Raw genomic sequence first — 57,671 nt, forward strand, 5'->3', positions numbered from 1 at the left:
TGCTACTTCTTGACCGAGAACGTTGTAGATTTTCAACGTTGTTTGTAAGGGCAATTCATGAATTGCCCCTACGGGAATTTCAAATCGAATCGTTGTTGTCGGATTAAACGGATTGGGATAGTTTTGTGTAATAACCTTGAAGGTTTATCATCGCTTTCTTCGTACTTTTATACCGATTTTTTTTATTGTATCACAAATTCAAAGAACTTATTATGCGAATAGGAATTCTCACTGGCGGAGGAGATGTTCCGGGATTAAATCCCTGTATTAAATCTGCTGTTATGCGTGCAACAGAAGAAGGACATGAAATGCTTGGTATTCGTTTGGGATGGGGGGGATTGTTGCATTTCAATCCCGATGATATACCGTCACAGCAACAATATATTCTTCCTCTCACGCGGGTGAATACACGGACGATTGACCGCACGGGAGGAACGTATCTTCATACGTCGCGCACGAATCCGTGTAAAGTAAAAACGAAAGAACTTCCGGAATTTTTGCGCGCGCAATTTGCTGTTGCGGAAAACATTGCTTCGGTTGATTGCACGAAACACATTCTTTCCGTGGTGCAGTATTTACGGCTTGATGGATTGATTGCTATAGGAGGAGATGATACGTTAAGTTATGCAGTGCGTTTGCATAAGGAGGGTGTGCCGATTATGTGTATTCCGAAAACGATGGACAATGATGTCTTTGGAACAGATTACTGCATTGGGTTTTCAACAGCAGTAACGCGCAGCGTGGATTTTATTCATGCGCTTCGTACACCAACGGGTTCGCACGAGAGAATTGCTATCGTTGAACTCTTTGGAAGATATTCGGGAGAAACATCGTTGATTGCGGCATATCTTGCCGGAGTTGACCGCGCAATTATTTCAGAAGTGGATTTTGATATTCAGCGATTAGTCGAGATGCTTGTTGATGACAGAAATAATAATCCGAGTAAGTATGCGATTATGACAATTTCCGAAGGGGCAAAACCGATAGGAGGAGAAATGATTATGAGTGGAGAAGCCGATGCGTACGGACATAAAAAACTTGGCGGCATCGGCGATTGGGTAAGTAAGGAAGTGGAATCGCGTTCGAATGTGCGCACCGTGTATCAGCAACTTGCATACTTGATGCGTAGCGGCGCTCCCGATGCGTTAGATTTGATGGTGGCAACTAGTTACGGGTATCTTGCCGCGGATTTGTTATTGAAGAAAGAAAGTGGACGAATGATTGTATTGCGCGACGGGAAATACACAACAGTTTCTGCAAATATCATTACCGAAGGAAGAAAGCGTGTGGATGTGAACGAGTTGTACGATGTTCGCCAGTATCGTGCGAAAGTTGCACATCTGCTTGGGAAACCAATGTTCTTGTATTAAGAATACTCCGTGTTTTTGCGCCTTTGTGGTAAAAATATTCTAACCACAAAGACACGAAGAAAAATTTATGCCTAAAACCATTACCAAATACACGTGCCAAAACTGCGGTTACGTTTCTCCGCGATGGAGCGGGAAATGTCCAAACTGCAACGAGTGGAATACGTTTGTGGAAGAAATCACTTCGACTGCGCAAAAGAAATCTTCGCATCATTTGAAAGAATCGGCGAACATTGTTCCGCTGGATAAAGTTGATGTTGAAGAAACCGAGCGCATCAAAACCAACATCGAAGAGTTTGACAGAGTGCTCGGTGGAGGAATTGTTCCGGGTTCAGTTGTGCTTGTTGGCGGCGACCCGGGCATTGGAAAATCAACATTGATGATGCAATTTGCCGGAGCGTTGAACGAGAAAGTTGTTCTCTACATTACCGGCGAAGAATCGTTGAAACAAGTTCGCTTGCGTTCGGAACGTTTGGGAATTTCTTCGATGAAAAACATTTTGCTTCTCGCCGAAACGAATATGGAAATTGTTACGGCATTGTTGAATGAACACGTTCCCGATGTTGCAATTGTGGATTCAATTCAAACAATGTATTACTCGCAAATGGAATCGCCTGCGGGAAGTGTTGGACAAGTGCGCGAATCCACTGCGGCGTTCACAAAGTTTGCGAAAGAAAAAAACATTCCCGTATTTCTTGTCGGCCACGTTACGAAAGAAGGAATGTTAGCGGGACCAAAAGTGATAGAACACATTGTTGATACCGTGTTGCAATTTGAAGGCGATAATCATTATTCATACAGAATATTGCGCGCGATAAAAAATCGTTTTGGCTCCACGAATGAAATAGGAATTTTTGAAATGCGCGATGTCGGGTTACGCGAGGTAAAAAATCCGAGTGAGGTGTTTCTATCTGAACGGAAATTTGGAAATGCCGGTTCAGCAGTTGTTGCAACAATCGAAGGAACGCGACCGATTCTTGTCGAAGTTCAAGCATTGGTTACCGATACGAGTTACAACATTCCGCAACGCAACGCAACTGGATTTGATTTGCGGCGATTGGCGATGTTGCTTGCGGTGTTGGAAAAACGTGCGCGTATTCAACTCGGAAAATCCGATGTGTTTGTGAATGTTGCTGGTGGAATTCGTATTGATGAGCCGGCAAGCGATTTAGGTATTGCTTCTTCTATCGTTTCAAGTTTTCGTAATCGAGCAATTGATGCGCAGAGTGTTGCAATCGGTGAAGTTGGTTTAGGTGGAGAGATACGAACGGTAAGCCAAATCGAACGAAGAGTGCAGGAAGCAATTAAACTTGGCTTCAAAAAAATAATTGTTCCGAAAAATAATTTGAAAGAAATTCGGAAGAATGGTGAAGTAGAGATTGTTGGTGTTGAAGGAGTTGAGCAAGCGATTTCTCAATTGATTGAGTGAATAGAACACAGATAACACTGATGGTACGGATTGATAAGGATAAAAATCAGTGAACATCAGTTTAATCCGTGTCATCCGTGTTCTATAAAAACAAATGAAACAAATCTTACTCGCTACAAACAACAAACACAAAGTCGAAGAAATAAAATCTATTCTCTCTGATTTGCAAATTGAAGTATTGAGTTTGAAAGATATTGGTATCGAAATCGAAGTTGATGAAGACGGAACAACGTTGGAAGAAAACGCGCTGAAAAAAGCAAAAGAAGTTTTTCGTGCAACAAATATTCCATCGCTTGCAGATGATACGGGATTAGAAGTGATTGAGTTGAATCGTGAACCGGGAGTGTACTCTGCAAGATATTCGGGAGAGAATGCAACATATCAAAGTAACTGTGAAAAACTCCTTTTCAATTTGAAAAATATTCCTGATGAAAAAAGAGCAGCGCAGTTTCGATGTGTTGTTACATTCGTAGCGCCCAATGTTGAAACAACAGTTGAAGGAATTTGTTCGGGAAAAATTCTTTCGGAAATGCGAGGAGAAAACGGTTTTGGTTACGACTCAATTTTTCTTTCCGATGGATTGACGAAAACATTTGCTGAACTTTCTTTGGAAGAAAAGAATAGTATTTCTCATCGCGGCAAAGCGCTGCACAAAATGAAAGAGGTTTTGAAAAAATATTTTCAAACAAAATAAGATTCCCGCTTTTTGCGATAAAGACATTTGCGACCGAGATTTTGCAAATCCAATGACAGATTCTTTTCGACAACATTTCTTTCTTTCTGAAAATATTGCATTTCAAAAATAGATTTTCAGAATTTCCTTCAGACACAATTTCGTTTTCTAAAACGTTACAGAAAGATTATTCAACAATTTTCCCAAAAAATACTTTGGTACGGGATTTGTAAGTAACAATGTGAAAACGAAATCATTTCATCAATCGGTTTCACATTTTATAAACAATATTTTCATAACATTATTTCAGAAAGAAAACATACTATGACACTCACACATTGGACTCCTGTCCGAACCATTGCTCGCATCAATCCCTTCAACAATATCTTTGAAGCGGAACATCGGATGAACAATTTGCTCAATTCGTTTTTCGCCAACGCAACTGCCGATGATACAGGAGTTGCTTGCAGTTATAGCCCAACTGCAGATATCGCAGAACTAGATGACAAATACGAAGTTGCCATCGAACTTCCGGGGATGAAGAAAGACGAAATAAAAATTACGTTGGAAAATAACACGCTTACGATAAGCGGTGAGAAGAAATTCTTAAACGAAAAAAAGAAGGATTCGTACCATCGTATCGAACGCGGATACGGACGTTTTGAGCGTTCGTTCACGCTTCCAACTTCCGTGAAAACGGATTCCATTGAAGCAAATTACAAAGACGGTGTGCTTTTGCTTTCCATTCCCAAAGCGGAAGAAGCAAAACCGAAAGTGATTGATGTAAAAGTCAGTTAACCGAAAGAACAAAAAAAAACGTCCCTAAGTTGGGACGTTTTTTTTAAAAATGTATCTGTGAAGAAAATAATGTTCTTACAATTGAATTCCAAGAGTGAAATATGATTGTGAGCCCATAACTCCATACATTAACGTTCCGAAATCGAATGTAAAATTTTCGTACACTATTCCTGTGCCAAGAGAAAATCCTGCAAGCCCCACACCGCTGGAAAGTTTCAATTCTTGTCTTTTCAAATTATTGTATCCTAAACGCGCGCGCAAATAGGGACCGATTTTAAACTCTCCTCCAACACTGAATGCACGAAGTTTGTCGGAAATATTTCCTTCATGATTTAAACGAAAAAACGTAAGATGTAAATTGACGGGAAGTCGTTCCGGGCGATGTGTGAAAGCAAATTTTACATCGAGCGGAAGTGGTTCGCGTGTGTTGATAAAACTCGAAAGTTGTGTTCCAACGTTTAAGATGCTGAATGCCATCGCAGTTCGTTTGTTAGAAAACTGATAGAGCAATCCTGCATCAATGGCAAATGCCGAAGAAGAGTAATCTGCAATGGAAGACGAAATAATTTTTACATTTCCTCCGACGAAAAAATTTCCACCGAACGGAAGTTGATGTTCCAATTTAGTTGCAATTCCGGAAATAAAAGCAATATCCAGTGCAGAAAATTCGTCAAGTTGTGTTCCAGAATTGTTTGTTCGTGTGAACGAACCGTAATTGGTAAAAAGAATACCTGCGCCCAAATAACCAAATTCAGGAATGTCTAAACCGTAACTTGCGTGTCCTTCCGATACATCGAGCAAAAGAGAGTTATAACCAAACGACGCTCGGGAATGTGAAAGGGTAGCAAGTGTTGCGGGGTTATAAAACATTGCATTGATTTCATCAGCAGTAGTAAGCAATCCTCCGCCTAATGCAGCAGCGCGCGCACCAACATCATTTCTCAAAAAACGAAACGTTGGGTTTTCGTTTGCCGGCAGAATTGCGGAAAGAAAAAAAAGTTGAATGAGGAAAGGAAAAAATTTTCTCGCTCTTAAACGTATGTGAAAACTTGATTGCATAGTGAAAATAAAAACGTGGGAAAAGATACAAAGACTTTCTATTTTATGCTTCATCAGGATTTTCGAGAAAAGTATTTTATTATTTCAAACTCTTTCTATATAATTGTGAGCAAAAGTGCCACATTTATTCATAATTTCTTGAGTGTTTTATGTCTCTAAAAAAACGACTACTAATTGTAGACGACGAAGAAGCGCTCCGCAATATTTTGTATCAGGAATTAACTGCGGAGGGTTATGAAGTTGATTCTTTAAATGAAGGTTCAAAAGTTGTTGACACTTTAAAATCAATACAATACGATTTGCTGTTACTCGATATCAGTATGCCGCATATGAGTGGTTTTGAAGTTCTAGAAAAAATGAAAGAATCGCACGTGAAAATCAAAACAGTGATGCTATCCGGTTTCGACGACTTGAAAAATGCCATTCTGGCAACACGATTAGGCGCAGTTGGTTTTATCAGTAAACCGTTTCGCTTTTATGACGTTCTTACGGAAGTAGAAAAAGCATTGACCAAATAAAATCGTTTCTCACTTTGTATGAATAGCGATTTTTTCTCTTCATCGGTATTGTTTTCAATTCACTGAAAGGATTTGTTTTCTCTTGTTCAACAATGAATGCAATTGATTCAGTGAAAGTAATTCCTATCGTTGCCCCCTGCACAAAACAGTTTGTTTAGATGTCATCACGTACTTACTTTACGTCCGATGTTTCCTTGGTTTTCTGTAACAGTATTTCTATAAATGGATAACGATTTATACACAATTCAAGCAGTTCGCGAATTTGTGCAGAAAGCAAAAGATGCACAATTGCAATTTCGTGAATATTCTCAGGAAAAAGTGGACCGAATTGTCAAAGCGATGGTAGATGCAGGTTTTGATGCCGCAGAATATTTGGGAAAATTAGCGCACGAAGAAACCGGTTTTGGTAAAGTAGAAGACAAAAAAAAGAAGAACGAATTTGCAACACGACACGTGTGGGATTCTATCAAAGATTTGAAAACAGTTGGAGTTATTCGCCAAGACAAACAAAATAACGTTATAGAAATTGCCGAACCAATGGGAGTTGTATGCGCGCTTATTCCTTCGACAAATCCTACGTCAACGGTAATGTTCAAATCCATTATTTCCGTGAAAGGAAGAAACGCAATTGTTGCAAGTCCGCATCCGCGCGCAATAAACTGCACGTGGAATGCAATGAAAATAATCCGCGAAGCCGCTGAGTCTGCTGGTGCGCCGCAAAATCTACTCTCGTGTTTAACAGCGCCAACAATGGATGCGACCAATGAATTGATGAAGCACAAACTTGTTTCCATCATCCTTGCAACGGGAAGTAATTCGATGGTACGTGCGGCGTATAGTTCGGGAAAACCTGCGTACGGTGTTGGTTCCGGAAACGTTCCGGCATTTATTGAACGTAGCGCAAATATAAAAAAAGCAGTGGCGGATATTATCAGTGGAAAACTTTTTGATTACGGCGTACTTTGTTCAACGGAAAGCGGATTGATTTGTGATAGACACGTAAAGAGCGAAGTAATAGAAGAAATGAATAAACACGGTGCATATTTTTGTTCTCGTGAAGATAAAGAAAAACTTGCGCGAACGATGTTTGATACACGTGGCTCAATCAATGCGAATATGGTGGGAAAATCTGCTGCATTCATTGCGCAAAATGCAGGAATAAAAATTCCCGAAACAACTTCTGTGCTCGTTGCGGAAGTTGAATCAGTTGGAAAACAAGAACCGCTTTCACGCGAAAAACTTTCTCCCGTGCTTTCATTTATGACCGCTGACGATTGGCGCGAAGGTTGCCATCGTTGCATTGAAATGCTTGAGTTTGGCGGAATTGGGCATACAATGGTGATTCATTCGTCGAATGAAGATATTATTATGAAATTTGCGATGGAAAAACCTGCATTTCGAATTCTCGTCAATACACAATCTGCGCTTGGCGCTGTTGGTTTTACAACAGGATTAAAACCTTCGATGACGTTAGGGCCCGGAACAATTGGCGGTTCAATTATTTCGGATAATGTTTCTGCGATTCATATGATAAATGTGAAACGACTTGCATACGAAACAAATCCTATCAATCCAATAGAGAATAATTCTTCGCCAAAAATCGAAATCAAAGAAGTTTCAATTTCAACTCCTATAAAAGAAATTCCATTGAAAGAAACTGTTCGACACGTTGAACAACTTCCACAAACAACATCAAGCGGTTCGTGGCTCGATATTATTGATGAGCGTATTCGTTTGAAAGCAGGCAATGTTCCTGTACTATTAAAACAAGAAGTACATCCTTCGCAACAAACGCAACAATTTTCTCCTTCCGACAAAAAACTCGGAATGGGAATTTCCATTGAGGAAGTCAATACAATAATTCAGAAATTTTCAACGTAACTTTTTGTACAAAAAAATAATATGACAAAAGAATGAACCTGATTAGCAAATTCATACTTTTTATTTTTGTAAGTATTTCGTTTCAGCAACTTTATTCGCAACAGCAGGAACTTGATACTTCTTCACAAAAAACAAATTATCTACTCAAAGAAGTAATTATTACTCCAACTCGTCGCGCAACGGAAGATGCTTTTGTCCCAAGAAATACTTCTGTGATATCAAAAGAACAATTGTTCGAAAAAACCGCGTCAACAACTCCCGACGCATTGCACGAACTTCCCGGGGTAACAATTCAAAAAACAAACTTAGGCGGAGGTTCTCCATACATTCGTGGTTTAACGGGAAAACAAGTATTGATACTCATTGATGGAGTTCGATTCAATAATTCAACGTTTCGATTTGGTCCGAATCAATATCTCAATACCATTGATCCATTTATTATCAATCGCATAGAAGTTGTGCGCGGTCCAGGTTCTGTGCAATATGGCTCCGATGCATTGGGAGGTGTAATAAATATCATCACGCGTCCACAATTTTTTTCTCCCGAACAATTTTCCGTCAAACTTTTTGAGCAAGTTTCTTCTGCCGTCAAAGGAAGCGCGTCGCATTTTGATGTGAGTGGAAAATACAATAAGATGATTCTTCAAGTTGGAGGAAGTATCAAGAATTACGGTGATGTTCGCGCAGGAAGTGGTGCAAGTATTCTTGGGGCAGTTGATAAAAACGGCGTTCAACCGTTTACCGGATACAAAGAATATAATTTCAACGCGTCGGCGTTGTATTCTTTTTCCGATGAACACTCGCTTCGAAGCAGTTATTTTTTTACAAAACAAACCGATGTTCCACGCAGTGATAAACTCATTGCGTCGTTGCGCAATACGAAACCGGATTCAATTCATCATTTTCATCCGCAGCAATCGCAAATTGCGATGCTTGATTACAACGGAAAAAATATTTCGTTCTTTTCTGAAATCGGAGTTTCGCTTTCTTCCATTCAGCAAATTGAAGGAAGAACAATTCGCAAATGGCACGATACAAAAACACGCACAGAAGCCGATTCTGTGCGAACGCTTGGAATAAATGCGTATGGATTTATTCCGTGGGGAGTCAACACGTTTTCAGCGGGTTTCGAATTGTACGGTGATAAAATATTTTCTTCTCGATTCGATAAAAAAGATAATGGAACGATAGAGAAGAAAAACGGAAAGTATCCGAATGATTCGCGGTATTCGTCGTTGGGAATATTTGTTCAAGATGAAATCAGCGTTTCGGAAAATTTTCTTCTCAATCTCGGTACACGGTATTCGCGCAATACAGTCAAGGTGGATTATCAAGAACTAAAATTTGATATTATCAATTCGCCGTTGATTTTTGACAATGTACATAAATCCTATTCCGATGTTACGTGGAGCGCTGAAGGATTATACAAAGTGCATACTGATGTGAATCTGTTCGCAACTGTTTCCCGCGGATTTCGTTCTCCGAATATTGATGACATTGCGGCAAACGGCGAATGGGCGGGCGGAACCGATATTCCAAATCCGTCATTGAATCCCGAAAAAGTTATTCAGTACGAAACGGGAATGAAATACGTTAATGAACATATTTCCGCAACAGTTTCATACTTCGTCGGAAAGTACAATGATTTGATACAGCGAGTGAAGTATGAAAAAGATGTCCATAATGTTCAACTCTATCGTTTTGAAAATTTTACCCGCGCAACAATCAGCGGTTTGGAAATTTCTGCAAAATGGAAAATGAATTTGAATAATTCTTCTATGATAACAACAAGCGGAAATTATTCTTTTGCAAACGGTAAAAATGATGATACCGATGAATATCTTTCAAAAATCCCTGCATCAAATATGTTATTGAGTTTTCGATTTGATAATTTCGAGAGAGCCATGTTTGCGGAAATGTTTGCGCAATTTTCATCGGCACAGACGAAATTATCTTCCGCAGATAAAAGCGACCCGCGCATTCCGCCGGACGGAACGCCTGCTTGGAATACTTTGAATCTTCGCAGCGGTGTTGCGTTGTTTGAGCATTTCAATCTCAACGCAGGACTCTATAATATTTTTGACAAACGATATCGTGTTCACGGTTCAGGTCTTGATGCGTACGGAAGAAACGTTGTTCTTGGAATTGGTATAACCATTTAATTTTCTTTTACCAATAATGCGTTAGTGAAAACTGTGTGAAGTACTGATGAGAATTTCACACAGTTTTTTTTATGAAAAAAAAATCTTTCGACATACAAAAACTGCCGCGCTCGTTTTATTTGCAACCGACAATAACCGTCGCAAAAAAACTTCTCGGAAAACTTTTTGTTCGAAAATACGATAATGAATTTCTAATCGGAAAAATCGTTGAAGTCGAAGCGTATCGTTTCAACGATAAAGCAAGTCATTCGTATCGCGGGAAAACAAAACGCAATGAAGTGATGTTTGCATCAGGCGGAACATTGTACGTGTATTTTACCTACGGGATGCACTTTTGCGCGAATGTTGTAACAGAACAGGAAGGAAAAGGTTGCGCAGTTCTCTTACGAGGAATGGAACCTCTTGAAGGAATTGCAACAATGAAAAAGAATAGAAGCCATTATATAGAGAAAAAATCGGTTTCACAACTGACCAACGGACCTGCAAAAATTTGTCAGTCGTTTTTATTGGGAAGAAATGAAAACGGAGCAGATTTACTTGCCGATGAAATATTTATTGCAGAGAATAATAAAGAAGGAAATTCCTTTCAAATAGAATCCTCCGCGAGAATAGGAATTCGGGAAGGTTATGGAGAGAAAAAGAAATGGAGATTTTTTCTAAAAAATAATCCATTTGTGTCAGTACAGTGAGGCAGAATGTGTGCAAAAAAATTTTCTACCATTTCCTTTAAAAACGTTTTTTTTTGCCGATAATAAAAATAGTGGGCTATCATTCACGCACTCGTTCAAATTTTTTTAACAACCTTTATTTCTTCTATTTCTTTCGCTTCAGTGTATGAAACGAAAATATAAAATCCTCGTTGTTGACGACACGGAAATTAACGTCGAATTATTGACGGATATTCTCAAAGAATTCCGATACGATGTCCTTTCAGCAAACGACGGAATGGAAGCGCTTGCCGTAGTGCAAACGCACAAACCGGATTTGATTCTCCTTGATATTTCGATGCCAAGAATGGACGGTTATGAAACGTGCGTGCAACTAAAAAGCAAAACCGAAACAGAGTGGATTCCTATCATTATCGTAACCGCGCTTCAGGATTTGCCTTCTAAAATAAAAGCGATTGAATCCGGCGCAGATGATTTTATTGCAAAACCATTCAATAAAATAGATTTAAAAGCGCGAGTGAAATCATTACTTCGCATTGTAGATTTGCGCGAAAGTATTCTCGAAAGAAATCGCGAGATTCAATTGTTGAGCGCAATGCGAAACGAAGTAACGCATACCCTTGTCCATTCATTGCAAACGCAATTGGCGGGGACGATGGCGATAACGGAAAAAATGTTGAAACAAACCGATACGCTTTCCGAGGAAGTACAAACGATGTTGAAGGAGGTTCAAAAAAATATACATGCGGGGAATCAAACATTGCGTGCGCTCTTTTTGTTAGAAAAACAGGAACAAAAAGTTATTTTGAAAAAAGAAGAAATGTCGTTGCGCGATATGTTGCGAAATTCAGTAAAGAATTTTCGAACCATATTAACGACGAATGAAAAAATTGAAGAGCAGATTCCTCCTGCGCTTCCTTCTGTTACCGCTGACAAAGAATTGCTTCAACGTGTCATTTCCAGTTTACTCGTGAACGCTTGGAAACACGCAAAACCTTTATTACGCGAAATAAAAGTCTCTGCGATACTCGACTTAAAAGGAGGAGTGCAGGTAACTATTTCCGATAATGGCGAAGGACTTCCGGTGGATGAAAAAGAAAATGTTTTTGAAAAGCAGGAACATATTGGCGGCGCGAGACTTCGGCACGAAACCGGCGGCGAACTTTCGTTTTGTAAAAAATTAGTTGAACTTCACGGCGGAAGAATGTGCGTAGATTCTTCTTACGGAAAAGGCGCGGCAATTACGTTTTTCCTTCCCTTAAAATAATTTTCATTCGTCGAGATTTTTTATTTCTTTTTTTTAATAAAGAAAAAGGAACTATTCTTTTTATTTTTTGCTTTTGGATTGTAAATTTTCCCGCCAAAACAAGAAATAATTTTCCAAACAATGCTCTTGAGACTGCTCATTTGCGCATTCATCGCTCTGACAAACATTGTGCATGCGCAACAGAATAAGTTTTCGATTTGTCAAGAAGAACAAATGTTCACATCGTCGAAACAAAACTTTGACGATGGAAACCTTGAACAATCGATGTTTGAATTTCAGGCGTTTCTTCAGCAGTATCCCGTTTCTCTTCATCGTGAAAAAGCGTTGTATTTGCAATGCGAATGTTTGTATTATCTCGGCAAGTACGACGAAGCACGCGTTCATTATCGTTCCTTCTTTGAAGAAAATCCGTTTTCATTATATGCTGTCAATGTATCAATGCGATTGGGAGAACTTGCATTTACTTCGGAACAGTTTGATACGGCGATAACATACTACGCATCTGTTTTAGAAAAAACTGCAGATGAAAAAACTTCTTCGCGAGCGGCGTATTTTATCGGAGAAGCGTTTGCACACCTTGGCGATACGTCGAAAGCAATCCACTATGTTTTACTTTCGCTTACGTTTGACTCAGTCTCGGATAATTGCGTGCGTACCAAATTTTTTGGCAGTGAACTCTTTTACAAACAAAGACAATTCGACGCTGCGCTCACAATGATTTCTTCTTTGCCACCCACTATTTCGTTTTCACAATTTTATTTCGCACAGTTGCGTATCATCGAAATACTTTGCGAACAAAAAAAATATGCAGAAGCGTTGCAAACAATTACAAACGTGAACAGCGATTCTTTGGACGAATTTCAAAAAGCGTCGCTGGATATATGGAAGATACAGACGTACGAAGGGATGAAAGATATCGCAACGACAAGTGCATTGTGCGAAAAATTTTTGCGTGCATATCCACAACATATTCAATCGGAAAACATGCGGTTGCTATTGGGAAAAACGTATTTAAAAGAGCAAAGGTATTTTGAAGCGGAAGAAATATTGAGCGATGTATTGAAAACGAATATAGAAAACAGAAATGAGATTGAGTTGTATCTTGGTTTCGCGATGAAGAATGCTGGGAAAAACGATGAAGCGTCGCGTATGTTTGCAAATGTTGTACACGATAGTGATTCACAGTATTATTGTTATGGATTGTTTGCGTTGGCATTGTTAGATTTTCAAGAAAACAAATTGGAAATAGCAGAGAAAAAATTTTTTACGCTCATTGAGAGATTGCATAGCAAACAACGTACGGAGTATGATTCAATATTGCTAGGCGAAAGTTATCGAATGCTTGGCGAAACATATTTTGCGCGAAAAAATTTTATCAATGCACAAGCTGTATTCGACAGTGCGCAAATGTTGTTGAGTAATGATTCGTTGAAGAATCAAGCATTATTGCGCGAAGCGTTTTCGTATTACAAATTGAATATGTTTGAAGTTGCCGGAAATCATTTTCAGCGCGCTGTTCTTCATCCACACTCATCAATAGACGAAACGTTTTTTTGGACTGGTGAATCATATTTTCGTGCAGGAAATTTTTTGGAAGCAAAACGGTTTTATTCACAAATCACGACGAAGTACACATCCAGTAAGAGATTCGATGAAGCGATGTTTGGATACGGATGCGCATCGTTTGCTTTGAAAAAATTTCGTGAAGCGGAAAATGTTTTTGAACGTATCATCGTAGAATATCCATCGTCGCCGCTTGTTCTTGATTCATATTTGCGCTTAGGAGATTCTTATTATTATTTAAAAGAATATAAAAATGCGGCAGCGGCGTACCGAAAAATATTAGAGAAATATCCACAGTGTAACGAAAGTGATTATGCAACATATCAGCTGGCGCAAACACGTTACCGCAACGGAGAAACAGAGGATGCCGTATTGCAACTCCGCAATTTACAACGGCAATTTCCACAATCATTACTTCGAGACAAAGCGCAATATTCGATTGGAAAAATTTATTTTCAGGAAAAAAACTTCCCCCATGCAATTACGGAATTTGAAATATTGCAAACGAAATATCCCGAAAGCGCATTCATCCCAAGAGGAATAGTAGGTATCGGCGATTGTTATTATAATCTCGCACAATATGAAAAAGCAATCGTGTCGTACCAAAAAGTGTTAAAGAATTTTCCGACGAGCGATGATGTAGATTTTGCATTGCAGGGAATTACGTATTCATATACTATCCAGAATAATGAAGAGGAAGCAAAACGATTGATAGATGAATTTTATGAAACATATCCACAGAAAAAAAAGTGATGAGCATATTCTCCATTTTCGCTGAAACATTCATTGTCTTGTCCGTAATTTTTACACTTACGATTTCTGCACAGCAAATTGATTCTGCGAGACAAGAATCTTCATTTCCTTCGTTTGACGAAATGGAATTCGATATTACTGGAACGGAGATAATTTCATTGCCGCCTTTATCCAAACATCCAGTTGACGATGTGCATTTTTTTGATGTTCGAAAAGTTCGTATTGAATTGCCTGAGCATCGTCTTTTTTTTGTTGATAAAACGAGGAACGATGAAATTTCCGAAACCGATTCAATGTCGCGAATGCAAGGTCGTGCGTTGTTGAGTTACGGAAGATTTACAACTCCTCATTTGGAAGCAAGTTATGCCTCAAGTCATTCTCGTAGTTCTTTTTTTGCAGAAGGAATGTATGAATCAAGTAACGGATTAGTGAGGAAACCGAATTCCGATTATGAGCAAATGTCGTTTTCATTTTCAGGAAAAACAAATATTGCCAATTGGAATTTATCAAATGATGACATAATCGTAAGCGGGAAATTCCAGATCGCAACACACCAATATCGTTTTTTCGGTTCAACGACTCCTTCGTTACAACGGAAAACAACGAATGTGGGAATTTATTCTGAAATCGAACCTTTGAAATTGTTGAATACAGAACACCAATTTTTTTTGTCGTGGAATTCGTTTTTCATCAACGATTTGCTTACTCGTTCTGAACATCATTTGCAAATTGCAGGAGAAGGTATACAAACGTTCAATGATATGAAGATTCAAACGAATGGAAATATTTCGCTCAATTTTTTACAACATGCACGTTCTTATCCATTCATCGTTTCAGTAGCAGGACAAACAGAAATTCTGAAATCGAATCGTTCAAAAACCATAGTTGGCATCGAAGGATTTTTGTATCAACATTCAAATAGTGTTTTGCAAGCGTCGCTTTATCCACAATTACGATATACGTATTCTTCTGCTCCATACTGGACGATTTCACTCTTGCTGCATCCACGTGTGCAACGGCAAACAATGTTTCAACTATTGACCATACATCCGTACGTCGAGAATCGTTCGGAAATTTTTTATCAGAATATTTTTCTTGATGGTTTGCTCGAAGGAACATATCATCCGACATCCGTTCTTACGATTCATTCATCGCTGGTATTTCAGAAGAGTTCCAAGTATCCGATATTCAGAGATACATTGATGCAAGGGAAATGGTTTCCTGATTATACCGGATTGACCACACTTCTTGAATGGTCTTCACAAGCGCACTATAGTTTGAAAACCAAAAACACGCTTTACGGAGAAATCGTGTTGCGTTCTATTTCTAACAACAGTTTGAAAAATTCAACCGAACTTGCGTATATTCACGCCGCAGAATTGAACGGCGGCTACGTACATCATTTTGATTTTGCGTTGGAAACGGAAATTCGATGTTCGTTTTTGGTGCGAGAGAAAACACAAACACTTGGCAACGTTTTACTTACGGATATGTTGTTCCGTTATCCGTTGAATCGGAATTTCAGTATGCGCGGAAGTATCAACAATCTTTTTGACGAAACATATTTTGTATGGGAAAACTATCGCGGAGAACGTTTGTTTTATGCAATCGGGGTCGTAGGTCGTTGGTAATTTATCGTCTTATACAATTAATTAATTCGGAGATTCTTATGCTTAAAAATTTCAATCAATTTCGTTTAGTTTCAGTTATAGTATTCATTGCATTTTTCTGTTCTTTTTCTACAACGTGCTTTTCGGCAACGAAGGAACGATCGGACGAACAAAAGTTTTCTGTTTCTGAAAGCGGAAAACTTATTCTCAAATCCAATGTCGGCGACGTAGATATTACCGCAGGAAAAAATGATGAAGTATCTATTCAGGTAAAAATAAAAGGCACAGAAAAAAAAGTTGATAAATTTAAAACAAATTTCAAGCAAGTAGGAAACAATATTACCGTTGAAGGAGATTTTGAAAAAAATATTGTGGACAAATTTAAGTTCGGTTTGTTCCGTTCATCATCGTTAGATGTAAAATTTATCATATCGCTTCCCGAGCAATTTATCACCGATATTACTACTGCGGGAGGACAAATAAAAATAAAAGGAATGAAAAACAAACAAGTGGGAAAAACTTCCGGTGGAGAAGTAACCGTTGAAAATTGCGTTGCAGAATTGAGGCTCGCAACTTCTGGAGGAGATATGGAAGTTCGCAATTCGATTGGCAATGCTAATTTACGAACTTCCGGCGGGGACATACGAATTAAAAATTCTCCAGGCGATCTTGAATTGAAAACATCCGGCGGTGATATTGAACTGGATGAAGTAGAAGGAAAAATCAAAGGAGAAACATCCGGCGGGGAAATAGATGTGCGGGCAAAAGGTAATAAGGGAATGGATTTGAAAACATCCGGCGGCAATATAACTATCAAACTTCCTCAATCCGCAAAAGGAGTTTTGGATGCTTCAACCTTTGGCGGGGAAGTGCATTGCGATTTGCCTCACGAAACTGTTGGAAAAGTGAAGAAGACCAAAATGAAAGCAAACATCAACGGCGGCGGCGAGTTAATGCTATTGAAAACTTCTGGCGGTGAGATTCGAGTAGAAAGTTTTTAGGAACATACAGACAATTTTTTCTCAACGTTTTTTACAACGAATACTAAAATAATCTCACTTTCCTATTCTTCTTGTTACCACTAGTGTTTGCAAACGATAGATACGTTTTGCGTACACACGGAGTCCGCTTTACTAATTTTGGGAATCCCGAAGGCGAATACTTTCATTTATACAACACATCAATTCTATAATTCAAGGAGAATATTTCCATGAGTCTATTTTCGCTTGCAGTCAAAGGAGGCATCATGATGCTTCCGATATTTCTCTGTTCATTGCTTGCCGTTTATGTAGTGATTGAACGGTATTTGCTGTTGCGTTTAACTCATATTGACGTTCACTATTTTCTTGCGAATGTTCGCGAAGCATTTCGAAAACATCATATTGCGGGGGTAGAGGAATTATGTATGAAAACCCAAGCGTCGCTCGCTATGATTCTTCAACGGGGAGTCAGCAAACATTCATTAGGACACAGTTCAGTAAAAGAAGCGATTGAAAATGCAGGTCGCGAAGAAATATATCGTCTCGAAAAACATTTGAATTGGCTTGCAACGATTGCCGGTATTGCACCGATGTTAGGATTTTTAGGAACGGTAACAGGAATGATTTCTACGTTTCAACAAATTGAAGTGCAAGGAGCAAACGTTGTTCCTTCCGATTTAGCGGGCGGAATTTGGGAAGCGTTGATAACAACAGCATTCGGGTTGATGGTGGGAATTCCTGCGTATGCGTTCTACAATTATTTTGTATCACGTGTTGAAAAATTTGTGCACGAATTGGAAATAGCGGCGACAGAAAGTATTGATGTACTCAGTGAAAATAACGGACAAGTGAATGAAAAAATTTCCGTTGAACGCACAGTACTTTCTCAACCGAAACTTCCTCCAACTTCTACGATTGCATACTCGCCGAAAAAACGCACTTTTGGCGACGATGATTTCTTTTCTGCTCAATAAAAAAACACGCGATGAAATTTCATACGGAAAACAAAGTGCTTACGATGTTCAGCGTATCTTCATTGACGGATGTCGTTTTTCTCTTGTTAATATTTTTTCTCATCTCCTCATCATTTATTGTTTATCCCGGAATACGCGTGCAATTGCCAAGTGCTGAACAAACAACACCGCAATCGGAAAAACAAATTACCTTGACAATTACGGAAAATGGTTTGTATTATATCAACAGTCAACGAGTGCTATTGAAAGAATTGGGAGAACAACTTTCTGAGAAACTTGGAAATGAAAAAGACAAACTCATCATTATCAATGCGGACAAATCAATTTCGTTGCAACGCGCAATCGAAGTGATGGATATAGCGAAAAGTATTGGCGCATCGAAATTTCTTATCGCGACTGTTCAACAACAACACACATCGCGAAAATAATAATGAAGCGAGCGAGCAATATTTCAGAAAAAAAAATAGCGTTGGGAGGAACGTTCTTTGTTCATTTGATCGGAATTTTAGTAATGTTTCTGTATTCGATTTCCGTTGAAAAAAAAGAACTGAGTGGAGTTATTGAAATGCGTTGGGGAAATGGAACAATGACATCATCACTGCAGCATCATCGAAACACGAAGAATGGAAATTCCTCTACATCATTGGTAAAGAAAAAAACAAATATGAAGCGTGTAAAACTTCCAACGAGAGTGATGAATGATAGAACTAAGACTACATCCAGAATAATGCAAGCGAAAAAAAACAATGTTGAAGCATCTTCGGAAAAACGCCTGAGCGAATTGCGTCGTCAGAATATCTCCCGAGTTGACGACGTACCAAGCAATGCGAAGAACAGTGTTTATGGCACCGACGAATTCGTTTCCGATAATTCACTGGGCGCTGTAGGGTATTCGATATCGTGGAGCGGAGGAATGTTGCGAAAAAAAATGTATGGAAATTTACCAGCATATCCCGAAGGAGTGAATATAAAAGCGCAGGTAAAAATACAAGCGGTGGTTTTTCCCGATGGTAGTGTAGGGAAATGCGTTCCGTTGCTTACTGCCGATAGGAGGTTAGTGAACGCAGCATTAGAAGAGGTCCGAACATGGAAATTTTCTCCATTAGAAAAACGATACAAGCAATCAAATCAGAAATGTGTCATTACATTCAACTTTCGTTTGGAGTAAGAAATGTTTTTCTTAATTGTCTTTTGCTCCTTCCTGTACCCATTTTCGTAAACCATTCAAATAATTTTTTTTCAACGACGGACGATTCAACGGCATTTGCGGTCCAAATAATGTTCCTTCCGAGCGAAGAATTAACGGACTGTTATCCGGAAATCCGGCGTACACAATACGTCGTTGCGCAATCATAAATCCTCCCCAACTTATCAAATTAAAATGTCTGTCAGAATACTGCTGGTCGTGACATCCTGCATTGTTGCAATATTTATTGAAGAGCGGTTGCACGTGTTTTTTGTAACTCACATTTGAATCGGGAAAAATCAATGCTTGTTCTCCTGAATTCGCTGGCGGCTCTTCACAAGAAAACATTAGTGTCCCTAAAAGTATCAACGCAAGAGAGAAAAAACTTTTTTTACAAATGAAACATTTCATAACAATTGAAACGGCGATTGATATGCGTGATAAAGCAAAACAATTCCTAAGGCGATGAGAATGATTCCCGCGGAACGTAGTATTCCCAAGATGGTGGCATTTCCGATTCTATGTTTATTGATTGCAATTCCTTTCAATAGTGTGAAGAACCATAAATACGTTCCGACAAAAACTCCTACGCAAAAGAGCGCGTTACTTTCATACGTTCGTTCGATAAAGCGGTAACTTTTTAAAACGCTTGCAATCGCAATCCATGAAGCGGGGAGTGTAATGGAAGAAAACGCTAATGCCGCTCCCGTAATGATTTGTTTGCTTCCGTTTTCTTTCAACGCAGTGAAGACAGAAAAAAATGAAAATCTCCTTACTTTTCTTGTTGTTTCTTCGAGGAATCGTTGCGCTCGTTCTGCGCGTGAATGAATTTTTTTTGCTTGTTCTTTCGGAGGTTCGTACTGTTTGGATTTCAAAAGTTTTATTCCGTAAAGAAAAACAAATATTCCCCCGATGTATGTTAGTATGACTGAAATATATTTTTCGTGAGTGTTGTAGTATGAAGTAACAGACGAAGGCAGTATAGTGATAATGAGAGAAATACCACCGATGGCGATAATCGCATACAATGCATCAATCAGCGCGGCGCCCAAACCGATGGATAATCCATCGTGATGTTTTTCTTCAAGTCCTTTGGAAAGAACTGCAAGCGTTACCGGTCCTAATGGAGGCATCGAAACCAAAAAGCCCATAACAATTCCTGAAAGTAATCCGATTACCATTTTCTCTAATTTTTGCGGCGAAAATTTAGGAAAAGATTACGGGAGAAACAATAGAATACAATGCAAAAAACCTTCAAGGTTCTGAAAACCTTGAAGGTTCAATTGTGCTCTTGCGTTATTTCTTTTTCTTCTCCTTCCCAAATACAAATTGGAGAGCGTCTTCGATTCGTTCAATTGGAACAATCTTCAAACCTTCTTTTACTTTATCCTGAATTTCCACTAAATCTTTTTCGTTGTCTTTTGGAATAAGCACCGTAGAAATTCTGTTGCGTTGAGCCGCGAGGAGTTTTTCATTCAATCCACCGATGGGAAGAACTTGTCCGCGCAAAGTAATTTCTCCCGTCATTGCAATATCGGGAGATGCAGGACGATTTGCAACTGCGGAAATTATTGCCATCGCCATCGTAATTCCTGCAGATGGTCCATCTTTCGGAATTGCGCCTTCGGGTAAGTGAATATGGATTTCTTTTTTCTTATAAAAATTATCTTTTAATCCGAATTTTTTTGTATTCGAACGAATGTAACTTAACGCCGCTTGCGCCGATTCTTTCATCACTTCTCCTAATTGTCCTGTGAGGGTAAGACGTTCTGCTCCGCTCATTATGGTAACATCTACACTCAAAATATCTCCACCGGCATCAGTCCACGCAAGACCAAACACCGAACCGACGCGCTTATTTTTTTCCTTTTCGCGTTTGCGGAATTTCGGAACGCCAAGATATTTTTCAATACTGCTTCCGTCAACGGTAATAATTTTTTCTTCGATTTCTTTATTCGATTGTTTCTTTTCTTTCGTTCCATCGCTTCCGTTACCGTTTTTTGCAAGTTCCTGTTTCGCAACAACAATTTCTTTTGCAACTTTTCTGCAAAGAGATGCAATATCGCGTTCCAAATTACGCACGCCGGCTTCGCGAGTAAATTCACGAATAATTTTAGTAATTGCTTCATCGGTGATATTTACATCAGTCTTAGTTAAACCATGTTCGAACAGTTGTTTCGGGAGAATATGTCGTTTTGCAATTTCACGCTTGTCGTACTCCAAATATCCCGGCAACTCGATAATTTCCATTCTGTCCTGAAGCGGAAGAGGGATATTATATCGCATATTTGCCGTTGTGATAAACATTACTTTCGATAAATCGTAATCAACATCAAGATAGTGGTCGTTGAACGAAACATTTTGTTCCGGGTCCAGAACTTCGAGCAACGCAGAAGAAGGGTCGCCGCGAAAATCCATACTCATCTTATCTACTTCATCCATCAACAGGACAGGATTGGTAACGCCGGCTTTTTTCATTGATTGAATAATTTTCCCAGGCATCGAACCGATGTATGTTCTGCGATGACCGCGAATTTCTGCTTCATCACGAACGCCGCCGAGAGAAATACGTACGAATTTTCTTCCCAACGCGCGTGCAATAGAACGACCAAGTGATGTTTTTCCTACTCCCGGAGGACCAACAAAGCATAAGATTTGTCCTTTCGGCGCAACGGTTTTTGCTCCTTTGTTTTGTAAGTTAAGTAAATTCAATACTGCTATGTATTCGAGGATTCTCTCTTTGGGTTTTTCCAAACCGAAATGGTCTTCGTCAAGAATTTCATTGACGTGTTTGATATTGAGATTGTCTTCTGTTTGCAAATGCCACGGAACAGCGACTATCCAATCAAGAAAATTTCGCGATACAGTAGATTCGGGAGATTGAGGTGGAGTTTTGCGGAGTTTGTCAAATTCTTCCAACGCTTTTTCTTTTGCGTACTGCGGTATCTGCGCATCATCAATGGCTTTTTTTATTTTCGTCAGTTCCGGTGAACTTTCCTCATCGCCAAGTTCGTCCTGGAGAATGCGAATTTGTTCCTGGATAAAAAACTTGCGCTGATTTTTCTGAATGTTTTCGTGAACCTTGCTGTCAATGTCTTTTTCTATTTTCAAAATATCAAGTTCCGTTGTAAGGATGCGCACGAGTTCAAAACATTGTTCGTTCAGTGTAGCAAACTGCAACAATTTTTGTTTTGTTTCCACTGTTTGAGAAACATTTGCAGCAATAAAATACATTTTCCTGCGCGGGTCGCGAATATTTTCAAATGCGGCAAGTACTTCCGGCGGGATGTTTCGGTTGTGATGAACATATTCTGAAAATAAATTTGACGCTGTTCGCAGCAACGCATCCAAATCTTTCGACGGCTCCAATAACGGAGTGGATAAAAAAACTTCTGCTTCCAAAAAATCACGTGAGTTGGTGAATTTTCCGATATCTGCTTGCACTACTCCATCAACGAGTATTTTCATCAATCCGTTAGGAAGTTTGAGATATTGAAATATTTTTCCGATAGTTCCTTCGTGGTAAATATCGTTGGGAGTTGGGTCTTCAACGTTGGAATTTTTTTGCGCAACTAAAAAAACGTATTTGCCTTTCTCCAATGCTTCGCTTACTGCTCGAAGCGATTGTTCTCTTCCGACAAGAACGGGAAAAATCATGTGGGGAAAAATTACGACGTCGCGTAAAGGAAGCACAGGCATAATACTGGGAATCTCTTCTTGCTGATTCTTTTGGTTTTTGTGTACGATTTCTACTTCCTTTTGTTTTTCTTGAAGTGCAGGTTGTTGTTTTGTTTCTTTTGACATACGTTTTAAAATTTCGCTGAAAATATACGAAGAAATGTAGAGTGAAACGGAGAACCATTGTAGTTCAATGTCAAGTAATTTTTCAATCTATTTATCGAATGTTTTCTTCAACAAGTAATTTTTTCTGTGTTCAGTTGTAGAAATGAAATCGCGGAAACAGTATTGACTACCAATTTCAACGAGACGTGATTATTTTTTGGAAACGCCCTTTTGTAAATTTTGCTCGAAATTTTTCAACACGATGGAACTCCTTCATAAATATTTCCCCACGTTACGCAAAAAAGTAGCCATTGCTTTCGGTAAATTGCTCCGCTCTTTCGGAAACTATTATTGAAAGCGAACTTTTTGGGTACGAAAAGGGAGCGTTCACGGATGCGAAAACACAGAAGAAAGGATTGTTTGAACTTGCAGATTCGGGGACGATTTTTCTTGATGAAATAGGAGATATTTCATTCAAAGTTCAGGTGAAACTATTGCGGGTATTACAAGAAAAAACGTTTCAACGTGTTGGCGGCACTTCAGAAATATCTGTTGATGTGCGTATTATTGCAGCAACAAATCGTTCGCTTGAGGAATTGGTAGAAAAAAATATTTTCCGTGAAGATCTGTATTTTCGGTTGAATGTTGTTTCCGTGCGGATTCCAGCAATTCGGGAAAGGGGAGACGAAGATATTTTATTATTAGCAGATTATTTTATTCACGAGTTCAATTCATATTGCTGTTCCTCACGGAGCAAAACGTTCACGGCTCATTGGCTATACTTCCGATGTCGCTCCGTATAATTATTTAGGCGAAGGAGTGTACGATAAACTTGTGATTGATGGTTTTAAAAAAGCGGAAAGCGCGTCAGAATACGAAATACAATATTGTTCAATGACAGGCGTTTGTCATGGAACACAAAATGAAGATTACGAAGAGTAACATCGTTATTTTCGAGATGCACGATATTGTTGAGTGAACACTTTATTTTCTTTCAACACAGTTCTTCCTACTTGAACATAAGAATACATTGCTCGAAGTAAATGTTCTGCAACGCTTGTTCGTTTAGAAAGAATATTGATTCTCATTTGCGTATCTTGTCTATACTCGTATAAACCGATTGCGTATTCTTCGTTGGAAACAAGAAAAAGTGAATCGGTTATCCAACCGAAAAACGTTCCATCCGCTACGAATGCAAAATTTCTCTCCGGATTATTCAGATATGCATCCGCACCGATTCCAAACGACGAAAATGGAGTTGAAATGTTAAGAAGTTTGATAATTGTCGGAAGTATATCAACTTGACTGAATACGTTGTTCACAATTTGCGGACGAATATGGTTCGGGGAAAAAAACAAACAAGGGATGTGAAATTGTTCGAACATATTTTTTTCTTCGTACCCTTCAACGTGGTCAGCAACGATAACAAATATAGTGTTTTCAAAATATTTTTCTTTCGAAGCATTTGTAAAAAAATGTCCCAATGCAATATCAGAATAACGAAGCGTATTGAAATATTGATAATGAGGGATCGAATCGTTGTAATATTCAAACTCTTGTGACGGAACTTTGTACGGTGAATGAGAAGTTAACGAAAACACGACACCGCAAAACGGTTCTTGCAATGAACGAAATTCTTCATTTGCTTTTGCAAAAATATATTCGTCAAACATGCCCCATGTACCGTCTTCTTGTGCAACGTTCAAATCAAAATCTTCTTTTGAAATAATTTTTTCAAAACCTGTAACCGTTGCAAACGCATCGAAGCCCATCGAACCTGCGCGTGCTCCGTGAATAAAAAGCGTTTGATAACCATTCGATTTTAAAATCGTTCCCAAGCCGCAAAACGAATTTTGTTCTAATGAACTTCCGATAATATCCTCACGCAACAATGTCGGAAGTGAACCGACAATAGCCTGCATTCCTTGAATCGTTCGTTGACCGGAAGCAAAAAAATTCGTGAAAAGCATTCCGTTTCGTGCAAGCGAGTCGAAATTTGAGGTTGCATTGAGCATAGAACCAAATGCGCCGATATTTTTTGCTCCCCAACTTTCCATAATGATAATGACAACATTGAGTGATTTACGATTGCGAATATCAGATTGCAGATTTCTTTTTCTCATCAATGGATAATGTTCGTCGAGAAATTCTTCATTGTTTTTCAGTAATTCACGCACTGCATTGTTTGCAAATTCTTTTGGAAAAAATTCCGTTGTTTCCGAATCGCCTTTCCATAGCGCGCGCACAACAGTAAAAACAGGGTTCAACGATAAATGTCCGAGTTGCAGAACATCATTTCGAAACGCATAACTTTCGCGCAACGGTTTTAATTGGAATCCCCCGCGAATCGAGATGAAAATAATGACCAGAGCAGAAATAAAAATGAGAGTTTCTTTTACCAATATTTTGAAACGGGATTCTTCATTCTTTATTGGTAATTTGTCATTTGTAATTCTTTGAACAATTTTCCACAGCATTAAATAGAGTGCAAATAGAATGAGAACGAACAACACAAGCGAATGCGAATATTCTTTAGCAATCATTCGTGTAACTTCGGGAAAATTTTTTGATATGGAAAAAATTTCAATTGAAAGTCTTCTGCCAACGAATTGATAATACAATAAATCACCGGCAGAAAGAATGAACCACGGCAACATAAAAAAAGAAAATGCGATAAGAATAATTCTTTGAAAGCGTTTTTTTTTTGTCAACGAAAACGGAAGAAGTAAAAGAAGAAAAAATATTCCTCCAACAATCATTACGCTTGCGACGTCAAATCGCAAACCGACGAGAAATGAAAAAAATATTTCTTTGAAAGAAACGCCGGAAAATTCGTTGTAGTAATATGCATAGAATATAAGTCGCATCGCGGTAAATGTAAGCAATAACCACGCAAGCATTGAACTGCAAAGAAGGAGTTGTTTTTTCATTCTAAAAAACATCAACAAGAGGCAATGGAATTTCATACACGCCTTCATATACATAAAATACATATGCCGTATTTGCTTTATTGTGCTTCGGATTGATGTTGTGTGCAAGTAAATCTCCGATGCTTGGCAATACCGTAGTTTGATGTACAAGCGAAATATCGAGCGCGGCTTCGAGGAGTTTCGAATCGCGAACAACGGAATCGCTATACAGCACAACGTAATTTGGGAAAAACGGAAAATGCGAGAGTTGTTTTGCATCGTTTTGTACGTTCGACGTGTGTTCGAATACAATTACCGGCGGCGATGGTTTTCCAAAATAATATGTCGGAACAGGAAATTGATAACTGTATTGAGCAACGATTACTCCCGTTACATTTTGTTGCCGCTGAATAAACGACAACGGTTCTACTCTGTCTTTTTTCCCGTACACAAAAAGCGAAACGCACAAAAGAATTGTATTCAATACAAGAAAATACAACCACAACGCTTTGTATGTTTTCCACCGCGCATTTGTTTTTTCAAACCATTCCTTGACGTTTGAAAATCCGATTGCTGATAGAATAATAATAAATGGAATTATAGGAAGAAGAAATCGTTCTTGCTTGTTGGCAATCAAACTATGCGCAACAAAAAAAAACAATGTCGGAATGGAAAGCCATAAATGTTTTTTCCCGGCTTTGAAACATGCAATGAGAACGAGGAATGAAAATGGCGGAAGAAAAATCGCAAGAATTGTTTCTCCATATCGCCACGGAGGTCCCGAAGGATAACCACTTGCACTTTTCACCAATTCTTGACCTTGGGTGAACAGAAAACCGTAGTTACGTTGAAACGAATATCCAAATTCACCATTGATATACATATTGATTGCTGACTGAAGTAATACAATAAACATCAAACCGAAAAGCATATAGAAAGTATTTTTCCGATATTCAGCAAGGGAAAAATTCAGTATAAGAAACGGAAGAACGAACGAAAGTAGCGGAAAGCGAATGATGAGCGCGATGCCAAGGAATATTCCAGCAAGAACAGCATTCCATTTTTCCATCTCTTTTTGTTGTTCAGTTTTTTTTACGCTGAGCCACAAACTTGCAAGCAACGGAACCTGGCAGACACTCTCTTCAAACTGATGAACGGAAGTAATTGGCAAAAGAAAATAAGTTGCATACAATAATCCACCGAGATTGGCGGATTCTTCTCCGTCAATTTTTTGAAGAATTCTATATACGAAAAAAATTCCAAGAGTAGAAAACACCGCTTGAGATAAACGTATGACGAGCATTTCTGTGTCGGGAGAAGTGTTGCCGAGGAATCTCATTCCCGACATTATGAGCGAAACGCTCCACGGATAAAGAACCGAATCTTTGTAATCGAGAGGAAGTTGTATTCCACGCGCGAGCATATCAGCATCAACCACAAGATTGAAATGGTCGTCAAGCGTAAGAAATCCTTTGCTGAAAATTGCGGCGATGATTCTTACGACAAAACCTATGAGAAGCAGGAATCGCAGTGGATGTTTTAGAAAATAGATTTTTATTAACACTGTTCAATTTTTTTTCGGCAAAAGATAGACTTTTATTTCCACAAGAGAAAGGTAAAACAGAACTGCATTTCACTTTCCTCTCCGTCAAAATTTTTGTATGTTTTGCCCGCATAATTATGAATATCGAAACACTTCTTTTCTTCATTGTCGGAGGAATAGCCATTGCTTCTGCCGTTTTCGTTGTTACACGCAAACACGCATTATACAGCGCACTGTTTCTGATTGTGAATATGTGTTCGCTAGCGGTTTTGTATTTAATGTTGCAAGCGCAATTCATTGCAATCATTCAAATTCTTGTCTACGCTGGCGCAATAATGGTGTTGTTTATCTTTGTCATAATGCTTTTAAATCTCGAAGAAGAAAAACCGGTTGCACAAAAATTATTTTCGTTCAAAACATTTGGTTTTGCGTTGTGTGTTGTTCTTCTTGCACAATTTATTTTCGCATTTTCAAAAGTTTCTGCGGATACAAAATCGCTTTCTCCCAATGCCGCGCAAATGGGGACAGTAGAATACATCGGCAAAGCATTATTCAACGAATATCTTTTTCCTTTCGAAGCGATATCGTTTCTTCTTCTCGCCGCGATTGTTGGCGCAGTCGTATTAGCAAAGAAAAAATTTCAATAATGGAAACCGAAGAAAATAAATCCGCAGTTCAACGAGCAATCGAATATGGGATTGATATATCGCTTATTGTAGAAAATATGCGTTTGACTCCAACTCAGCGTTTAGAAAAATTGCAAAATATGATGGAGTTTATAGAAGAAATGAAAAAAAATCGCGAACGTCTTTACGGTAATTTGATTGTAAGTGACCAGCATACGCAATATTCTCCAAATCCTAATAGATAATAATGTAGAATTCGTTATTATAGGCGGGGTTGCAGCAATTGCTGTAGGCTCCGATTACCCGACAAGCGATTTAGACATTTGTTATTCTCGTTCGATAGAAAACCTAAAAAAATTAAGTTCTGTTCTTCTCCAACTTAATTCCAAACTTAGGCACGATCCTTCGGATATTCCCTTTATTCCAGACGTTCCTACTCTAAAAGCAGGATTGAATTTTACATTTCAAACTTCACTTGGCGCTTTAGATTTATTAGGCGAAGTAGGTGGAATAGGTTTTTATAATGATGTAAAAAAATACTCCATCGAAGCAGAAGCATACGGAATGAACTGCAACATACTAAACGTCGACGGACTTTTACTTTCCAAAAAATTTGCTGGAAGGAAAAAAGACGAAGCGATTATTGTTGTACTTGAAGCGATAAAAGAGTTGCAAGAAAAAAGAAAATGAATTTCTCCCCCGAACCATCTCCCACAAAAACAGAACTTTCAGTTTCGCTTCAGCATTTGCTCGATGCGCTGAAAGAACTCACGTTTGCTCATAGCGTTTGCCTGTTTTGGGTAAAGAACGAAACCTCGCAACTTCTTCTCGAAACGAAATCTACCAACGCGCACAGTTTATCTTCGTCGTTTCGGTTTTCGCTTGCCGATGATTTGGTAAGTCAAGTTGCGAAAAATGGAAAACCGCTCAACATTACCAACATCAATCCTTCTGCGCAGCGCGATTTAATTTGTTATTACGATACGATTGAAAATGTAAAATCATTTGCTGGAATTCCGATTTTCTTTTCTGAGAGTAATTCTCCTGTTGCCGTTTTATGCGCCGATAGTTTGAGCGTTGATGATTTTGGAAGTGAAACAATTATCTCTCTTCAAAAATTCGGAGAAATAATTACATCGTTGTTGAAAAATTTTTCCGAGAAATATGATTTACAAGTTGATGCAAAAATGTTGAATGCAATTCGCTCGTTGCAAAAAAATATTCTCCATAATTCTTTGCGGGAAATTATTTTCGATTCGTTGCTTAGAGAAATAGGAAAAATTCTTTCGTGGGATTTTCTCACTGCAATTGCTCTCGATGGAAAAACAAACGAGTGGAAAGTTTTTTCGCTTGTAAATAATACAATCCATTCGTACATCGAACGAGAGAAATCAATTGATGTAAAAAAATCTGCTGTCGGGAAATCGTTGCATTCGCTACGCAGTCTTTTTGTTGATAATCTTGAAGAGAGAAACGTAGTTCGCTTTTATCCGGAGGAAAATTTTGTAAAACAAGGTTCGTTTCTCTGTATTCCTTTAACCAATGGAAATGAATGCTTTGGAATTGTTACTGCTGAATATCACGAACCAAATTCTTACGTTCAAAAAGATATCGAAACGCTTCAGCCATTGATTGCATTGATTAATTCTGCATTAGAAATTCTTGAATTGAAAACCACGAATAAAGAATTTGTTCACGTAGAAAAAAACACAAATGCACTTCGAGAAAAATTTTTTTTCCAGCGATTGGAAAATGAATTGCATCGGGTAAGCGAGTTCAGTGAAAGTTGTGTTCTTGGAATCATTTCCATTGATAGAGCGATAAAATTCCGCGAGCGATTTGAAGAGAGCGGATTTGAAAATATTCGCACTTCGGTATCACAAGCGTTACTTTCCCATCTTCGTTCGTTCGATATTTTAGGAACGAGCGAAGCAAACCGAGAACAATTTTTTGTCTTACTCGTTCACTCCAATTCAATTGATGTACAGTTATGGGGAGAAAAAGTTCGCAAGCAAATTGCAAGCACTATTATTTCACTTGATGAAAAATCATTTTCCGTTACTGTAAGTATCGGAATGTATTGCGTTGCGAAAACAATGAGTGGTGAATTTGCTTTTTCATACGCCAAAACCGCATTGAACAAAGCAATTGAACTAGGAGAAAATTCAGTAAAGATTTTGTAAATTTACTGCCCAATTTTTAACAAACGAACAAACTAATTAACTATAAACGAATAACGAATTATGGCAAAACAACAATCTTTCGCAGATAAAGTGTCAAAAGCAGCAAAGCACAGCGGACTCAAATGTGAAAAGTGCGGAGAAATCAAACAACCGTCACTCATCATTGATTCCGTTCCGTCAAAGCACGGGGGAACACGATTTGCTCAACGCCACGTGAAAGTATGTAAGTGCAACGAAAAGGAAGTATACGGTTAAATTCATTTTACATTTTATATTTTACATTGCCTATGGCTCGAAGAGAGCATTTCAGAACGTTGAACTTGAAACTTCAATGCTAAAATATAAAATGTAAAATACAAAATGATGAAAATACTTCTCACAATTCTCGATGGTGTCGGAATCGGCGAACTTCCCGATGCAAAAAATTACGGTGATGAAGGAAGTAATACGCTTGCCAACTGCGCTAATGTTGTCGAAAATCTTTCTCTCCCGAATTTGAAAAAATTAGGAATCGGAAATATTGTTTCCTTAAAAAATGTTTCTGCGGAAAAAAATCCTCTCGGCAATTTTGGAAAGTTAGCAGAAGTTTCAGGGGGAAAGGATTCGACGACGGGACATTGGGAAATCGCGGGAGTAATTTCTGAAAAAGATTTTCCGTACTACACGAAAACAGGATTCCCGAAATTGTTGCTCGATTCTTTTTTGAAAGAAACGCAATGCAAAGGTTATCTCGGAAACAAAGCCGCTTCAGGCACAGAAATCATCGAAGAACTTGGCGAAGAGCATCAACGTTCGGGATTTCCGATTGTGTACACTTCTGCTGATTCCGTCTTTCAAATCGCTGCGCACGAAGAAACAATTCCACTCGAACGACTCTACGAAATTTGTAAACTCACGCGCGAAAGAATTTGCGTCGGTGAACACGCAGTCGGAAGAATCATTGCGAGACCATTTACCGGGACAAAAGGAAATTACACACGCACTGCTAACCGCAGAGATTTCTCGCTTCTTCCGCCTAAAAAAACCTTATTGAATTGTTTGCAGGAAAATTCGATTCGCACAATTGGTATCGGAAAAATCGGCGACTTGTTTTCCGAACAAGGACTTGATGAAGTGCTTCATACAAAATCGAATTTGCAAGGAATAGAAAAAACAATTTCCGAAAGCCAAAAAATGCAAAACGGATTTATTCGCCGCGGCGAATTTATTTTTTCCAATCTCGTTGATTTCGACCAACTCTACGGACATCGCCGCAATCCTCAAGGTTTTGCAAAAAGTTTAGAAGAATTCGATGCGCAACTTCCGAATATTCTCGAAACACTGAGCAATAACGATTGGTTTTTCCTTACCGGAGACCATGGTAATGACCCAACGTATCAACACACTGACCACACGCGCGAATATGTTCCGCTCCTATGTTTTTCAAAAAATGGGAAGCGCGGAATCAATATCGGAACGAGAAAATCGTTTGCCGATGTGGGTAAAACGGTTGGACGATTATTCGGATTGAACGGTACTTCGCTTGCGATTGATGGAACAAGTTTTCATGAGATGATTTTATAAAATGTCTGAACACCAAACCGCAATCGAGTTTGACACAACAATTGATGAACACGGCGCAATTCATCTTCCAGAAATTTTACAAAGCGCATTGCATACGGGAGCGAAAGTATCCGTTCGTGTTCTCAGCAATGTCATTTCTAAAGAATTGAAATCCAAGCGTGTTTTGGAAAGTGAAATCGAAACGATAATGTCGTTGCAACTGGAAAACCGTGAGCAAGTCGTAAAATTTTTATTGACGGAAGGTTCGTTTGTTGGCAATAAATCGTTATTGAAACACGCGAAGGCGTTACTTGAAAATTGATTGATGATTAGCAAAAAAGTAATTAGTCATTATTTACACGATGTACGAATGACGAATTCCCAATGACAAATTGCCGATGATAAAAGTTGCAATTCATACCGATGTGTTCCTCGAACATCTTTTTCATACTGAAGAGAAGCCATCAACACTTCGGCTTGCGATGAAAAAATTTTTCTGTTATACAACGGTGTTCAATGCAATCGAATTGTTTTCTATTGCGGAAACTCCGAAAGAAATTCAGAAAATTGAAGATGTAATGTCTGCAATGAAACTTCTCGGGCTCAATGCAAAAAATTCAAAACTATATGGAATGTTACTCGCAGAAAATGGAACAATGCAGCGATTCAATTTGCTCATTGCCGGTTTATGTTTGGAAAGTAAATTGTCAATCATAACTTCGCGACCGAAAGAATTTCGCGGCGTTGAACATCTGCATATTATTCCCGCTTCATTGCTTAGAAAATATGAAACGGCGGAAGAGATTTTGAGAGCAAGTAGAAGAAGATGAGGTGCGATTTGCGATATGAGTTTTAACAATAACAAATTACGAATTACAAATTAAGTTTATGTTTTTAGGAAAAGTCGTCGGCACAGTTTGGGCAACACGCAAAGATGAAGAACTTGTCGGAATGAAATTTCAAATTGTCAAGCATGTTGGATTGGATTACCAATTGAAAGACTCGTTTGTAGTTGCAGTTGACACCGTGCAAGCGGGAGTTGGCGATGTTGTGCTTGTGTGCAGCGGAAGTTCTGCGAGACTCACGACACTTACCAAGAACAAACCCGTTGATGCCGTGATTATGGCGGTTGTAGATAAAATAGATGTGAAAGACTAAATCCATTTTAGATTTTATATTTTACATTGAACAATTCAGTCAATGTAAAATATAAAATGTAAAATGTAAAATGTAAATATGTTTTTCGGCAAAGTCATCGGAACAATTTGGGCTACACGCAAAGACGAAAGTTTAGTTGGGAAAAAACTTTTGTTTGTGCAGCCGCTTAATTCCAAGTTGGAAAAAAACGGCGATGCGATAATTGCAGTTGATACGATTGGAGTTGGAGTTGCCGAACATATTTTTTACATCACCTCACGCGAAGCAACTGTTCCTCTCACCAATTCCCAAACTCCCATTGATGCCGCCATTGTTGGAAAACTAGATAGAGTTGATTTAGAAAAATAAACTACATTTGCACAATCTAAAATCTGAATACTAAAATCTAAAATATTGGAAACCTTTTTCCTCGCATTCATTCCTCTCTTTGTCGCTATTGACGTTCTCGGTGTATTGCCGTTGTTTGTTGCATTCACTGAAAATCTCGAAGAATCGCATAGAAAAAAACTCACATCCGAAGCGACGCTCACCGCATTCATCATCAGTATTCTTTTTCTTGCAACGGGAAAATGGTTATTCTCTTTTCTTGGAATTTCCGAAAGCGATTTTCGTGTCGGCGGAGGAATTGTTCTGCTTGTTCTTGCTGTGTACGATTTGCTGTTTTCCAAAGAACGAAAAATACCTACGGAAGATTCTGTTGGTGTTGTGCCGATTGGAATTCCACTCATTATGGGCCCTGCTGCACTTACCACAATTCTTATTCTTGTTGATTCGTACGGATATTTTTGGACAATCATTTCGTTGCTCATCAATTTGTTCATCGTGTGGTTTGTGTTTCTTCAGTCGGAAGCGATTGCAAAAGTGTTAGGGAAATCCGGCTCACAAGGATTTGCAAAAGTTGCAGCATTGTTTCTTGCCGGTATTGCCGTGATGATGATTCGTAGCGGCATTACGGAGATGTTGCAGAAGCAGTAATTCGTGAATCGGATCAACTTCTTCTCTTGCAATCAGTCTATCTCAACGACGAGTAGTTAATTACTTCATAAAAGTACTTACAATTTTATTTTCCGTAGTCGAAGGGAATTTGAAACAACGGTAACAGAACTCAATGCCATTGCTCCCGCGGCAAGAATTGGAGTAAGCAATCCCATCGCAGCAAGAGGAATAGAAATAATGTTGTAAATAAACGCCCAGAATAAATTTTGTTTTATAATGCGCATTGTTTGTTTTGAAAGTTTTATGGCTTTTGCAACACTTCGTAAATCTCCATGAAGCAACACAACATCGGCAGTTTCTGCCGCAATATCAGTACCTGTTCTTATTGCAATTCCAATATCCGCTTGCGCAAGAGCAGGAGCGTCGTTTATGCCATCTCCAACCATTGCGACAATCTTTCCTTGTTGTTGAAGAGAAGAAATAATTTGTGATTTTTCCAAAGGAAGAATTTCTGCAACAACATTTTCTATTTCTGCTTGATGTGCTATAGATTGTGCAGTAACAGAATTATCGCCTGTGAGCATCCACACGTTTAATCCAATGGATTTTAATTCGCGAAGTGCCTCTCTTGATGAAGATTTTATTTCATCAGAAAGTGCGACGAGAGATGCAAGTATCCCGTTGCGGGAAACAAACAGCACGGTTTTTCCTTCGCTGGATAATTGAAGAGAAATTGAGTGTACGTTTTCATTTATTGCGATGGTATGTTCATTCATCATCGCAGCGTTACCAACGAGTATTTCGATATTGTTCACCGTTCCTTTTATGCCGCGACCGGGACTGATTTCAAATGAAGTTGTTTTCAAAAAATGAACGTTTTGTTGTTTTGCAACATCTACAATCGGTTTTGCAAGCGGATGTTCGGATTGAAGTTCAAGCGACGCAATTTCAGAGAGTATCGTTTGTTCATCAATATCGTGCAACGGAATGATATTCGTTACCGTGAGTTTTCCTTCCGTAAGTGTTCCCGTTTTATCGAATACGATAGTTGAAGCTTTGTGTGCAAGTTCCAAACTTTCTCCGCTGCGAATCAAAATTCCATAGCGCGCTCCTACTCCTGTTCCGGAAATTATTGCCGTTGGTGTTGCCAACCCCAATGCGCACGGACAAGCAATTATCAATACAGCGACGACATTGATAAGCGCGCGCGAAAAAATTACTTCCGTTGGAATATACATCCACGCAAGAAACGTTATGAGAGAAATTCCCAGAACAACGGGAACGAAAATTGACGCAATGGTATCCGCTAACGATTGAATCGGGGCTTTTGAACCTTGTGCTTCTTCCACAAGTCGGATGATTTGCGCAAGAATTGAATTTGTTCCTGTTGCTGTAACGCAAAATTCAAAACTTCCGAATTTATTGATTGTTCCTCCGAAAACTTTTGCGTTGATATTTTTTTCGACAGGAATACTTTCTCCGGTGAGCATTGATTCATCCACAGTGGAAAATCCTTTGGTAAGAATTCCATCTGCGGGAATTTTTTCTCCGGGACGAACGAGAACAATATCGTGAAGTTGCACATCATCAAGTGAAATCCTTTGCTCTATGCTGTTACGAATTACGGATGCAGTTTTCGGTTGTAGTTCGATGAGTGATTGTATTGCGAGATTTGTTTTTATTTTTGCACGCGATTCAAGCCATCGTCCTAAAAGTATGAGAGTAATAATGATTGTTGTTGTATCGAAGTATGTTTCTGCGACATGACTGTTTGAAAATAACCAATGCGGGACAACGGTTGCGAAGAAACTGTAGAAATACGCCGCGCTTGTTCCGATTGCAATGAGCGTATTCATATCCGCAGTAAAATGTTTTACCGTTTGCCAGCATCCGCGAAGAAATCGTTTTCCTCCGAAGAAAAAAACCATACTTGAAAGTACAAGTGAAATCCAGTTGAGTTCTTGCATTGTGAACGGAATGAAGTGCATCGCGTTTTCAAACATACTTAGCATACTTAATAATGACACGGGAATAGTGAGCGACGCGCTGAGAAGAAGTTCATTCGTGAGAGTTTTGTACGCTTTGTCTTTTGAAGAAAGTAGAATTTCTTCTGCAGAATGAATAGTTTTTATTCGATGTGGAGTCGTTGATGGAATTTCGACAATGAGTTTGTACCCTGAATCTTCTACGACTTTTTGCAACATTGTTGGGAGAACTTTTGTTGGCTCGTATGTAACGGTAACTTTTTCTGTCGCAAGATTAGCAACGGCATTCGAAACTCCTTCAATTTTTTTTAAGGAAAGTTCAACGCGATGAACACAACTGGCGCACGTCATCCCTTCGACGTGAAATGATGAAGTTTGCATTGTTCTTGGGATTTTATGGTTTATTTGAGAATTCATTTTCACTGAAACATATTGAAGTTTTCAAAACAGAAGAAATGTGAAGTATGTCCGACAAAAAAAGATATAAAAATATTGTATCCGGATACTATTATTTCACAAAACGTTGGCCGGGGAGCAGGAAAAGGATGAACAATTTTGAAAACGACGAATGCCGAATTAACGCAGGGAACGTCAACAAGTTCGTTCAAAGTCAGTTCATATATATTCGATATCGTTTATCAATGATAGTATTGTGTTTGACGTTGGGAAAAAGGTCGTCCGAGAATGAAATTGCGCAATCTGTCATTCCGAATGAATTTATTCTCTATCAAAATTATCCCAATCCATTTAATCCTTTAACGACGATTCGATATGCGCTCAATTCGTCAGCAATGTTTCGGTAAAAATCTATGATACATTCGATAAAGAAATAACAACATTGCTGAATAACGAAACCGTGAGTGAAAAATTCTCACGTTTTTTTTTGTTTTATGAAAATCTCTTTTACATATTCAACGACAATTTTTTATGAAAAAGATTTTTCTTTCTATTTTCGTTGTTACCAATTTCATAAGTTGCAATCACGGACTCGAACCGTATAAAGAAACTGCTGGATTTGGCGGAACAATTTCGTTTCAGCATTGGCCCCAACCCGATACCATTATTACGATTCATCTTCTCGCTTCAAAAACGCCGCCGCCTTTCGGAACGCTTGATTCTATTCTTCATTTATATGCGTTACAAAAATTATTTTTCATTCCATCTAATATTTCTGCTTCGTTTCCCAAAGATACTTCGCAAATTTCGTATGAGTTTTTTCTTCCAAGCGGAACATATTTTTACATTGCAATCGTAGCACAAATAACTCCAAATTACACAACGGATGATTTCAAAGTTGTGGGCGTGCTCACGGAAAATGCGACGACATTTGAACCGAAAAAACTTAATGTTCCGCTCAATACGTTTATTCAAAATCAAAACATCGCTGTAGATTTTGAACATCTTCCTCCGCAACCATTTGATACAACTGCATTTCACTGGAGGAATATCAAATGAAAAAAAACTTTCTCCGTGTTCTCAGTGACTTCTCTGCGTTCTCTGTGTTACAACTCCTCGCATTTAGTTTTGTAACAACAACAATTCTTTTTGGTCAACAAACTGGCATTATCACCGGAACAGTTTTCAACAAAGAGACAAATGAAAAACTTATCGGTGCTAATATTGTATTACAAAAAACGGTTATTGGAACAACAAGCGATGCAAACGGGAATTTCACGTTGAAAAATATTTCAGTTGGAAATTATTCGCTTGCTGTTTCATTGATTAGTTTTCAAAAAGAAATCGTGAACAACATTTCTGTCAATGAAAATGAAGCGACGTTCGTAAAAATTTTTCTTACACCAACTTCCATTCAAACTTCCGAAGTAATTGTTACGGCAAATCGCTCACCGCAAAGTTTATTGGAAATTCCCGTCAGTGTTTCTGTTGTTGATGCGGCAAAAATTTCCCAACGCAATGCGCTTTCTGCTGACCAAAGTTTGCGCTACGTTTCCGGTGTAAATGTCAGCGAAGGACAAATCAACATTCGAGGATTTTCCGGTTACACAAAAGGAGTTGGTTCGCGCGTGCTGTTGCTCGTTGATGGAATGCCGCTACTTGCCGGCGATACACAAGAAATTATTTGGGAAGCAATTCCTGTTTCGCAAATTACTAAAATCGAAATCTTGAAAGGCGCTGGTTCTGCAACGTACGGAAGTTCTGCGCTCGGCGGCGTTGTCAATATTATTACGAAAGAAATTTCCGAAACGCCAACGACAAATACGAAACTCTACGGAGGAATGTGGGAACAACCGCGATACAAAAGTTGGCGATGGAGTTCACGCGAACGATTGTTGAATGGAATTTCGTTTTCGCGTTCGGAGAAATTAAATGATGCGGTTGGAGTGTTCTACGGGTTTTCGCGTACGCAAGACGATAGTTACAAACTTAACGATTATTGGCGGCGATGGAATATTTTTTCCAAACTTAATTACACAATTTCATCGAATGAAAAACTTATTGTAAACTTTTCTCTGTTGCATCAACGACGAGGAAATTTTTTCTACTGGAAAAGTTTAGAAGAAGCATTAGTTCCTGCCGATGACCAAATGCGTGAACGAGTAGAAACAATGCGAATGAATGCCTCGTTTTCATATACTCATATTGTGCAAGAAAATCTTTCGTACACATTTCGAGGAAATTTCTTTTTTGCGAATTGGAAAAACATTGCGGCATTAACCAATAAAGACAGCACGCAAACACACTCGCGTTCTTTTGCATCTTCGTTGGAATTATTTTACAATTATCAAATGCGTGAGCAAACAAATTTTACGTTTGGCGTTGAAGCGAAATCGAATCTCATTCGTGCAAATTTATTTGGTGAACGAAACAGCAATGGATTTGCAGCGTTTATTCAAGAGGAAGAAAAATTTTCTGAATTTGTGCGAACAACGATTGGTGTTCGAGGAGATTTTTCCAAAGTGGATTCGATAAACGGCGTTGGAGAAATAAATCCGAAAGTAGGAATTGTGTACACGCCAACTATTGGAACGACATTGCGCGCATCAATGGGAAGTGGATTTCGCGCGCCAAGTGTTGCGGAATTATTTATCGAAGCGAACAGCGGAGCATTTACTACAAAACCAAATCCGAAACTTTTACCGGAAAAAAATTGGTCATTTGAAATTGGTGCGAATCAAGTTCTTTCCAAAGAAATGTTGTTCGATGTTTCGTTGTTTGAGTGCGAGTTCAAAAATTTAATTGAACCGCATCTTGTGAATGTTCCCAATGTTGCGGGACTTGCAATTCGTTTCGACAATGTTTCACGCGCACGTGTGTATGGTGCGGAAATGAGTTTGCAAACGAGTCTGTTTGAGAATACATTGCAAAGCGAAATCAGTTTTACGCACGTTGTCTCCAACGATGTGAATTCCAATCAATCGCTGAAATATCGCCCGCGAAATTTGTTTTATGTTTCTTCTACTGCAAATATTTTCGGAATGCAACTCGGCGCAGATTTCCGAAGTTTATCGCGCGTGGAAAAAATTGATGATGAGTTTGTGGGAATTATTCCGCAAGGGGAGAGGCGTGTTCCAATTTATGTTCTCGATGTAAGACTCATAAAAGAATTTTCGTTTCAAAATTTTTTTCTTACTACTTCACTGCAAGCGAATAATATTTTGCAATATTATTACAACGAATTTATCGGAACTATCGCACCGCTCAGAAATTTTGTGTTGACGGTGGAAATGAAAATGTGAAAACAGATTTCGGATTTGAGATTGCTGAAAAAAAAACGAAACCTGAAATCTGTAATCTACAATCAGTAATCGAAACTCACTTCTTCTCCCGATAAAACACAATCATATCTGTGGAAATCGGTTTCACTCAAACTTGTCGTAACATTGTAATAATTTGTCCACGATGATATTATGAAATAGCCATAAAATTAAAATTTATATGCAAAATCAACGTAAGGAATCCCGGGAAATAAAAAGTCATCTTCCAATGCAGTTATGAATGCAAAATCAACGCTCAATGATTCACCAAAGAATCGAATTCCGTATGATACTATTGGCACATCAATTTCCGGAAAAATCCAGTTCTCGGAAACCACTGCAAATTTTTTTGAAATGCGTTTTTCACCGCCCAGCATCACCATTGGTTTTTTAGCAAAAGTATTTCCTGAATATCCATAGCCAAATCCTAATGATATACTTTCATAAGGATTTCCGTACGTCCCCACTCCGTACATTACGCCGATTGTCGAATTAGCATCTGGTGGTTGAATAAATAATGCACCTACAGCAAACGAAAAATCTTCACTTGTTGCATATCCGATTTTAGGAGCAAGGTAAAATATTTGTTTATTAAAATCTATTCCTGGAAAAATTGACAATCCGCCGGCAATAGTGATGTTATCAGTTATTCCATAAGCAATGGTAGGAAAGAACAAGTAGTAATCAGCTATATATCCATCATTTTTTTTCAATGTATATGCAGTAGGTCCGAAAAATAATCGTGTTGCGTTAGGATTTTCAAACCAATATTCACCGTCACTTAGTAATGAAATCGGGATTTCTTTGATAGTAGAAATTTTTTCACGTGCAATCGTATACAATCCGAATGAAGTTTCGAAACGGATTTCAGACGAGGAAATTTCCACTGTTCGTCCCTGAAGTTTTGTTCCGTCGTTCATTGTAACAATCTGAATATTCAGTGAATCGGGAATGTGAATTTCAGTTTGAGATTGAACACGAAGTGTGAACAATAAAATGAAGAAAAAAGTAATTGCTGCAGGTTTCATAATGGATAACATATTTGGTAATTATTTATAGTTAATATATCAATTCATAACAGAATATAGTCATTGCAAAAAGCCGTTCGCTTCGTCACCAAGTAATTCCTGTGAAATAATGAAGCGTTGTTCCTGCATTTTTTTACTGTGTGTTATATTTAAATTATTTCTTTGTGCAACTTTGAATTCTTCGTGTCTTTGTGGTAAAAAATTAAAACCACTAAAACACAAAAAAAAGCACTAAGGTTCACTAACTCTTTTCCTCAACTCCGCCAATTTATTCATTGCATCAATCGGTGTGAGTTTTTCGATTTCGATGTTGCGTAATTCGTCGCGCAACTTGTCGTCTTTTAATTCAAACAATGCCATTTGCATTTCCGGAACAATTTTTCTTTTCGCTCTACGCTCTACGCTCTCTGCTCTTTCATCGTGAACTTTCAACTCCGAACTTTCGAGATTACTCAAAATGCGTTTCGCTCGCTCCGTAACTTCAGCGGGAAGTCCAGCCATTTGCGCAACTTGAATTCCGTACGAATGGTCGGCAAAACCGGAAATAACTTTGTGCAGAAAAATAACTTTGTCGCCGTATTCGCGCACATCCACTTTGAAATTTTTTATGCGCGGATAGAGTTCTGCAAGTTCGTTGAGTTCGTGATAGTGAGTTGCAAAGAGCGTTTTAGATTTTACTTTTTCGTGGAGATATTCCGTCAACGCCCACGCAATCGAAACGCCATCAAACGTAGATGTTCCGCGTCCCACTTCATCGAGCAAAATCAAACTGTGCTCAGTTGCCGTGTTTGCAATGTTCGCCGCTTCATGCATTTCGACAAGAAACGTGCTTTCACCGCTCGCAATATTATCCGATGCGCCGACGCGCGTAAAAATTTTATCCACCAAACCAATCGTCGCTTTCGTTGCAGGAACAAAACTTCCGATGTGCGCGAGCAATGTAATCAAACCGATTTGCCGCAAGTAACTCGATTTGCCGCTCATATTCGGTCCCGTGATGATGATGATTTGATTCGTTTCGTTATCTAGAACACAATCGTTCGCGGTGTATCGCTCGCCTGGAGGAAGCAGTTGTTCAATCACTGGATGGCGCCCGTTTTCGATCGTGATGGTTGTCGAATCATTCACATCGGGACAAACATATTCGTTCGTAACAGCAACTTCAGCGAATGATAGCAAGCAATCGAGCAATGCAATGAGTTTTGCGTTGCGTTGAATTGCATCTGCATATTTTGAAATTTCCGTACGCACATCGTTGAAGAGTTTTGTTTCAAGAGCGAGAATTTTTTCTTCCGCGTGTAAAATTTTTTCTTCGTACTCTTTCAATGCCGGCGTGATGAAACGTTCCGCATTCGTCATCGTTTGTTTGCGAATGTAATCCGCCGGGACTTTTTCATTGTGCGTGTGCGTGATTTCGATGTAGTAACCAAACACATTATTGAAACCGACTTTCAGCGAATTGATCCCCGTGCGTTCGCGTTCTGTTCGCTGCAAATTTGCAATCCATTCTTTTCCGGAAAACGTCAGCGAGCGAAGTTCATCGAGTTCGGCATTGAATCCGTTACGAATAATATTTCCGTCAGCGAGATTCAGCGGCGGGTCTTCGGCAATAGCGGAAGAAATAAGTTGCACAATATTTTCCAGCGATTGCAATTGCTCGGAAATTTTTGCAAGCGTTTCTGTTTGTAAACTTTTCGTTTCGCTTTTTATTTGTTGAATGGCATCGAGAACACATTTCAACACAAACACATCACGAGGCGTTGCTCTTCCTGTACAAATTTTTGAAATGAGTCGTTCAACGTCGCCAATGTTAGAAAGAATCGTTGCAAGTTTTTTTCGCAACGTATTTTCTTTTACAAGTTCTGAAACTGCTTGCAATCGTTGTTGAATCGGCTCTAATTTTTTCAACGGACGAACAAGCCACTGTTTCAATAATCTTCCACCCATCGGCGTTTGCGTTTTGTCGAGAACGGAAAGAAGCGTTGTATCTTCTGCGTCGTGCGTTAAAGGAACAATGAGTTCGAGATTGCGGATGGTTGATGCGGGAAGCGAAATTGTATCGTCAATATTGAGCGGAACAATTTTGCGAAGATGCGAAAGATTTCCTTTTTGTGTTTCGTTCAAGTAATGAAGAATTGCGCCGCTTGCAATTATTCCATTCGATAAACTTTCAACGCCGAATCCTTTCAACGTTTGCGTTTGAAATTGTGTTGTGAGAAGTTCGTACGCATAATCGAAATTGAAAATCCAATCATCGGTTTTTGTAACAACAGATTTTATTTTTCCTTCGAGCAGTTTTTCGATTGCATCTTTATTAAGTTTTTGAACAAGAATTTCCGACGGAGAAAAAAGTTGCAACTGTTCAATAAGATTGCGCAACGGAAATTCAGCAAGCGAAAACTCCGCCGTAGAAATATCAACAAACGCAACACCAATCGTATCGTTTCCAGTAACAAGCGGCGAAGGAAAATAAGTTGCGGCGAGAAAATTGTTGCGATTTTTTTCCAGCACTTTATCCGAAAAGGCAACACCGGGAGTTAACACTTCAATCACATCGCGTTTCACAATTCCTTTTGCGAACTTTGGATCTTCGAGTTGTTCGCACACAGCAACACGATGTCCCGCTTTCAATAAACGTGGCAAATATGTTTCGAGCGCGTGATGAGGAAAACCGGCGAGAGGAATTTCTCCCGCCGCGCCGTTCTTTCCGCGTTTGGTGAGCGTGATTCCTAAAACTTTTGATGTGAGAATTGCGTCGTCGTCAAACGTTTCAAAAAAATCTCCCATCCGAAAAAGCAAAATCGTGTCGGGATATTTTGCTTTCACTTGCGCGTATTGACGCATCAATGGTGTTGATTGCGAAATCGGATTTGTGATTTGAGATTTGAGATTTGTTGTTTTCAAAGCGGGGCAAATATACGAGTGCGATGGAAGGAAATAAAAAACGCCGAAAGATTTCTCCGTCGGCGTTTAAGAACTATGCTGTTACTGTGTTCGATTTAGTGATGTTCAATTCGATACGGCAAACTCCAAATTTCACTCGTGAATTTTGATGTTCCATCGTCATACAAAGAATTATGCGACATTGCTTCAAACACTGCGTTAAATCTCCCATCACCGTGATGAACTTCAAATACTTTCTCGTACGTGCGTGTATACACTCCACTATTTACTGTTTGGGAAACGAGTGGGATAATTTGTCGCTTATGAAAGTTTGCTCTTCGTCCTCTTCCCACACGCAAGGCAACAATTTCTGTATCAGCAGTAACGCTTTCTATTGTTAATCGCACTGTAACGGTATCATCTTTGTGAGCGTGAGGAATTGTTCCGTTGGGTCCGAAGTAAAACCTATACTCATCCGCCGGACGATTGATGGTGCATGTATCACCGTCCTCTATTTGGACATACAGTTGCGCAATCGAAAACGAATCCTGTGCCATTGATGTTGAACCGGCTCCTACAGTAATTGAGTATGGTTTCCAATTCATTCGCGGAAAACGTTTGCGAGCGATGCGGCGAAATTCAATATCTCGATGCATTGAATGTGTAAACGGCTTTTGCACGGTAACCGTATCGGTATCGTTCCGAATTCCTGTCAGAATAAAATTTCCCGAAATCGTTTTGAAAATATTAAGAATACGTGCGCTGTCTCCCAGCGAATCAACATAATAATTCTTTACTACGTTGGTGATTTGTTTTCTAAATTTCAATGGTTGAATAAACGTTTTATTTCCAAATACAGAAGAGATAGTTTTGGCACTGAAAGGTTCTTCGCTATCATCGCCGGAAACATCATCTAACGCAGCAAAATCGCCGTATTCTTCGTTGTTTGTTGCGATACTTTTAAAATATTCCGAGTCGTATTTGATTTCGTTTTCATCGGAATTAGTCGTGCTGTCATTTCGACAACCGGAAAGAGACGAAAGAATGATTACTGTTATTATTGCAAGTGTGTATTTCATAAAAATTTGTCTTTCTAAGAATTATGTAAAACTTTGACACGGAAAAATATTCCGGGTTTAATTTTCTTTCGAATCATCGCCGGATTATTTCAGTGTTTCTCGGAACAGTAAATGAACATTGGACGGTATTATTGAGTTCCAATGAATTGTATGAAATTGTAATTGTTCGATGTTCTTGTGGAAAATACGTGCGAATCCAATTCGGAAAACGTTTCTCCTTAATAGAAGAAAAGCGCTTCATAGTTTTTTTGAGAAGAATTTCGTTTGCAGAATTCAATTTTTCAAAGCGTACTATAGCCTGCTCGTTATTGTTAAACCAAAATTTTTCTGTGGAATTATTGTGAACGAGCGAAAGCGTAATTTCATCTTGTGTGGTTGATAATGTTACTATATTCGGTTGTGTTCCGCTCAAGTTTTCATCAAAAAATAATTTTAGAATTGTAGGAAAGTCAGCAGAAAAATGCAAAAGCGTTTCTAATGCCTTATCGTGAACAGATGCGATTATCAATCTATTTTCTATTGCATTATATAATTGAAATGAATCGCGTGTGAGTTGAAGTATTCCCGCTGAAATTCCAAATGGTCCGAACAATGTCAGAAGGAGTGAATCATTATTTTTATACTGAAGTTCAAACGAAAGGTTGAATGAATGTTCTTCATTTTCAACCGTCAATATTCCTTCTGCGTTCATAGTAGAAATAGACGGAGACTGTTGTTGAATGGCAGAAATTATTTCTTCAGCAGAGGAACGGTTCGCGATTTCTTCTGTTGTTCTGCACGAGACAAAAAATATCGCGCCGAAGAAAAAAAGAAAATTCAGCAAACGATTAAATAGAAATGTAATCATTTAAAATTTTTCAATCTCTATTATCAATGAGAAATTTTACAGTCCTCCTTTTCGAATTTTGTCTTTCGCTGATTCTCTTGTAGAATCGAGGTCAACGGCTTTTTTCCAATACTCAACTGCTTTTGCCGTGTCATTCAGTTTGAAATAAACATCCCCCATATGTTCGTTCACTTCTGCGCTTGCGTCTCCTACGTTTATAGCGTCTTGAATATATTTTTTCGCTTCGTCAAAATTTCCCAATCGAAAATACACCCATCCCATTGTGTCAAGATACGAGGGATTTTTTGGCTGTTGTTCGAGTGCTTTTTTGGACATTTCCAAAGCGCGTGGTAATTGTTCTCCGCGTACACTTAACGAGTACCCGTAATTGTTTAATAGTAAGTGATTGTTCGCATCAATTTTTAATGCGGTTTCGTACAAGCGGTCGCTGTCATCCCAACGTTTCAATGCGTCGTAAATCAATGCAAGAGTTGATAGCACATTCATTTCTGTTGGACGCAATTGAAGCGCGCGCTCTAATGGGTCAATTGCTTTTTCAAGTTTTCCATCGCGGTAATACGCAATACCGAGAAAAAAATTTATGCGGAAATCATTGGAATTTTTTTTCTGCACCCGTTCTAATGTTTCAGCCATCAACGAAAATTTTTTTTGTTCGGAATAAATCGAAGCAAGGTTTATCCATGCATCTATATTCCAATCTGCCAGTTCGTTCACTTTTTCATAGTTTTCGATTGCGGAAGAAACACTGTCTTGAGAGAGTGCGATTGCAGCAAGATACCAGTAAGAACGCCAATCTTCCGGCTGTTCGTTTTTTAAGTTAAGGAAATAGTTTTGTACGAAATCTATAAGTGTACTATCCTTATGAAGCGCATCAATATATGCTTCACCTATTTTCAACTTTGTTTCAAATGAAACTGAATCCTGTTGAAGTAACGGTTGAATGAGAGAATCCGCTTCAGAATATTGATGAAGCAAGAGCAATATTCGCGCGGCAGCGATTCGAGCATTTTCATTGTCAGTTTCGGCAGCAATTTTTTTATAAAGTTCGCACGCCAGACTTTCTTTTCCGGCAAACTCGTACGCGGATGCAAGCGTTATTTTCAAATCATTATTTGAAGGATCCAATGCTAACATTTCTTTGTATGCGAAAGCGGCATCATCGTATTTCTTTTTTTCGATGGAAAGCATCGCAATACGTTCCCATATTTCCCATTGCGAACCAAATCGTTCAATGATTTTTCTGTAGAGCACGAGTGCAGAATCGGAAGATTGGAACTGAACGGCATTTGCGAGTGAATACCATCCCTGTACATAATCGGAATCGCGCTTGACGATTTCGTGGTACTGCATTATCGCAGAATCAAGGGAAAATTGTGCAAGATAAATTTGAGCAAGATTTTCCCGATAATCCCGATTAGATGTGTCGCGAACAACTGCTTCGTATGCGTTTTGAACCGCAAGTTGTTTCTTATTCAATTGTGCATAATCTCGAGAAAGTGCATAGAAAATCGAAGCATCGTCATCATACTGCAATGCTTCTTGATATTCCAGTGCGGCGCGCGCATAATCTTCTTTTGTATCATAAACTGAACCAGCAATAAAATGTTGAACTGCTAAGTCTTTGTTTTTTATACGAGGTTTTTCTTGTTGCTCATCTGTTGTTTTTTGTGCAGGTGGTTGAGTAGTTTTGCAACCAACAATTATGAAAGAAAATGCAATGAAGCATCGGAAAAGAATTGTCATGAAAGTGTTTTGCTGTGTCATTGGGAACAAATATACTACTTTGAGCAGAGAAGGAAAAGATGAAAGAAAAATTCGTGCGAGATGCGATTGTTCATCCATTCACTGTGAAAACGTATCGTTGCTTTATTTACTTCCAAAAGTTTTAGTAAGAGAGTTTGCTCTTCGTAAGAATTTTTGTAACTTTGTGCCGTTTTTTAGAAGGTATACTATTCATTTTTCAATCCAATTAACTATATGTCAAAAGTTTGCGAAGTTTGTGAAAAACGTCCGATAACTGGCAATAACATTAGCCATGCTCATAATCGTACACGTCGCCGATGGGTTCCCAATTTGCAGAGTGTTCGAGTGAATGTCAACGGGAGCGCTGTTCGAATGCGTGTTTGTACTTCCTGTATAAAACTTGGCAGAATCCAAAAAGCCGCATAACAAATTCTCTTTTCTTCAATTTGGCTTTCGAGGAACGTTGAAAGCCTTTTTGTATTTTAAAAGAAATGAGCATCTCTTTCATAACTTATTACTACAGCGACTGAAATCATTTTGAGTTCAATGATATTCACGTTTGAATCGCTCCTTGTTTTTTTCACTCTTTTGTATTTCGCAGATATATTCTGGTTATGGTTGGGTTTAAGGAAATGTGTGCGCGCTTCTGAAAATAACGCTGTAGATTCACTTCCTTCGGTATCTATTGTTGTCGCGGCAAGAAACGAAGAATCAAATATACTCGCTTGTTTGCATTCGCTTTCGCAAATTATTTACCCACGAGATAAACTGGAAATTATTATTGTAGACGACCGTTCAACTGATTCTACACAAGAGATAATATCGGCGTTTATTAAGAACCATTCTGAGTTCAAAATAGTTAGAATTTGTAGCGAAGGGGATAAAATTCGCGGGAAAGCAAATGCGCTTGCTGTAGCACTCGATAGCGCGCAGGGTGATATTTTTATGTTCACGGATGCCGACTGTTGTGTTACGTCCGAATGGGTTCACGCAACAATCAATGAATTTCAAAACGATGTAGGAATCGTTGGAGGATATACTGTTTTGCGAGTACAATCTACATTCGAAGGAATACAATCGCTCGATTGGATTTTAAATTTTTCCGTTTCGGCAGCAATGGCGGGAAGAAATCTACCAATTACTGTAATAGGCAATAATTTTTCCATTCGGCGAAACGTGTACGAACTTGTTGGCGGCTTTCGTGGTATTCCTTTCAGTGTTACGGAAGATTACGCAATGGTACAAGCAGTTGTTCAGCGTACATCATATCGTGTAAAATTTTTTTTAAGCAAAAACACACTTGTAGAAAGTTATCCGTGCAAAACGTGGCATCAACTCTTTAGTCAAAAACAACGCTGGGCGGTAGGAGCGATGAATATGGTTCCTCATGGTGTTTTTGTTATCGGCATCGGTTATGTTACGCATTTTTTGATGTTGCTCGGGATAATGTTCGCATCACCGATGATTTTGCTATGTACGTTTGCGGTTAAATTACTTTCGGATATTTTTTTCTTATCGAAGCCGCTTTCCGAATTTCGAATTTTTTCCCGATTACAATATCTCTTTCCTTTCGAACTCTACTATATCGTTTATGGATTTCTCTTCCCGTTTCTTGCGGTGTTCACGAAAAACGTTATGTGGAAAGAACGCAAGTTTTGAATTAGCGTTATATTATTCCGAGAACCCCCATCATTCTTCCCGATAATGTTCCGTCGCGACGATACGAATGAAAGAATTCTTTTTGATGAATCGTGCATGCGTTTGAAATTTCAATGTGTTGGAACGGAACGCCGCATTGTAATAATTCATCGCGGGCAAATGATTGCATATCAAGAAGAAATTTATGTTCATTCCTTTTTGTAAGAAATTGTTCTGAAAAATTGGATGCAACATCAGATTCAATTTCATAGCAGCATTTTCCAGCAGATGGTCCGATATAGCAAAAAATATTTTTTTCGTCAATCGAATGTTCATTGAGCAAATGTACAATAGTTGTTCTGAGAATTTCATTCACGCACCCCCGCCATCCCGAATGTACGACAGCAACAATATTTTCTTTGCAGTCAAAGAGAAATATCGGCATACAATCTGCGACGGTAACGCAGAGAAATATATTTTTTTCTTGTGTGTACATCGCGTCAGTTTGTTCATAAATACCGGGTGTTGAAATCTTACGAACGTAATTGCTGTGAATTTGTTTTTGAATGGCAAGTTTTTCAAGCGGAATGTTCAATCGTTCGAAAAAGAGTTCGCGATTGCGTTGAACATTTGTTTCACTATCGCCAACGGAGAAACTTAAGTTCATTCCGTACGGTTCGGGACTTATTCCGTTTTGGCGAGTAGAAAAACCAAATCGAAGTTGGGGGAATTGGGAAAAAAGGCAGGAAGTATGAACGAATGTTCTTGAAAAATTTATATCAAACTCTTGTTGTTCCAAAGATACAATCCTGTCTGTTCATCCAATGTACGAGCGAATTCATTTTCATACCCCAAAGAATCGTCGCGCACTAATTCATCAATGAAAACTTCACAAGCAAAAAGTTTTGTTCCCGGAATCAAATGTCCAGAAAACGTCTTACCTTCAATGTCGGAAAGTACAATATGAGCATGCACAAATGGTTTTTCATCGCGAATGGAAATGTTTCCAAAGCAGGAAAGTATTTCCATCGGTTCGGTGAATGTCAGCGTGAGATATTTTTTTTCGGATTGAGAGTAAAACGCAACGGTAGCAAACGTTGTCGCTCCTAATGCGCTGATTCGACCGATGCGAATGTTTTCTTCGATAGCAATTGTAGTTAATCCATTGTATAAATCGCTTCCGTACGGAAGTGAACCGACAAATGTACGTTTGCAACAAAGTGACGTGCGGATCATCGGTTACAATTTGAATTATTTTTTAATGATATACCATATTCCGTCGTCTTCGTTTTGCTCAAGCGAAATTCGTTTTTCAATTTTTGTTCCGTCGCTACGCGTAATAATACATTTGACGTGTGCATCGCTTTGTCTTCTTGATTCATCGAGGATTTCTATTGTACCGCGGTTTTCTGTAAATGCGTTGATAGAAAATTCCAAACTTGCCCGGAAACCCGCGGGATGATGTTTAATCTCATCTTGTAATTGTGGCGAAAGTAGCTTGAATGCTTCATCGTCTTTTTTTTCAGCAACGAGTTTGAAAAAGCGTTCTACCGTTTCGCTTACTTCTGTTGTGGAATCGCATCCGACGAAATTGGCAATGAAGAAGGATGTGAATAAAAAAAATGAAAATCGTATTGTGAATAATTGCGTTAGCATACCACGCTCCGTTCAATTGTGAAGAATTAAATTTTTAACGTGGGTAAAAATACAAAAAAGAGGAGTGTTTGCAATACGCAAAGGAAAAAATATTTTTTATTAATAATTCATACAAAGGAAAGCGAATTAGTATATTCTCAAAATTTTTTTAGATATGATTGTAATGAAATTCGGTGGAACGTCTGTGCAAGACGCAGAAGCAATGCACAACGTTGCTTCAATTGTTAAAAACCATCTTGAACGGAATCCGTTTATCGTTATTTCTGCAATAGCCACAGGAACAAATCTTCTCGATGCTATCGGAAAGTCAGCATCTAAAGGAAATAAAGAAGAATCGTTGCAGCATCTTGCTGCGTTTATCGGAAAACACATACGAATTGCAGAAGAAGGAATTACCAATCCGAATCGTCTTGATGCTATTTTCTCAAAGATTTTTCTTGTTAGAAAAGAACTGGAGCGACTTGCAGAAGGTATTTTTTTACTGCGTGAACTATCTCCACGCTCCAGCGATGCGCTTGCTCAATACGGAGAATTTCTTTCTTCGCTGTGTGTCAGCGAAATTTTTACTGAAAGCGGTATATCGAATGAATGGCTTGATGCTCGTACATTTATGATTACGGATGATAATTTTACTGCTGCTTCTCCGCGTACTGAAATTGTTGAACAAAAATTGCGGGAATTGTATTCCAGAAAAAATAACGACACGATTTTCGTTACACAAGGATTTATCGGCGCGACGGAAAGCAGAATTTCTACGACGATGGGGAGAGAAAGTTCGGATTTTACTGCTTCAATTATTGGCGCAGCGCTTAACGCGGAAGAAATACAGATTTGGACAGATGTAGATGGAATTTATACTGCAGATCCGCGTATCGTATCAACGTCAAGAAGAATTCCTCAATTATCGTACACAGAAGCGTTGGAATTATGCGATAGAGGTGCAAAAGTGCTTCATCCCAAAACAATGGTTCCGGCAATGAACAAAAATATTCCGGTAAGAATACGAAATTCAAAAAACGTTATAGTCGAAGGTTCCATTGTATCAATGTATGAAAGTACTTATAACGAACCTGTTGCGCTTTCAATGATGAAACATATTTCGCTCGTGTTTCTTACTCCAACGAAGAAATTGCGTTATGTAGTGATTTCTGAAATGCTCAATGAAATACTAACGAAAAATAAAACAATACCGTTGGTTCATAACTCCACAGAACGAAGTGTAGCGTTTGTGTTTGATAACAATGCTCCACTGGATTCACTGCTCGAAGATTTTTCCGATGTCGGAATTGTTAAGTGTTTGAAGGAAAAATCTCTTATTTCACTTGTAGGAAATCGCATCGGAGAGCATACATCCACATTTATGAAATTTCTGCAAGTACTTTTGTCCCGAAGAATGTATTATTGTATCAGTAATCCGTCGGGTTTAAGTATTGCCTCAGTTGTAGATGATGAAATTGCAGAAACGTCATTCAGAGAATTGCACAAAATATTTTTTGAATAAGAAAGAAAGTCCATAATGGTTCAAACAAAAAAACCCGATTCATCATCGGGTTTTTTACTTTTATTCTTCTTCGCCGGTTTCCTTTGCTTCAAACTCTACCCAATCCATTGTTAAGTAATGGTTTTCTCCAATGTATTTCAGTATCAAGAGAAATTTATCGGGAGCAACATAACCGGGAACTGCCGTAATGACTTCTCCATTCGGAAGGAAGAAAATCGTAGAAGGGTAACCATCTACTCCGAGTTCTTGTGCAAGCATTGTTTCGGTCAAAGATAGTTCGTTGTATGCAACTTCGTTATTTGATTCGGCATTGAGTTTAACGAGCACAAAAAATTTATTAAGCAGTGCTTTCACTTCGTTTTGCGCATATATATCTTTGTCCATTCGTTTGCACCACGCGCACCAATCGGTGTACACATCCATCAGAATTTTTTTATTTTCTTTTGTTGCCGTTTCCAATCCATCATTGAAAGGATACCAACGCGTGTCTTGTGAAAATGTAATAGCAGAACTGAATATGAATAAGAAAAATAGTTGAAAAAACATTTTATAAAAATTCCTTTCTTGTTTGAAAAAAAATCGGAGCAAATATATTATTCAAAACCGTAACTCACGGTGATAACGTGTCCCGGTTCAAAAGAAAAATTTGATGGCGAAAAAGCGTAGTCGAAAATAATGTTTTTATAATTGATGCCAAAACCTGCCGTGTAATTTTTTCTGCCTTCATATCCCGTAAGATATCCTCCGCGTAATGAAAAATAGTTGTTGAACGTTACTTCGAATCCGGAATGGAAATGCAACTGCTGTTCAGAAAAAACTTCCTGCACATCCGATGTAATTGCAAGGACGGAATGCAATTCCGAAACTGGTATTATGTATGTCACTCCTATGCGCATTGATGTAGGGAGTTTTGTTTCTTTGGAACGTAACTTCGACATAGCACCGAAGTTATTGAGAGAAGCGCCAAACATCACGTGATCATTCAGTGTTTTTTTTGCTCCGATATCGAATGCAAAACCGCTTGCGTCATCAACAAAAAATTTTTCATATAACAATTTTCCGCCAATTCCAACAGAAAAATCTTTTGCGAACGCATACGCTGAAGTAATTCCTGCTGAAAAATAATGAACATTGAATACTCCTTCTGCTTCTCCGGGACGCACTCGTATTTCGAAGTCGGGAATAGTTGTTGAATTCAGCAATAACGCAAACGTAAAATCATTTACGGAAGTATTGGCACCGAAGAAATCAATGTTCGTTCCTTCCAACCAATTTCTGTGAGTGATTTGTAGCGATGCAATCGGAGAGAGGAGCGCGGGATTGACGAATGAAGAAGCAACAGATGTTCCGTTTGCTACGGATGCTTCTCCCATTGCGATTGCGCGAGCGTCAACACCAAGTTTCAAAAATTGTAGACCCGTATTTCCTACTTGTGCAGATGCAACAAATGGAACACCAAGAAAAAAGAAAACAACGAAAAAAAATTTCACAGATTACAAAGAATAACTGAAAGCGATACTATGCGCTCCTGATGGAGCAAATGGCTCAAAAATATACGCATAATGAATTTTGATATACAAGTTTGAAATTGAAGGACGTACTGTAAAACCGAATGATGGTTTCATTCCGGAAAATTCGTTGTTGATATCAATTCTATCGGCACCGCCGCGTACAGTAAATTGTTCGTGAAGATTGATTTCAACGCCGCCGCGTAAGAACGAAGTTTTTCGATTGGAAGTTTCATACTCTGCTGAAATATTTCCATCCTGTTCAGGAAGTAGATATGAAAAGGCGAATTTTGTTAGCGTTGGAAATTTATCAATCGTTTCTCTTCCGTTCTCATTATATAATGCTTTTGAATTCCATCGGTATTTTGAATTCAAATCCTGGAGAACGATAGCGAATGCATACTGTTCTTTTGGTCTCAACAAAATTCCTGCGTCGAAGCCAACGGTTGTAGAAGTGAACTCTTTATAAAGTTTTGCATAATAAATTTTTGTCGTTAATCCGATGGAGACATATTTTGATATTTTATTCGCAAACGAAAGATAAAACTGATTCTCATTTGTTGAATATGTTTCCGTGTGTGCGCCGTCTGCATCACGTCCATCAATATTTCCGACTTGTTGATTTATGAGCCCCAATGAAAATCCAGCAGTTGGATGTACGCTTTGTGTATAACTGAGAAAATTGAGTTGCCTATCGAGTGAGAGAAAGGAATACGATACACAGGCATTTTTATTTGCAGAAAAGGGAGACAGCGCAGGATTGTAATACGTAGATATTTCGCCTGAAGTTAAAGCCGAGATTGCATTTCCCATTCCCATTCCGCGCGAAGAAAATCCCATACGCGCAAACGCGCCTGCAGTACCCCCGAGTTGGGAAAAAGAATGTTGAACGATAAAGAACGTACAATGAAGAATGAGAAAGAAGATGAGTAAATAGTTTTTCTTCAAACGCGTAGATATGACGAATGGAAACCCTTGTTGATAAATATATACGTTCATTGAATCACCAAAACCTTTCCCCATATTGGTTCACTACCGCCAATAAGGACGCGGTAAAAGTAGACTCCGTTTGCGACAATACGTTTGTTATCGTCTTCTCCGTTCCATATTTCGTCGAATTCATTTCCCGGAGTTCGTATTGCATTGCGAATGAGTGTACGCACGCGATTCATTCCGTAGTCAAAAATTTCTATTGTTACTTCTCCGTTGTTATTCACAGTAGAAAAATGAATACGTGTTATTTCCATTTGCGGAGAAAACGGATTAGGATAAGAATACGTTGAATTTTTTGTGCCGAGTTTTTCAAACGTTCGTAAAATTTCCCACGTTTGTCCAAACAGATGAAATTCGTTGTCAATGGACTTTACCAAGCCGTCGCCGGTGCCGCAATACAACGTATCGCTAACAACATCAACGGAAAAAAATGCGCGTGATGCGATAATGTTTCCGACGTTATCTCGTATATCGGAAGTTCGCGCAAATGTTGTTCCTCCATTGCTCGTGCGAAATAAACCATCGTCGGTCGCAATGTATGCAACGGAATCTTGAAATGCAAAATCGTACGCTTTGATTCCGTGCAAAAGATTTTTCCACGTTGTTCCATCATCTTCTGTATAACTTACGCCGTACTCTTCGTCGAAATCTTCTGCGCGCCAATTGGTACACCAAATTCGTTCAACAGTATCTGTTGATGTAAAATAACATTGTCTATCAATTGCAATCACCCAATTTCCTAAAATCGGCGCGGCTTGGTTTTGATGAGAATATTTTGTCCAACTTGGAAAAGAATCGTTTGCATTCATTGTTTTGTTTATTCCTCCTGCTGTTCCGCACCACACCACGGAATCATTTACGGCAAACACGGAAAATGCTTTGATGTTATTATACGGTCGCGGGTCATAATAAAAATTGTACGAAGAATCGGGAGAAAGTTTATTCAAAAAATCGGGAGGAAGAAGTATGCGTTCCCATTTTGTCAAGTCGTAATTTTTCATTCGGCGTAAACCGCTTGCCCAACTGGAAATCCAAACTGTTCCGTTGGGTGAAATAGAAACATCGTAAGTTACGTTTTGTTCGGGGACAACAACGGGAAGAATTTCAAGAACATTATTTCCATACCGAATAGTATCTTCGTATCGTCCGTCGAGTGTCTGTGGCTTATGTTTCCACGTTGCTCCATTATCTATTGAAAAAGCGTATCCTGCGCCTGTTTGCACTTCTCCGTCTTGAAATTCTTTCGAATATCCCATCGAAGACCAAATCGTATCGCCAAGAATTGCGAGCGAAAAAATTCCATCTTTGACAAATGCGCCGTTTGAGCGATAACGGGTGAATGTTCTTGCTCCATCAGTACTTGATGCTATTCCTTTTGATGTTCCAAACCAAAGAATATACTCTCCGTTGAAATCGCGATGGCGAATTTGAAATACTCCGTTGCTTGGAGGTTGCGAATACAATGGATACGGACTATTACGTAACTGAAATTGTTTCGCAAAAAATTTCTGCGAGAAAGAAAATAGTGGAAGAAAAAATATTACAACAAAAAAATAAATGAATGGTGTTTTCATTTAGTTATGAATCGAAATAAATTTTGAAGCGGAATCCATTGCATTAGATTTATCTTTTGCATAAAAACGAAATTCTTTGTAACCGGGCGTATTGCTACTATCAATAAAAAGCATCCGAGAAAATATTCCGTCGCCAGCAAGTTGGTCGCCGTGTTCCGAAGTTAAACCGTCGTCGAAAAGCGGAATGTTTGTAGGATTGGATGATGCAAGATTCTTGAAAAACACATTCGCAATATCACCGATACCATCGGAATCGGAAACTGTTGCAGTGAACAAAATAAATTGTATTCCCGAAGCCGGAATTTGAATAGAATCGGGGGTGATGACTGTATCAATGTTCGGTGCGCTATTTCTTCGCGTTACAAGAAACGAGCGTTGCAATGCATTACTTATCCAATGAGCGTTATCTTCGGCAGTGAATTGAAATCGGTACAATCCTGGTTCCGTTCTCTGAACGATAAAAACTATAGTATCGGAAAATGTAGCGTAAGTACTTGTAACCGATGTTCGTTTCAACCGTCCCGATTGCACGTATTCGCTCGAATTCGGTTTAAAAATTTTATAATGAAGAAACGAAATGGAATTGCCGCCATCAGTATCGTGCGCCGTAGATGTTGCGAAAAGTGAGAGAAGAAATTTTTTTCCCGAATCCAACGGAACAGCAGATTGCGAATCGTCATCAACATTGAGTGAATCTTTGTCTAATTTTGCAAACGAAAGAAATGGCGGTGTTGAATTATCGTCAATAATTCCTGGCGGAGTTTTATTGCATCCTACAAAGAGAAAGACACCAATTCCCAGAGACGCTATTTTCTTGAAGAGAGAGGAACGTAGAATGCGCAGCAAGTTTTTCATTAAACTCCGAAATTCAATAACGGAACAGGGATAAAAATAGCGATGAAAAAAACAAGCGTAGTCCATCCGAGGAGTTTTCTCGAATTGTCAAGAGGTTCTTCAATTGCAACCGGAGGATGGTCCGGTTTTATGATGAAGAATAAAATAGCAACCCAAAGTAACCATCCCATCGTGTCTGTACCAAAAGAAAAGAACGGAAGAAAACCGCTAAGCGAAATAAGCACTAAAACAATGAGAAAACCGCGCGCAATAATTCCCTGTTTTTTTCCAAGTAATGCGTATAAAATATGACCGCCGTCCAATTGACCTACGGGGATTAAGTTCAACGCAGTTACAAAAAATCCGAACCACGCAGCGCAAAGATACGGATAGTGATACATTTCATTCATCGGAGGAAAATATTGTTGCAAAGAGATAACGTTTGAAACAGCATAAAAAAACAACGAAGAACCAAATGTGAGTCCTCCTTCGGGTAAGGACTTTCCGACGTAATCAGGATGAATTTCATAGATAAATTCTTTTCCCGGCATCGTTGCAATTCCATAAAAAAGAATTACAAATGCAACAGCAAGTCCAGCGAGCGGTCCAGCAATGCCGATATCAAACAATGCATTTCTTGATTGAATTTCTGAACGAATGCGAATCACTGCTCCCATAGTTCCGAAAGGATTTATGAACATTGGAGGAACGGGAATATAAAACGGTAATGTTGTTTGCACATTATGAAATCGCGCAGCAAAAAAATGACCAAATTCATGCGCAGTAAGAAATAAAAGTACGGAAATGGAAAACGGAAGCCCTAACCAAAAATTGTTTAAATCAAACGGATTTTTGTTTATCCATTGAACTCCCGCTAGCGTTGTTGTGAAAAAGGTTGCAACAAACAGAAGGAGATGAAACAAAATTTTTCGAAGTGGGAACGTCGAATACATATCCTGTTTCGTTTGAAGAGAATAGGAGGTTTGTTCACCTTCGTATTGAATTGAATGTGTTGCGTTCAACGGGAAATAGTGATAGTTTATGGCTGAAAAAACACAAATTGAAAAAAGGCACACAACGAAACTCGTTGAACCGAGCGGAGTTCATCGCGATGTACC

Annotated in this window: 53 protein-coding genes; 32 read left to right on the plus strand and 21 right to left on the minus strand. The window is 38.8% G+C overall.

From position 1 onward, the window contains the following. The first annotated feature begins 212 nt into the window (after window positions 1-212). The 4 genes from FJ218_01280 to FJ218_01295 all read left to right on the plus strand — a co-directional run bounded on the left by FJ218_01280 (window position 213) and on the right by FJ218_01295 (window position 4,267). On the plus strand, window positions 213-1,370 hold the full coding sequence (locus tag FJ218_01280) for a phosphofructokinase (GenBank protein ID MBM4165550.1): 1,158 nt from the start codon (window positions 213-215) through the stop codon (window positions 1,368-1,370). Between the two features lie 67 nt (window positions 1,371-1,437). After that, entirely contained in the window at window positions 1,438-2,796 is a 1,359-nt protein-coding gene (gene radA / locus FJ218_01285; protein MBM4165551.1) for a DNA repair protein RadA, read from the plus strand. A 94-nt stretch (window positions 2,797-2,890) separates the two neighbouring features. Continuing rightward, on the plus strand, window positions 2,891-3,490 hold the full coding sequence (locus tag FJ218_01290) for an XTP/dITP diphosphatase (GenBank protein ID MBM4165552.1): 600 nt from the start codon (window positions 2,891-2,893) through the stop codon (window positions 3,488-3,490). A gap of 303 nt (window positions 3,491-3,793) precedes the next feature. Then, a complete protein-coding gene (locus tag FJ218_01295; protein MBM4165553.1) occupies window positions 3,794-4,267 on the plus strand; it encodes an Hsp20/alpha crystallin family protein in 474 nt (157 codons plus the stop codon). 75 nt (window positions 4,268-4,342) lie between these two features. Here the strand turns inward: FJ218_01295 and FJ218_01300 are convergent, their stop codons facing one another. Further along, a complete protein-coding gene (locus tag FJ218_01300) occupies window positions 4,343-5,380 on the minus strand; it encodes a PorV/PorQ family protein (GenBank protein ID MBM4165554.1) in 1,038 nt (345 codons plus the stop codon). Between the two features lie 95 nt (window positions 5,381-5,475). Here FJ218_01300 and FJ218_01305 point away from each other — a divergent pair, with 95 nt between their 5' ends. The 11 genes from FJ218_01305 to FJ218_01355 all read left to right on the plus strand — a co-directional run bounded on the left by FJ218_01305 (window position 5,476) and on the right by FJ218_01355 (window position 18,870). Then, window positions 5,476-5,844, plus strand: coding sequence for a response regulator (locus FJ218_01305; protein ID MBM4165555.1), 369 nt, complete (start codon window positions 5,476-5,478; stop codon window positions 5,842-5,844). A gap of 222 nt (window positions 5,845-6,066) precedes the next feature. Continuing rightward, window positions 6,067-7,725 (plus strand): acetaldehyde dehydrogenase (acetylating), encoded by a 1,659-nt coding sequence (locus tag FJ218_01310; GenBank protein MBM4165556.1) that lies wholly within the window; start codon window positions 6,067-6,069, stop codon window positions 7,723-7,725. A 32-nt stretch (window positions 7,726-7,757) separates the two neighbouring features. Continuing rightward, complete coding sequence (locus FJ218_01315) at window positions 7,758-9,887, plus strand: TonB-dependent receptor (GenBank protein MBM4165557.1); 2,130 nt, start codon at window positions 7,758-7,760, stop codon at window positions 9,885-9,887. 71 nt (window positions 9,888-9,958) lie between these two features. After that, window positions 9,959-10,576 carry a DNA-3-methyladenine glycosylase gene (locus FJ218_01320; GenBank protein ID MBM4165558.1) on the plus strand — a complete coding sequence of 206 codons (618 nt, stop codon included), beginning with the start codon at window positions 9,959-9,961 and terminating at the stop codon, window positions 10,574-10,576. A gap of 145 nt (window positions 10,577-10,721) precedes the next feature. Further along, window positions 10,722-11,822, plus strand: a complete 1,101-nt coding sequence (locus tag FJ218_01325; GenBank protein ID MBM4165559.1) for a response regulator — start codon at window positions 10,722-10,724, stop codon at window positions 11,820-11,822. Between the two features lie 120 nt (window positions 11,823-11,942). Further along, window positions 11,943-14,138, plus strand: a complete 2,196-nt coding sequence (locus tag FJ218_01330; GenBank protein ID MBM4165560.1) for a tetratricopeptide repeat protein — start codon at window positions 11,943-11,945, stop codon at window positions 14,136-14,138. Continuing rightward, window positions 14,138-15,769 carry a TonB-dependent receptor gene (locus FJ218_01335; protein MBM4165561.1) on the plus strand — a complete coding sequence of 544 codons (1,632 nt, stop codon included), beginning with the start codon at window positions 14,138-14,140 and terminating at the stop codon, window positions 15,767-15,769. Before FJ218_01330 ends, FJ218_01335 begins: the two co-directional genes overlap by 1 nt. Beyond that, window positions 15,709-16,749 (plus strand): DUF4097 domain-containing protein, encoded by a 1,041-nt coding sequence (locus FJ218_01340; GenBank protein MBM4165562.1) that lies wholly within the window; start codon window positions 15,709-15,711, stop codon window positions 16,747-16,749. The genes FJ218_01335 and FJ218_01340 overlap by 61 nt, the downstream gene beginning before the upstream one ends. 209 nt (window positions 16,750-16,958) lie before the next feature. Further along, a complete protein-coding gene (locus tag FJ218_01345) occupies window positions 16,959-17,702 on the plus strand; it encodes a MotA/TolQ/ExbB proton channel family protein (protein ID MBM4165563.1) in 744 nt (247 codons plus the stop codon). 11 nt (window positions 17,703-17,713) lie between these two features. Further along, window positions 17,714-18,130, plus strand: coding sequence for a biopolymer transporter ExbD (locus tag FJ218_01350; GenBank protein MBM4165564.1), 417 nt, complete (start codon window positions 17,714-17,716; stop codon window positions 18,128-18,130). Between the two features lie 2 nt (window positions 18,131-18,132). After that, a complete protein-coding gene (locus FJ218_01355) occupies window positions 18,133-18,870 on the plus strand; it encodes a hypothetical protein (GenBank protein MBM4165565.1) in 738 nt (245 codons plus the stop codon). 12 nt (window positions 18,871-18,882) lie between these two features. Here the strand turns inward: FJ218_01355 and FJ218_01360 are convergent, their stop codons facing one another. The 3 genes from FJ218_01360 to lon all read right to left on the minus strand — a co-directional run bounded on the left by FJ218_01360 (window position 18,883) and on the right by lon (window position 22,692). Further along, window positions 18,883-19,236 carry a hypothetical protein gene (locus FJ218_01360; GenBank protein ID MBM4165566.1) on the minus strand — a complete coding sequence of 118 codons (354 nt, stop codon included), beginning with the start codon at window positions 19,234-19,236 and terminating at the stop codon, window positions 18,883-18,885. 59 nt (window positions 19,237-19,295) lie between these two features. Then, entirely contained in the window at window positions 19,296-20,069 is a 774-nt protein-coding gene (locus FJ218_01365) for a hypothetical protein (protein MBM4165567.1), read from the minus strand. 115 nt (window positions 20,070-20,184) lie between these two features. Next, on the minus strand, window positions 20,185-22,692 hold the full coding sequence (lon, locus tag FJ218_01370) for an endopeptidase La (protein ID MBM4165568.1): 2,508 nt from the start codon (window positions 22,690-22,692) through the stop codon (window positions 20,185-20,187). A gap of 290 nt (window positions 22,693-22,982) precedes the next feature. Between lon and FJ218_01375 the strand changes: the two genes are divergently transcribed. Then, entirely contained in the window at window positions 22,983-23,474 is a 492-nt protein-coding gene (locus FJ218_01375) for a hypothetical protein (GenBank protein MBM4165569.1), read from the plus strand. A 144-nt stretch (window positions 23,475-23,618) separates the two neighbouring features. Here the strand turns inward: FJ218_01375 and FJ218_01380 are convergent, their stop codons facing one another. Together FJ218_01380 and FJ218_01385 are read right to left on the minus strand one after the other, a co-directional pair. Then, a complete protein-coding gene (locus tag FJ218_01380) occupies window positions 23,619-25,859 on the minus strand; it encodes a hypothetical protein (protein ID MBM4165570.1) in 2,241 nt (746 codons plus the stop codon). After that, a complete protein-coding gene (locus FJ218_01385) occupies window positions 25,603-27,144 on the minus strand; it encodes a hypothetical protein (protein MBM4165571.1) in 1,542 nt (513 codons plus the stop codon). The genes FJ218_01380 and FJ218_01385 overlap by 257 nt, the downstream gene beginning before the upstream one ends. A 116-nt stretch (window positions 27,145-27,260) precedes the next feature. Here FJ218_01385 and FJ218_01390 point away from each other — a divergent pair, with 116 nt between their 5' ends. From FJ218_01390 to FJ218_01440, 11 genes are all read left to right on the plus strand, one after another. Next, on the plus strand, window positions 27,261-27,770 hold the full coding sequence (locus FJ218_01390; protein ID MBM4165572.1) for an NADH-quinone oxidoreductase subunit J: 510 nt from the start codon (window positions 27,261-27,263) through the stop codon (window positions 27,768-27,770). Next, on the plus strand, window positions 27,770-27,994 hold the full coding sequence (locus FJ218_01395; protein MBM4165573.1) for a hypothetical protein: 225 nt from the start codon (window positions 27,770-27,772) through the stop codon (window positions 27,992-27,994). Before FJ218_01390 ends, FJ218_01395 begins: the two co-directional genes overlap by 1 nt. Further along, window positions 27,954-28,439, plus strand: a complete 486-nt coding sequence (locus FJ218_01400) for a hypothetical protein (GenBank protein ID MBM4165574.1) — start codon at window positions 27,954-27,956, stop codon at window positions 28,437-28,439. The genes FJ218_01395 and FJ218_01400 overlap by 41 nt, the downstream gene beginning before the upstream one ends. Next, entirely contained in the window at window positions 28,436-29,932 is a 1,497-nt protein-coding gene (locus FJ218_01405; GenBank protein ID MBM4165575.1) for a GAF domain-containing protein, read from the plus strand. The genes FJ218_01400 and FJ218_01405 overlap by 4 nt, the downstream gene beginning before the upstream one ends. A 60-nt stretch (window positions 29,933-29,992) precedes the next feature. Continuing rightward, window positions 29,993-30,187 (plus strand): hypothetical protein, encoded by a 195-nt coding sequence (locus tag FJ218_01410; protein MBM4165576.1) that lies wholly within the window; start codon window positions 29,993-29,995, stop codon window positions 30,185-30,187. 105 nt (window positions 30,188-30,292) lie between these two features. Then, window positions 30,293-31,495 carry a phosphopentomutase gene (locus FJ218_01415; GenBank protein MBM4165577.1) on the plus strand — a complete coding sequence of 401 codons (1,203 nt, stop codon included), beginning with the start codon at window positions 30,293-30,295 and terminating at the stop codon, window positions 31,493-31,495. Between the two features lies 1 nt (window position 31,496). Continuing rightward, on the plus strand, window positions 31,497-31,796 hold the full coding sequence (locus tag FJ218_01420) for a hypothetical protein (GenBank protein ID MBM4165578.1): 300 nt from the start codon (window positions 31,497-31,499) through the stop codon (window positions 31,794-31,796). A gap of 76 nt (window positions 31,797-31,872) precedes the next feature. After that, entirely contained in the window at window positions 31,873-32,304 is a 432-nt protein-coding gene (locus FJ218_01425) for a type II toxin-antitoxin system VapC family toxin (GenBank protein MBM4165579.1), read from the plus strand. Between the two features lie 58 nt (window positions 32,305-32,362). After that, the gene (locus tag FJ218_01430; GenBank protein MBM4165580.1) at window positions 32,363-32,632 is read left to right on the plus strand and encodes an ethanolamine utilization protein EutN; all 270 of its coding nucleotides are present in this window, start codon (window positions 32,363-32,365) and stop codon (window positions 32,630-32,632) included. Window positions 32,633-32,710: 78 nt separating this feature from the next. Next, the gene (locus FJ218_01435; protein ID MBM4165581.1) at window positions 32,711-32,980 is read left to right on the plus strand and encodes an ethanolamine utilization protein EutN; all 270 of its coding nucleotides are present in this window, start codon (window positions 32,711-32,713) and stop codon (window positions 32,978-32,980) included. 27 nt (window positions 32,981-33,007) lie between these two features. Continuing rightward, complete coding sequence (locus FJ218_01440) at window positions 33,008-33,607, plus strand: MarC family protein (protein MBM4165582.1); 600 nt, start codon at window positions 33,008-33,010, stop codon at window positions 33,605-33,607. A gap of 77 nt (window positions 33,608-33,684) precedes the next feature. Here FJ218_01440 and FJ218_01445 read toward each other — a convergent pair whose 3' ends face one another. Then, on the minus strand, window positions 33,685-35,934 hold the full coding sequence (locus FJ218_01445) for a copper-translocating P-type ATPase (GenBank protein ID MBM4165583.1): 2,250 nt from the start codon (window positions 35,932-35,934) through the stop codon (window positions 33,685-33,687). A 546-nt stretch (window positions 35,935-36,480) separates the two neighbouring features. Between FJ218_01445 and FJ218_01450 the strand changes: the two genes are divergently transcribed. Together FJ218_01450 and FJ218_01455 are read left to right on the plus strand one after the other, a co-directional pair. Next, a complete protein-coding gene (locus FJ218_01450; protein MBM4165584.1) occupies window positions 36,481-37,008 on the plus strand; it encodes a hypothetical protein in 528 nt (175 codons plus the stop codon). Further along, window positions 37,005-39,251, plus strand: coding sequence for a TonB-dependent receptor (locus FJ218_01455; protein ID MBM4165585.1), 2,247 nt, complete (start codon window positions 37,005-37,007; stop codon window positions 39,249-39,251). Before FJ218_01450 ends, FJ218_01455 begins: the two co-directional genes overlap by 4 nt. 188 nt (window positions 39,252-39,439) lie before the next feature. Here the strand turns inward: FJ218_01455 and FJ218_01460 are convergent, their stop codons facing one another. From FJ218_01460 to FJ218_01480, 5 genes are all read right to left on the minus strand, one after another. Continuing rightward, window positions 39,440-40,297, minus strand: a complete 858-nt coding sequence (locus tag FJ218_01460; protein MBM4165586.1) for a hypothetical protein — start codon at window positions 40,295-40,297, stop codon at window positions 39,440-39,442. Between the two features lie 231 nt (window positions 40,298-40,528). After that, window positions 40,529-43,141: a DNA mismatch repair protein MutS gene (gene mutS, locus FJ218_01465; protein ID MBM4165587.1), complete on the minus strand. Its 2,613-nt coding sequence runs from the start codon at window positions 43,139-43,141 to the stop codon at window positions 40,529-40,531. 155 nt (window positions 43,142-43,296) lie between these two features. After that, complete coding sequence (locus tag FJ218_01470; GenBank protein ID MBM4165588.1) at window positions 43,297-44,259, minus strand: hypothetical protein; 963 nt, start codon at window positions 44,257-44,259, stop codon at window positions 43,297-43,299. A gap of 73 nt (window positions 44,260-44,332) precedes the next feature. Then, window positions 44,333-45,106: a DUF4292 domain-containing protein gene (locus FJ218_01475; protein ID MBM4165589.1), complete on the minus strand. Its 774-nt coding sequence runs from the start codon at window positions 45,104-45,106 to the stop codon at window positions 44,333-44,335. A gap of 36 nt (window positions 45,107-45,142) precedes the next feature. Then, window positions 45,143-46,948, minus strand: coding sequence for a tetratricopeptide repeat protein (locus FJ218_01480; GenBank protein ID MBM4165590.1), 1,806 nt, complete (start codon window positions 46,946-46,948; stop codon window positions 45,143-45,145). Between the two features lie 135 nt (window positions 46,949-47,083). Here FJ218_01480 and rpmB point away from each other — a divergent pair, with 135 nt between their 5' ends. Both rpmB and FJ218_01490 read left to right on the plus strand, forming a co-directional pair. Continuing rightward, window positions 47,084-47,275 carry a 50S ribosomal protein L28 gene (gene rpmB, locus FJ218_01485; GenBank protein MBM4165591.1) on the plus strand — a complete coding sequence of 64 codons (192 nt, stop codon included), beginning with the start codon at window positions 47,084-47,086 and terminating at the stop codon, window positions 47,273-47,275. A gap of 120 nt (window positions 47,276-47,395) precedes the next feature. Next, window positions 47,396-48,508: a glycosyltransferase gene (locus FJ218_01490; protein ID MBM4165592.1), complete on the plus strand. Its 1,113-nt coding sequence runs from the start codon at window positions 47,396-47,398 to the stop codon at window positions 48,506-48,508. A gap of 7 nt (window positions 48,509-48,515) precedes the next feature. Here FJ218_01490 and pgeF read toward each other — a convergent pair whose 3' ends face one another. The 3 genes from pgeF to FJ218_01505 all read right to left on the minus strand — a co-directional run bounded on the left by pgeF (window position 48,516) and on the right by FJ218_01505 (window position 50,143). Beyond that, the gene (gene pgeF / locus FJ218_01495) at window positions 48,516-49,154 is read right to left on the minus strand and encodes a peptidoglycan editing factor PgeF (protein ID MBM4165593.1); all 639 of its coding nucleotides are present in this window, start codon (window positions 49,152-49,154) and stop codon (window positions 48,516-48,518) included. A gap of 107 nt (window positions 49,155-49,261) precedes the next feature. Next, a complete protein-coding gene (locus FJ218_01500; protein MBM4165594.1) occupies window positions 49,262-49,723 on the minus strand; it encodes a DNA-binding protein in 462 nt (153 codons plus the stop codon). Between the two features lie 15 nt (window positions 49,724-49,738). After that, window positions 49,739-50,143: a hypothetical protein gene (locus tag FJ218_01505; protein ID MBM4165595.1), complete on the minus strand. Its 405-nt coding sequence runs from the start codon at window positions 50,141-50,143 to the stop codon at window positions 49,739-49,741. A 154-nt stretch (window positions 50,144-50,297) separates the two neighbouring features. On the opposite strand from FJ218_01505, the gene FJ218_01510 reads away from it, so the two are divergent. Beyond that, window positions 50,298-51,644, plus strand: a complete 1,347-nt coding sequence (locus FJ218_01510) for an aspartate kinase (protein MBM4165596.1) — start codon at window positions 50,298-50,300, stop codon at window positions 51,642-51,644. Between the two features lie 60 nt (window positions 51,645-51,704). On the opposite strand, the gene FJ218_01515 is transcribed toward FJ218_01510, so the two are convergent. From FJ218_01515 to FJ218_01540, 6 genes are all read right to left on the minus strand, one after another. Further along, the gene (locus FJ218_01515; GenBank protein ID MBM4165597.1) at window positions 51,705-52,190 is read right to left on the minus strand and encodes a DUF255 domain-containing protein; all 486 of its coding nucleotides are present in this window, start codon (window positions 52,188-52,190) and stop codon (window positions 51,705-51,707) included. Between the two features lie 47 nt (window positions 52,191-52,237). Next, entirely contained in the window at window positions 52,238-53,134 is an 897-nt protein-coding gene (locus FJ218_01520) for a PorV/PorQ family protein (protein MBM4165598.1), read from the minus strand. A gap of 3 nt (window positions 53,135-53,137) precedes the next feature. Then, window positions 53,138-54,151, minus strand: coding sequence for a hypothetical protein (locus tag FJ218_01525; protein ID MBM4165599.1), 1,014 nt, complete (start codon window positions 54,149-54,151; stop codon window positions 53,138-53,140). Between the two features lie 453 nt (window positions 54,152-54,604). Beyond that, a complete protein-coding gene (locus FJ218_01530) occupies window positions 54,605-54,745 on the minus strand; it encodes a hypothetical protein (protein MBM4165600.1) in 141 nt (46 codons plus the stop codon). A 974-nt stretch (window positions 54,746-55,719) separates the two neighbouring features. Then, window positions 55,720-56,565, minus strand: a complete 846-nt coding sequence (locus FJ218_01535; protein MBM4165601.1) for a hypothetical protein — start codon at window positions 56,563-56,565, stop codon at window positions 55,720-55,722. An 8-nt stretch (window positions 56,566-56,573) separates the two neighbouring features. Beyond that, on the minus strand, window positions 56,574-57,506 hold the full coding sequence (locus FJ218_01540; GenBank protein MBM4165602.1) for a site-2 protease family protein: 933 nt from the start codon (window positions 57,504-57,506) through the stop codon (window positions 56,574-56,576). Window positions 57,507-57,671: the final 165 nt, after the last annotated feature.

The sequence above is a fragment of the Ignavibacteria bacterium genome (assembly GCA_016873775.1).
In the GTDB taxonomy this organism is placed as follows: Bacteria; Bacteroidota; Ignavibacteria; order UBA10030; family F1-140-MAGs086; genus JAGXRH01.

Excerpts from the sequence above, each read along its gene's own strand:
- FJ218_01340 (MBM4165562.1), top strand. The coding sequence starts at position 15,709 with ATGGGAAAACTATCGCGGAGAACGTTTGTTTTATGCAATCGGGGTCGT.
- FJ218_01425 (MBM4165579.1), top strand. The coding sequence starts at position 31,873 with ATGATAAAAGTTGCAATTCATACCGATGTGTTCCTCGAACATCTTTTT.
- FJ218_01515 (MBM4165597.1), bottom strand. The coding sequence starts at position 52,190 with ATGTTTTTTCAACTATTTTTCTTATTCATATTCAGTTCTGCTATTACA.
- FJ218_01475 (MBM4165589.1), bottom strand. The coding sequence starts at position 45,106 with ATGATTACATTTCTATTTAATCGTTTGCTGAATTTTCTTTTTTTCTTC.
- FJ218_01365 (MBM4165567.1), bottom strand. The coding sequence starts at position 20,069 with ATGGTAATCGGATTACTTTCAGGAATTGTTATGGGCTTTTTGGTTTCG.
- FJ218_01295 (MBM4165553.1), top strand. The coding sequence starts at position 3,794 with ATGACACTCACACATTGGACTCCTGTCCGAACCATTGCTCGCATCAAT.
- FJ218_01405 (MBM4165575.1), top strand. The coding sequence starts at position 28,436 with ATGAATTTCTCCCCCGAACCATCTCCCACAAAAACAGAACTTTCAGTT.
- FJ218_01505 (MBM4165595.1), bottom strand. The coding sequence starts at position 50,143 with ATGCTAACGCAATTATTCACAATACGATTTTCATTTTTTTTATTCACA.
- mutS (MBM4165587.1), bottom strand. The coding sequence starts at position 43,141 with ATGCGTCAATACGCGCAAGTGAAAGCAAAATATCCCGACACGATTTTG.
- FJ218_01460 (MBM4165586.1), bottom strand. The coding sequence starts at position 40,297 with ATGAAACCTGCAGCAATTACTTTTTTCTTCATTTTATTGTTCACACTT.
- FJ218_01470 (MBM4165588.1), bottom strand. The coding sequence starts at position 44,259 with ATGAAATACACACTTGCAATAATAACAGTAATCATTCTTTCGTCTCTT.
- FJ218_01310 (MBM4165556.1), top strand. The coding sequence starts at position 6,067 with ATGGATAACGATTTATACACAATTCAAGCAGTTCGCGAATTTGTGCAG.
- FJ218_01345 (MBM4165563.1), top strand. The coding sequence starts at position 16,959 with ATGAGTCTATTTTCGCTTGCAGTCAAAGGAGGCATCATGATGCTTCCG.
- rpmB (MBM4165591.1), top strand. The coding sequence starts at position 47,084 with ATGTCAAAAGTTTGCGAAGTTTGTGAAAAACGTCCGATAACTGGCAAT.
- FJ218_01305 (MBM4165555.1), top strand. The coding sequence starts at position 5,476 with ATGTCTCTAAAAAAACGACTACTAATTGTAGACGACGAAGAAGCGCTC.
- FJ218_01380 (MBM4165570.1), bottom strand. The coding sequence starts at position 25,859 with ATGCAAAACAACTCTCGCATTTTCCGTTTTTCCCAAATTACGTTGTGC.
- FJ218_01395 (MBM4165573.1), top strand. The coding sequence starts at position 27,770 with ATGGAAACCGAAGAAAATAAATCCGCAGTTCAACGAGCAATCGAATAT.
- FJ218_01430 (MBM4165580.1), top strand. The coding sequence starts at position 32,363 with ATGTTTTTAGGAAAAGTCGTCGGCACAGTTTGGGCAACACGCAAAGAT.
- FJ218_01355 (MBM4165565.1), top strand. The coding sequence starts at position 18,133 with ATGAAGCGAGCGAGCAATATTTCAGAAAAAAAAATAGCGTTGGGAGGA.
- FJ218_01350 (MBM4165564.1), top strand. The coding sequence starts at position 17,714 with ATGAAATTTCATACGGAAAACAAAGTGCTTACGATGTTCAGCGTATCT.
- pgeF (MBM4165593.1), bottom strand. The coding sequence starts at position 49,154 with ATGAACTTAAGTTTCTCCGTTGGCGATAGTGAAACAAATGTTCAACGC.
- FJ218_01320 (MBM4165558.1), top strand. The coding sequence starts at position 9,959 with ATGAAAAAAAAATCTTTCGACATACAAAAACTGCCGCGCTCGTTTTAT.
- FJ218_01300 (MBM4165554.1), bottom strand. The coding sequence starts at position 5,380 with ATGAAGCATAAAATAGAAAGTCTTTGTATCTTTTCCCACGTTTTTATT.
- FJ218_01290 (MBM4165552.1), top strand. The coding sequence starts at position 2,891 with ATGAAACAAATCTTACTCGCTACAAACAACAAACACAAAGTCGAAGAA.
- FJ218_01330 (MBM4165560.1), top strand. The coding sequence starts at position 11,943 with ATGCTCTTGAGACTGCTCATTTGCGCATTCATCGCTCTGACAAACATT.
- FJ218_01280 (MBM4165550.1), top strand. The coding sequence starts at position 213 with ATGCGAATAGGAATTCTCACTGGCGGAGGAGATGTTCCGGGATTAAAT.
- FJ218_01325 (MBM4165559.1), top strand. The coding sequence starts at position 10,722 with ATGAAACGAAAATATAAAATCCTCGTTGTTGACGACACGGAAATTAAC.
- FJ218_01525 (MBM4165599.1), bottom strand. The coding sequence starts at position 54,151 with ATGAACGTATATATTTATCAACAAGGGTTTCCATTCGTCATATCTACG.
- FJ218_01510 (MBM4165596.1), top strand. The coding sequence starts at position 50,298 with ATGATTGTAATGAAATTCGGTGGAACGTCTGTGCAAGACGCAGAAGCA.
- radA (MBM4165551.1), top strand. The coding sequence starts at position 1,438 with ATGCCTAAAACCATTACCAAATACACGTGCCAAAACTGCGGTTACGTT.
- FJ218_01490 (MBM4165592.1), top strand. The coding sequence starts at position 47,396 with ATGATATTCACGTTTGAATCGCTCCTTGTTTTTTTCACTCTTTTGTAT.
- FJ218_01435 (MBM4165581.1), top strand. The coding sequence starts at position 32,711 with ATGTTTTTCGGCAAAGTCATCGGAACAATTTGGGCTACACGCAAAGAC.
- FJ218_01455 (MBM4165585.1), top strand. The coding sequence starts at position 37,005 with ATGAAAAAAAACTTTCTCCGTGTTCTCAGTGACTTCTCTGCGTTCTCT.
- FJ218_01335 (MBM4165561.1), top strand. The coding sequence starts at position 14,138 with ATGAGCATATTCTCCATTTTCGCTGAAACATTCATTGTCTTGTCCGTA.
- lon (MBM4165568.1), bottom strand. The coding sequence starts at position 22,692 with ATGTCAAAAGAAACAAAACAACAACCTGCACTTCAAGAAAAACAAAAG.
- FJ218_01445 (MBM4165583.1), bottom strand. The coding sequence starts at position 35,934 with ATGCAAACTTCATCATTTCACGTCGAAGGGATGACGTGCGCCAGTTGT.
- FJ218_01500 (MBM4165594.1), bottom strand. The coding sequence starts at position 49,723 with ATGATCCGCACGTCACTTTGTTGCAAACGTACATTTGTCGGTTCACTT.
- FJ218_01480 (MBM4165590.1), bottom strand. The coding sequence starts at position 46,948 with ATGGATGAACAATCGCATCTCGCACGAATTTTTCTTTCATCTTTTCCT.
- FJ218_01390 (MBM4165572.1), top strand. The coding sequence starts at position 27,261 with ATGAATATCGAAACACTTCTTTTCTTCATTGTCGGAGGAATAGCCATT.
- FJ218_01420 (MBM4165578.1), top strand. The coding sequence starts at position 31,497 with ATGTCTGAACACCAAACCGCAATCGAGTTTGACACAACAATTGATGAA.
- FJ218_01360 (MBM4165566.1), bottom strand. The coding sequence starts at position 19,236 with ATGTTTTCTTGTGAAGAGCCGCCAGCGAATTCAGGAGAACAAGCATTG.
- FJ218_01410 (MBM4165576.1), top strand. The coding sequence starts at position 29,993 with ATGGCAAAACAACAATCTTTCGCAGATAAAGTGTCAAAAGCAGCAAAG.
- FJ218_01450 (MBM4165584.1), top strand. The coding sequence starts at position 36,481 with ATGAAAAAGATTTTTCTTTCTATTTTCGTTGTTACCAATTTCATAAGT.
- FJ218_01540 (MBM4165602.1), bottom strand. The coding sequence starts at position 57,506 with ATGTATTCGACGTTCCCACTTCGAAAAATTTTGTTTCATCTCCTTCTG.
- FJ218_01415 (MBM4165577.1), top strand. The coding sequence starts at position 30,293 with ATGATGAAAATACTTCTCACAATTCTCGATGGTGTCGGAATCGGCGAA.
- FJ218_01315 (MBM4165557.1), top strand. The coding sequence starts at position 7,758 with ATGAACCTGATTAGCAAATTCATACTTTTTATTTTTGTAAGTATTTCG.